58 protein-coding genes are annotated in these 57,671 nt (G+C 51.5%); 6 read left to right on the top strand and 52 right to left on the bottom strand.

The window, feature by feature from the left end; all coding sequences use genetic code 11:
* Positions 1-82 precede the first annotated feature (82 nt).
* The 49 genes from pgeF to H8S75_RS12540 form a co-directional block, all read right to left on the bottom strand.
* Positions 83-940 carry a peptidoglycan editing factor PgeF gene (gene pgeF / locus H8S75_RS12780; protein ID WP_187021967.1) on the bottom strand — a complete coding sequence of 286 codons (858 nt, stop codon included), beginning with the start codon at positions 938-940 and terminating at the stop codon, positions 83-85.
* Positions 941-998: 58 nt separating this feature from the next.
* Positions 999-1,340 (bottom strand): YraN family protein, encoded by a 342-nt coding sequence (locus tag H8S75_RS12775; RefSeq protein WP_187021966.1) that lies wholly within the window; start codon positions 1,338-1,340, stop codon positions 999-1,001.
* A gap of 11 nt (positions 1,341-1,351) precedes the next feature.
* The gene (gene rnhB / locus H8S75_RS12770) at positions 1,352-1,993 is read right to left on the bottom strand and encodes a ribonuclease HII (protein ID WP_187021965.1); all 642 of its coding nucleotides are present in this window, start codon (positions 1,991-1,993) and stop codon (positions 1,352-1,354) included.
* Between the two features lie 7 nt (positions 1,994-2,000).
* A complete protein-coding gene (gene ylqF, locus H8S75_RS12765) occupies positions 2,001-2,858 on the bottom strand; it encodes a ribosome biogenesis GTPase YlqF (RefSeq protein ID WP_187022203.1) in 858 nt (285 codons plus the stop codon).
* A gap of 9 nt (positions 2,859-2,867) precedes the next feature.
* On the bottom strand, positions 2,868-3,419 hold the full coding sequence (gene lepB / locus H8S75_RS12760; RefSeq protein ID WP_187021964.1) for a signal peptidase I: 552 nt from the start codon (positions 3,417-3,419) through the stop codon (positions 2,868-2,870).
* Between the two features lie 65 nt (positions 3,420-3,484).
* The gene (gene rplS, locus H8S75_RS12755) at positions 3,485-3,832 is read right to left on the bottom strand and encodes a 50S ribosomal protein L19 (protein WP_002603967.1); all 348 of its coding nucleotides are present in this window, start codon (positions 3,830-3,832) and stop codon (positions 3,485-3,487) included.
* Positions 3,833-3,933: 101 nt separating this feature from the next.
* Positions 3,934-4,728 (bottom strand): tRNA (guanosine(37)-N1)-methyltransferase TrmD, encoded by a 795-nt coding sequence (gene trmD / locus H8S75_RS12750; protein WP_187021963.1) that lies wholly within the window; start codon positions 4,726-4,728, stop codon positions 3,934-3,936.
* Positions 4,729-4,738: 10 nt separating this feature from the next.
* Complete coding sequence (gene rimM / locus H8S75_RS12745) at positions 4,739-5,251, bottom strand: ribosome maturation factor RimM (RefSeq protein WP_117620649.1); 513 nt, start codon at positions 5,249-5,251, stop codon at positions 4,739-4,741.
* Between the two features lie 87 nt (positions 5,252-5,338).
* Positions 5,339-5,566 carry a KH domain-containing protein gene (locus H8S75_RS12740; protein WP_002603964.1) on the bottom strand — a complete coding sequence of 76 codons (228 nt, stop codon included), beginning with the start codon at positions 5,564-5,566 and terminating at the stop codon, positions 5,339-5,341.
* Positions 5,567-5,617: 51 nt separating this feature from the next.
* Complete coding sequence (gene rpsP, locus H8S75_RS12735) at positions 5,618-5,860, bottom strand: 30S ribosomal protein S16 (RefSeq protein ID WP_002603963.1); 243 nt, start codon at positions 5,858-5,860, stop codon at positions 5,618-5,620.
* A 90-nt stretch (positions 5,861-5,950) separates the two neighbouring features.
* The gene (ffh, locus tag H8S75_RS12730; protein ID WP_002603962.1) at positions 5,951-7,300 is read right to left on the bottom strand and encodes a signal recognition particle protein; all 1,350 of its coding nucleotides are present in this window, start codon (positions 7,298-7,300) and stop codon (positions 5,951-5,953) included.
* A 25-nt stretch (positions 7,301-7,325) separates the two neighbouring features.
* A complete protein-coding gene (gene ylxM, locus H8S75_RS12725) occupies positions 7,326-7,676 on the bottom strand; it encodes a YlxM family DNA-binding protein (protein ID WP_002603961.1) in 351 nt (116 codons plus the stop codon).
* Between the two features lie 68 nt (positions 7,677-7,744).
* Positions 7,745-8,266: an O-acetyl-ADP-ribose deacetylase gene (locus H8S75_RS12720; protein WP_187021962.1), complete on the bottom strand. Its 522-nt coding sequence runs from the start codon at positions 8,264-8,266 to the stop codon at positions 7,745-7,747.
* A gap of 12 nt (positions 8,267-8,278) precedes the next feature.
* A complete protein-coding gene (locus tag H8S75_RS12715) occupies positions 8,279-8,905 on the bottom strand; it encodes a cysteine peptidase family C39 domain-containing protein (RefSeq protein ID WP_187021961.1) in 627 nt (208 codons plus the stop codon).
* 24 nt (positions 8,906-8,929) lie between these two features.
* Complete coding sequence (locus tag H8S75_RS12710; protein ID WP_187021960.1) at positions 8,930-9,493, bottom strand: cyclase family protein; 564 nt, start codon at positions 9,491-9,493, stop codon at positions 8,930-8,932.
* Positions 9,483-10,214 carry an alpha/beta fold hydrolase gene (locus H8S75_RS12705; protein WP_187021959.1) on the bottom strand — a complete coding sequence of 244 codons (732 nt, stop codon included), beginning with the start codon at positions 10,212-10,214 and terminating at the stop codon, positions 9,483-9,485. Before H8S75_RS12705 ends, H8S75_RS12710 begins: the two co-directional genes overlap by 11 nt.
* Before the next feature lie 213 nt (positions 10,215-10,427).
* Complete coding sequence (locus H8S75_RS12700; RefSeq protein WP_110323187.1) at positions 10,428-10,796, bottom strand: VOC family protein; 369 nt, start codon at positions 10,794-10,796, stop codon at positions 10,428-10,430.
* Between the two features lie 213 nt (positions 10,797-11,009).
* Positions 11,010-11,687, bottom strand: a complete 678-nt coding sequence (locus tag H8S75_RS12695) for a response regulator transcription factor (RefSeq protein ID WP_002603954.1) — start codon at positions 11,685-11,687, stop codon at positions 11,010-11,012.
* On the bottom strand, positions 11,647-13,245 hold the full coding sequence (locus H8S75_RS12690; protein WP_187021958.1) for a sensor histidine kinase: 1,599 nt from the start codon (positions 13,243-13,245) through the stop codon (positions 11,647-11,649). The genes H8S75_RS12695 and H8S75_RS12690 overlap by 41 nt, the downstream gene beginning before the upstream one ends.
* A gap of 14 nt (positions 13,246-13,259) precedes the next feature.
* Positions 13,260-14,411 carry an ABC transporter substrate-binding protein gene (locus tag H8S75_RS12685; RefSeq protein WP_187021957.1) on the bottom strand — a complete coding sequence of 384 codons (1,152 nt, stop codon included), beginning with the start codon at positions 14,409-14,411 and terminating at the stop codon, positions 13,260-13,262.
* A gap of 50 nt (positions 14,412-14,461) precedes the next feature.
* A complete protein-coding gene (locus H8S75_RS12680) occupies positions 14,462-15,256 on the bottom strand; it encodes an ABC transporter ATP-binding protein (RefSeq protein WP_187021956.1) in 795 nt (264 codons plus the stop codon).
* Entirely contained in the window at positions 15,229-15,999 is a 771-nt protein-coding gene (locus H8S75_RS12675; protein WP_187021955.1) for an ABC transporter permease, read from the bottom strand. The genes H8S75_RS12680 and H8S75_RS12675 overlap by 28 nt, the downstream gene beginning before the upstream one ends.
* A gap of 12 nt (positions 16,000-16,011) precedes the next feature.
* Positions 16,012-16,833 carry a sugar phosphate isomerase family gene (locus H8S75_RS12670; RefSeq protein ID WP_187021954.1) on the bottom strand — a complete coding sequence of 274 codons (822 nt, stop codon included), beginning with the start codon at positions 16,831-16,833 and terminating at the stop codon, positions 16,012-16,014.
* Between the two features lie 242 nt (positions 16,834-17,075).
* On the bottom strand, positions 17,076-18,371 hold the full coding sequence (serS, locus tag H8S75_RS12665; protein ID WP_002603948.1) for a serine--tRNA ligase: 1,296 nt from the start codon (positions 18,369-18,371) through the stop codon (positions 17,076-17,078).
* Between the two features lie 77 nt (positions 18,372-18,448).
* Positions 18,449-19,288, bottom strand: coding sequence for a pyridoxamine kinase (locus H8S75_RS12660; RefSeq protein WP_187022202.1), 840 nt, complete (start codon positions 19,286-19,288; stop codon positions 18,449-18,451).
* Positions 19,288-19,878, bottom strand: coding sequence for an ECF transporter S component (locus tag H8S75_RS12655; protein WP_187021953.1), 591 nt, complete (start codon positions 19,876-19,878; stop codon positions 19,288-19,290). The genes H8S75_RS12660 and H8S75_RS12655 overlap by 1 nt, the downstream gene beginning before the upstream one ends.
* Before the next feature lie 169 nt (positions 19,879-20,047).
* Complete coding sequence (locus tag H8S75_RS12650; RefSeq protein ID WP_187021952.1) at positions 20,048-20,695, bottom strand: thiamine diphosphokinase; 648 nt, start codon at positions 20,693-20,695, stop codon at positions 20,048-20,050.
* Complete coding sequence (gene rpe, locus H8S75_RS12645) at positions 20,692-21,351, bottom strand: ribulose-phosphate 3-epimerase (RefSeq protein WP_187021951.1); 660 nt, start codon at positions 21,349-21,351, stop codon at positions 20,692-20,694. The genes H8S75_RS12650 and rpe overlap by 4 nt, the downstream gene beginning before the upstream one ends.
* 1 nt (position 21,352) lies before the next feature.
* Positions 21,353-22,228 carry a ribosome small subunit-dependent GTPase A gene (gene rsgA, locus H8S75_RS12640; RefSeq protein ID WP_187021950.1) on the bottom strand — a complete coding sequence of 292 codons (876 nt, stop codon included), beginning with the start codon at positions 22,226-22,228 and terminating at the stop codon, positions 21,353-21,355.
* Positions 22,229-22,238: 10 nt separating this feature from the next.
* On the bottom strand, positions 22,239-24,428 hold the full coding sequence (pknB, locus tag H8S75_RS12635) for a Stk1 family PASTA domain-containing Ser/Thr kinase (RefSeq protein WP_187021949.1): 2,190 nt from the start codon (positions 24,426-24,428) through the stop codon (positions 22,239-22,241).
* Positions 24,425-25,168 carry a Stp1/IreP family PP2C-type Ser/Thr phosphatase gene (locus H8S75_RS12630; protein ID WP_187021948.1) on the bottom strand — a complete coding sequence of 248 codons (744 nt, stop codon included), beginning with the start codon at positions 25,166-25,168 and terminating at the stop codon, positions 24,425-24,427. Before H8S75_RS12630 ends, pknB begins: the two co-directional genes overlap by 4 nt.
* On the bottom strand, positions 25,165-26,226 hold the full coding sequence (gene rlmN, locus H8S75_RS12625; protein WP_187021947.1) for a dual-specificity RNA methyltransferase RlmN: 1,062 nt from the start codon (positions 26,224-26,226) through the stop codon (positions 25,165-25,167). Before rlmN ends, H8S75_RS12630 begins: the two co-directional genes overlap by 4 nt.
* Positions 26,226-27,560, bottom strand: a complete 1,335-nt coding sequence (gene rsmB, locus H8S75_RS12620; protein ID WP_187021946.1) for a 16S rRNA (cytosine(967)-C(5))-methyltransferase RsmB — start codon at positions 27,558-27,560, stop codon at positions 26,226-26,228. Before rsmB ends, rlmN begins: the two co-directional genes overlap by 1 nt.
* Positions 27,553-28,269 (bottom strand): zinc metallopeptidase, encoded by a 717-nt coding sequence (locus tag H8S75_RS12615; RefSeq protein WP_187021945.1) that lies wholly within the window; start codon positions 28,267-28,269, stop codon positions 27,553-27,555. Before H8S75_RS12615 ends, rsmB begins: the two co-directional genes overlap by 8 nt.
* 3 nt (positions 28,270-28,272) lie before the next feature.
* Positions 28,273-29,211, bottom strand: coding sequence for a methionyl-tRNA formyltransferase (fmt, locus tag H8S75_RS12610; protein ID WP_187021944.1), 939 nt, complete (start codon positions 29,209-29,211; stop codon positions 28,273-28,275).
* Between the two features lies 1 nt (position 29,212).
* A complete protein-coding gene (def, locus tag H8S75_RS12605; protein WP_187021943.1) occupies positions 29,213-29,707 on the bottom strand; it encodes a peptide deformylase in 495 nt (164 codons plus the stop codon).
* 182 nt (positions 29,708-29,889) lie between these two features.
* Positions 29,890-32,118 carry a replication restart helicase PriA gene (gene priA, locus H8S75_RS12600; protein WP_187021942.1) on the bottom strand — a complete coding sequence of 743 codons (2,229 nt, stop codon included), beginning with the start codon at positions 32,116-32,118 and terminating at the stop codon, positions 29,890-29,892.
* 203 nt (positions 32,119-32,321) lie between these two features.
* Positions 32,322-33,185, bottom strand: coding sequence for an NAD-dependent epimerase/dehydratase family protein (locus tag H8S75_RS12595; RefSeq protein WP_187021941.1), 864 nt, complete (start codon positions 33,183-33,185; stop codon positions 32,322-32,324).
* Between the two features lie 18 nt (positions 33,186-33,203).
* On the bottom strand, positions 33,204-34,067 hold the full coding sequence (locus tag H8S75_RS12590) for a cytosolic protein (protein ID WP_187021940.1): 864 nt from the start codon (positions 34,065-34,067) through the stop codon (positions 33,204-33,206).
* 86 nt (positions 34,068-34,153) lie between these two features.
* Positions 34,154-34,687: a cysteine hydrolase family protein gene (locus tag H8S75_RS12585; RefSeq protein ID WP_055652858.1), complete on the bottom strand. Its 534-nt coding sequence runs from the start codon at positions 34,685-34,687 to the stop codon at positions 34,154-34,156.
* A gap of 23 nt (positions 34,688-34,710) precedes the next feature.
* Positions 34,711-35,718, bottom strand: a complete 1,008-nt coding sequence (locus H8S75_RS33350) for a GNAT family N-acetyltransferase (RefSeq protein ID WP_187021939.1) — start codon at positions 35,716-35,718, stop codon at positions 34,711-34,713.
* Positions 35,719-35,780: 62 nt separating this feature from the next.
* Positions 35,781-36,170 carry a nuclear transport factor 2 family protein gene (locus H8S75_RS12575; protein ID WP_187021938.1) on the bottom strand — a complete coding sequence of 130 codons (390 nt, stop codon included), beginning with the start codon at positions 36,168-36,170 and terminating at the stop codon, positions 35,781-35,783.
* Between the two features lie 2 nt (positions 36,171-36,172).
* Positions 36,173-37,564 carry a UDP-N-acetylmuramoyl-tripeptide--D-alanyl-D-alanine ligase gene (locus H8S75_RS12570; RefSeq protein WP_187021937.1) on the bottom strand — a complete coding sequence of 464 codons (1,392 nt, stop codon included), beginning with the start codon at positions 37,562-37,564 and terminating at the stop codon, positions 36,173-36,175.
* Between the two features lie 125 nt (positions 37,565-37,689).
* Complete coding sequence (locus tag H8S75_RS12565; RefSeq protein WP_187021936.1) at positions 37,690-39,159, bottom strand: UDP-N-acetylmuramoyl-L-alanyl-D-glutamate--2,6-diaminopimelate ligase; 1,470 nt, start codon at positions 39,157-39,159, stop codon at positions 37,690-37,692.
* 10 nt (positions 39,160-39,169) lie between these two features.
* Positions 39,170-40,840, bottom strand: coding sequence for a formate--tetrahydrofolate ligase (locus H8S75_RS12560; protein WP_002603927.1), 1,671 nt, complete (start codon positions 40,838-40,840; stop codon positions 39,170-39,172).
* A 25-nt stretch (positions 40,841-40,865) separates the two neighbouring features.
* On the bottom strand, positions 40,866-43,817 hold the full coding sequence (locus tag H8S75_RS32700) for an FtsK/SpoIIIE family DNA translocase (protein ID WP_187021935.1): 2,952 nt from the start codon (positions 43,815-43,817) through the stop codon (positions 40,866-40,868).
* A 61-nt stretch (positions 43,818-43,878) separates the two neighbouring features.
* Positions 43,879-44,694 (bottom strand): ClpP family protease, encoded by an 816-nt coding sequence (locus H8S75_RS12550; RefSeq protein WP_002603925.1) that lies wholly within the window; start codon positions 44,692-44,694, stop codon positions 43,879-43,881.
* A 153-nt stretch (positions 44,695-44,847) separates the two neighbouring features.
* Entirely contained in the window at positions 44,848-46,137 is a 1,290-nt protein-coding gene (locus tag H8S75_RS12545) for an MFS transporter (protein WP_187021934.1), read from the bottom strand.
* A 340-nt stretch (positions 46,138-46,477) separates the two neighbouring features.
* Complete coding sequence (locus H8S75_RS12540; protein ID WP_187021933.1) at positions 46,478-47,185, bottom strand: helix-turn-helix transcriptional regulator; 708 nt, start codon at positions 47,183-47,185, stop codon at positions 46,478-46,480.
* Positions 47,186-47,374: 189 nt separating this feature from the next.
* Between H8S75_RS12540 and H8S75_RS12535 the strand changes: the two genes are divergently transcribed.
* Together H8S75_RS12535 and H8S75_RS12530 are read left to right on the top strand one after the other, a co-directional pair.
* Entirely contained in the window at positions 47,375-47,989 is a 615-nt protein-coding gene (locus tag H8S75_RS12535) for a TetR/AcrR family transcriptional regulator (RefSeq protein WP_187021932.1), read from the top strand.
* Between the two features lie 4 nt (positions 47,990-47,993).
* On the top strand, positions 47,994-49,370 hold the full coding sequence (locus H8S75_RS12530) for an MATE family efflux transporter (protein WP_187021931.1): 1,377 nt from the start codon (positions 47,994-47,996) through the stop codon (positions 49,368-49,370).
* On the opposite strand, the gene H8S75_RS12525 is transcribed toward H8S75_RS12530, so the two are convergent.
* On the bottom strand, positions 49,371-50,528 hold the full coding sequence (locus H8S75_RS12525; RefSeq protein WP_187021930.1) for a DUF2812 domain-containing protein: 1,158 nt from the start codon (positions 50,526-50,528) through the stop codon (positions 49,371-49,373).
* A gap of 51 nt (positions 50,529-50,579) precedes the next feature.
* Positions 50,580-50,975 carry a DUF2500 domain-containing protein gene (locus H8S75_RS12520; protein WP_002603919.1) on the bottom strand — a complete coding sequence of 132 codons (396 nt, stop codon included), beginning with the start codon at positions 50,973-50,975 and terminating at the stop codon, positions 50,580-50,582.
* A 362-nt stretch (positions 50,976-51,337) separates the two neighbouring features.
* On the opposite strand from H8S75_RS12520, the gene H8S75_RS12515 reads away from it, so the two are divergent.
* Both H8S75_RS12515 and H8S75_RS12510 read left to right on the top strand, forming a co-directional pair.
* The gene (locus H8S75_RS12515) at positions 51,338-52,669 is read left to right on the top strand and encodes a citrate synthase (protein ID WP_187021929.1); all 1,332 of its coding nucleotides are present in this window, start codon (positions 51,338-51,340) and stop codon (positions 52,667-52,669) included.
* A gap of 3 nt (positions 52,670-52,672) precedes the next feature.
* Positions 52,673-54,985, top strand: coding sequence for a hydratase (locus H8S75_RS12510; protein ID WP_187021928.1), 2,313 nt, complete (start codon positions 52,673-52,675; stop codon positions 54,983-54,985).
* Positions 54,986-55,091: 106 nt separating this feature from the next.
* Here the strand turns inward: H8S75_RS12510 and H8S75_RS12505 are convergent, their stop codons facing one another.
* A complete protein-coding gene (locus tag H8S75_RS12505) occupies positions 55,092-56,408 on the bottom strand; it encodes an RNA-binding domain-containing protein (protein ID WP_349768914.1) in 1,317 nt (438 codons plus the stop codon).
* Between the two features lie 178 nt (positions 56,409-56,586).
* Between H8S75_RS12505 and H8S75_RS12500 the strand changes: the two genes are divergently transcribed.
* A complete protein-coding gene (locus tag H8S75_RS12500; protein WP_187021927.1) occupies positions 56,587-57,261 on the top strand; it encodes a DUF5680 domain-containing protein in 675 nt (224 codons plus the stop codon).
* A gap of 160 nt (positions 57,262-57,421) precedes the next feature.
* Positions 57,422-57,671 (top strand): transposase zinc-binding domain-containing protein (locus tag H8S75_RS33590; protein ID WP_432764184.1); only part of this gene is annotated, 250 nt, incomplete at its 3' end.

The raw sequence follows: 57,671 nt of genomic DNA, 5'->3' as shown, positions 1-57,671 counted from the left end.
AAAGTCCAGGCTGTGAAATAAAAAACCTCCTGCGCAAGAGTCCAGCTTACCAAACTCTTTCTTCTGTTTCGGCAAGCGCTCCTTACAATTCTTTTATGGAAAGAAATGCCGCTAAATTTCCTCTCTCATTCCCCATCGTCCTGTGGGAAAATAAGTAGTCCGGATTGCAGTGGGTACAGATATCGGTAATCTGGATATTATCCGCCTTTACTCCCGCTTCCAGAAGGACAATCTCATTGGCACGCCAGAGATTCAGCAGGAATTTTCCGTTTGGCTTCTCCCGAAGCAGTTCCGGCCAGTATTCTTCCGAAAATGCCCGGCGAAATTCAGCAGCCACTTCCTCTCCCACTTCGTAGCAGTCCTGACAGATACTGGGGCCGATGCAGGCAATGATGTCCTCCGGCTTCGAGCCGTACTCCCGGCTCATGGCTTCCAGCGTCACCTGGCCCATACGGGCCACCGTTCCTCTCCAGCCGGAGTGGCTTAAGCCTATAGCCCAATGGATTGGATCGAGGAAGTAGAGCGGCACACAGTCCGCGTAAAACGTCACCAGCGTCATGCCCGGCACATCCGTGATCAGGCCGTCGATGTCCTGATAGTCCCGTTCCCTGGTGATCCCCTTGCCCGCATCTTCTTCCGTCACCCTGCGGATGTTGGTCGTGTGAGTCTGCCAGGACAGTACCATTCTCTCCTCATCCACTCCGATCGCCTTCGCCATCCTGCGGTAATTCTCCCGCACATGGTCTGGATCGTCCCCCTTTAAAAATGCGAAATTCATGGTAGCATACACGCCGGTGCTCACGCCTCCCATGCGGGTGGAAAACCCGTGGCGCACGATGCCGGTCTTCTCCAGCATCGGAAAAGACAGATAGGGAACGCCATCCGCCATCCGGCATTCAAGCACCGGCAGTTCCTGTTTTCGCTTCCATATATCGTTCATAAAATAAAACCTCCTGTATTGTCAGAGCTGCTATTCTCAGCCATTATCCTGCGAGGCGTCAAAATGCGTCACGGATCAGCGTGATCCGGTCTCCGAGGATGGCGACCACATCAAAGCGGCACGGCATGGCCTCACTGACCCGGTTTTTGTATAAATAGTATTCTGCCACGCGGCGGATGTGCTGCTGTTTTCTGTAGTCCACCGCCTCCGCGGGGCTGCCCTGTCTCTCATCCCGCCGGTATTTCACCTCGACGAAGACCAGGTACTCCCCGTCCCGCGCGATGATGTCGATCTCCCCGCTCCGGCCCGAAAAATTCCGGGCAACGATTTTATAGCCCTGTTCTATCAAATAGGCAGCCGCCATCTCTTCATAGCCGCTGCCAATCTCACGCTTATTCATTCAATTCCCCATCAGTCCACAAAATTCCTGATAAAACTCCTCCGGTGAATGGCACACGGACCGATCTCCTTAAGCGCCGCGATGTGCGCCGCCGTTCCGTAGCCTTTATGCTTTGCAAAACCGTACTCCGGGAACAGCTTGTCGTACTCTGCCATCATATGGTCCCTCGTAACCTTTGCCATGATGCTGCCCGCCGCGATGGAGACGCTCTTCGCATCGCCCTTAACGATCGGGACCTGCGGGATATCCAGTCCCGGAATCGTCACTGCGTCGTTTAAAAGCACCTGCGGGACAGAGGTAAGCTGGCTGACTGCCAGCCGCATGGCCTCATACGTGGCCTGAAGAATATTGATCTCATCGATCCGCTCCGGTCCGACCACTCCAACGGCAAAGCTCAACGCCTTCTCCTGGATCTCCAGAAACAGTTCCTCACGCCGCTTCTCCGACAGCTTCTTCGAATCATTTAAAAACAGGATCTCACAGTCCCGCGGAAGGATCACCGCTCCGGCCACAACCGGCCCTGCAAGAGGTCCTCTGCCGGCCTCATCGATTCCACAGACGAGGACACTATCCTTATACTGCCTTTCGTAGCTTTTCATCAGCTCTAAGCGTTCCCGCTCAGCAGCCAGTTTTTCTTCGCTTAACTTTCTCATCGTAGGTTTACTCCGCTTTCGTATTCTCTGAAGGTAATTCCAGAGTGATCTTCCCCAGTTTCCCACTTCGGAAATCATCGATCAGAAGGCGGGAAGCCTTTGCAAGATCCAGTTCCCCGCCTTTTGAGAGGCACGCTCTGGCCTTTGCGATCTGTTTTAGAAGTCCCACTGCATCGGAAGCATCCGTCTGGTATTTGTCTTCCAGCACGTTCGGATACTGTTTCTGAAGGAAGCGGATCAGCTCCAGTGCCAGTTCATCTTTATTTAAAATCTCGTCGTTAATCGAACCGATCAGCGCAAGGCGGATTCCCACCACCTGATCCTCAAACTTAGGCCATAAGATTCCCGGGGTATCAAGAAGCTCCAGGCTCTTATTAAGCCGGATCCACTGATTGCCTTTCGTCACGCCCGGCTTGTTTCCGGTCTTCGCGCATGCCTTGCCGGCAAAGGAATTGATAAACGTAGACTTGCCCACGTTGGGGATTCCCACCACCATGGCACGAACCGGACGGTTTAAGATTCCCCGCCTCCGGTCGCGCTCGATCTTTTCCTTACACGCTTCCTGCACGACTCCGTTAATCGCCTTTAGACCGGCTCCGCTCTTGGAGTTCACCTTTACCACGAAGTATCCCTTATCCTGGAAGTAAGCGGCCCACTTAAGGTTGCAGCGCTCATCGGCAAGATCGGACTTGTTAAGCAGGATCAGCCGCGCCTTTCCCGCTCCAAGATCATCGATATCCGGGTTCCGGCTGGAAAGCGGAACTCTGGCGTCTACCAGTTCTATAATTAAATCGATTAATTTGATATCTTCCTTCATGGCCCTTTTGGCCTTGGTCATATGACCCGGATACCACTGTATATTCATCATCTACCTCTATTTCGAACGAATCAGCTCCAGATTCGCCAATGGTGCAATCCGGATCCAGACTCTTCCCTGAATCTGCTTTCCGCTCACGTTGCCCACATTGGAAAAACGGCTGTCTTCGCTGCTGTCTCTGTTATCGCCTAAAAGGAAATACTCGTCTTCCCCCAGCTTTACCGGGTTCTCCGCGATACCTGCCAGTGAAATGCTGCCAGCTCCTTCCGGCTGTTCCATTAACTCATCATTGATATAAATCTGACCGCCCTTAATCTGCACGGTCTCACCGGGCAGACCGATCACGCGCTTTACGTTCATCTTCTGGTCTTCCCGTTCAAACACCACTACGTCAAAACGGTCCGGCTTCCCGAAATCGTAAGACAGACGGTCCATCAGTACTACATCCTCCGACTGCAGAAGCGGAGTCATGGAATGTCCTGCAATCGGAATCTGGGTCCCATATGCATAAACAATAAACCATGCAAACGCGATCACAACGGTAATGTCTACAATCCAGTTAACCACATGGCGGATCCGGTTGTTCTCTTCACTGTTATAAAACTCCACTCTTTATGCACATCCCATCTATTAAGAAAGGGACAATTTTCATTGTCCCCCTGGCTGTCTCAGAATTATTTCACTAACTCTTTAACCTTAGCAGCTTTACCTACTCTGTCTCTTAAGTAATTCAGTTTCGCTCTTCTTACTTTACCTCTTCTGATCACTTCAATGTTATCTACAGAAGGAGAATGTAATGGCCATGTCTTCTCAACGCCGATGCCGTTGGAGTTCTTTCTTACTGTGAAAGTCTCTCTTGCGCCGCCGTTCTGTCTCTTAATAACAGTTCCCTCGAAAATCTGGATTCTCTCGCGGGTTCCCTCTTTGATCTTGTTGTATACCTTAACGGTATCGCCAACGTGGAACTCCGGTACTGTCTGCTTTAACTGTGCTGCTTCAATATTCTTGATAATGTCGTTCATCGTGTGAACCTCCTAAATTTTATTTGATGTTCTTAATACTTCATACTGATGTAATCCGTAACAGAGGACCATCTCCTTGCGTCACAACGTCTAATATTTTATCATAAAGAATTGTCGATTGCAAGTCCCTTTTTGCAATTTTCTTCCTGAATATCCTGATTTTCCGGCTTCTTCGCCAGACTCTCCAGATATTCCTGTTCCTTTTTCGACAGCACCGCATCCTTTAACAGATCAGGCCGTCTCTCATACGTCCGTTTGATGGACTGTTCTCTCCGCCAGGTGTCGATATTCTTATGGTGTCCGGAAAGCAGAACCTCCGGTACCCGCAGGCCTTTATACTCTTCCGGCCTGGTATACTGCGGATATTCCAGAAGATTGTCGTGAAAGGACTCGAACTCCGCCGAGACATCGTTATTCAGCACGCCGGGAACGAGGCGGGAAATGCAGTCGATCATAACCATGGCCGGCAGCTCTCCGCCGGTCAGAACGTAGTCACCGATGGACAGGTAATCCGTGGCCACCAGTTCCAGGGCGCGCTCATCCACGCCCTCGTAATGGCCGCACAGAAATACCAGTTCCTCCTCGGCCGCCAGCTCTTCTGCGATCTTCTGGCTGAAGACAGTGCCCTGCGGAGTCAGATAAATCACCCGGGGCTTCTTTCCGATTCTGTCACACAGGTCGTCGTAGGCATCACAGATGGGCATCGGCTGCATCACCATGCCCGCGCCGCCGCCGTACGGATAGTCGTCCACATGCCGGTGCTTGTCCGTCGAGTATTCCCTGATATCTATGGCTTCAATTGAAATCAGGCCATTCTCCACGGCTCTGCCGATGATGCTGGTGTGAAGGCCGTCTAACACCATGTCGGGAAATAAAGTCAGTATATGGAAGTTCATATTTTCCTCCTTATAAGTCCAGAAGTCCGTCCATAATATGGACCGTAATCACTCCCGCCTCTAAATCCACATTCCGGATGCACTCTCGGATGGCGGGCAAAAGGACTTCCTTCCCTTCCGCCGTCTTCACCTCGTACACATCGTTAGCACCGGTCTTGATGACATCCGTCAGGGTGCCGAACGGTTCCCCGTCCTCAGTCACCACCTTTAAACCGATCAGGTCAACAATAAAATTCTCATCCGGCCCCAGCTTCACCGCCTGGTCTCTCGTGACAAGAATGTCTTTTCCCTTGTACTTCTCTATGTCTTCAATTGTGTCATATCCCTTAAACTTCAGTATAACCATATTTTTAAAGAATTTAACACCCTCAATTTCCAGTTTCAGCTGTTCTTTTCCCGTATCCAGAATCACTTGCTTCAGCTTTTTAAAACGCGCCGCGTCATCTGTCGTTGGGAAAACCTTGACCTCCCCTTTGACACCGTGTGTAGAGGAAATAACGCCAACTCTCAGTAACTGTTCCATCATTTTTCTCCCTTGCAAATAACACTTTGCCATAATATAGAAAAGACCGTCTTCCTGACAGGCCGGCGGTCTTCGTTTACGTATTGGCTACTGAATTTCTACAATAACCTTCTTGTCTTCTTTGGAAGCTGCTGCTTTTACTACAGAACGGATAGCCTTAGCGATCCTGCCCTGCTTGCCGATGACTTTACCCATATCGGAAGGCGCTACCGTAAGTTCAAGGACGATTTCGTCGTCTTTCACAGACTCGGTAACAGCAACCTCGTCTGGATTATCAACCAGTGCTTTCGCAATTACTTCTACTAATTCTTTCATATGCTTCACCACTTTCCCCCAAACGGTTGTAAGGGGGACTTTCCTATTAAACTACTGGATGCCGGCGATTTTCAAAAGCTTGCTTACCTTCTCAGTTGGCTGAGCACCTGTTGCTAACCACTTCTTAGCGGACTCTTCGTTGAACTTGATTACGCTCGGATCTGTGTTCGGATCGTAATAACCAACCTCTTCAATGAACTTGCCATCTCTTGGGGATCTGGAATCTGCAACTACAATTCTATAGAAAGGAGCCTTCTTCTGTCCCATTCTCTTTAATCTCATCTTTACTGCCATGTGATTCACCTCCTTGAATATTTGTGTTTTCGCATACTGCGTATCTATAGTCAATGCAGTAAAACTGCCTTGCTAACTTCTTTACTCCGGTTAAAACGGCATCTTGAACTTGCCGAATAATCCGCCCTTCTTCTTGCCGCCGCCCATCATGCCGGGAAGCTGCTTCATCATCTTCTTCATCTGGTCGAACTGCTTGACGATCCGGTTGACTTCACTGATATCAACACCGGCGCCTCTGGCAACCCTCTGTTTTCTGGAAGCGTTCTTCATGAGGTCCGGATTCGTCCGTTCCTTATCCGTCATAGACAGGATAATGGCTTCCACGCGGTCCATGGCTTTTTCGTCCACTTCCACGTCCTTCATCTGCCCCATACCAGGCATCATGTTCATAATGCTCGACATGCCGCCCATCTTTTTGATCTGGTTCATCTGGTCCAGGAAATCGTTGTAATCAAATTCGGCCTTCCGCAGCTTCTGAGACAGCTCTTTCGCCTTCTCCTCATCCACCTGGCTCTCCGCCTTCTCGATCAGAGAAAGGATATCGCCCATTCCGAGGATTCTCGAAGCCATACGGTCCGGATAAAACTGTTCCAAATCGGACAGCTTTTCTCCCATACCGATGTACAGAATCGGCTTTCCGGTTACAGACCGGATCGAAAGTGCCGCGCCGCCTCTGGTATCGCCATCCAGCTTGGTTAAGATAACTCCGTCAATACCGATCTTGTCATTGAACATACCGGCCACATTGACCGCGTCCTGACCTGTCATGGCATCAACTACAAGAATCGTCTGATGAACCTCCACGGCTTCCTTAATCTCCACCAGCTCGTTCATCATGTCTTCATCGATATGAAGACGTCCGGCCGTATCCAGAATTACTACATTCTGATCGTTTTTTGACGCATGTTCCACCGCCGCCTTCGCGATGTCCGCAGGCTTGTGGTTTTCTCCCATGGAGAACACCGGAACGCCCTGCTTCTCACCATTGATCTGCAGCTGCTTAATGGCAGCCGGCCGGTAGACGTCACACGCCGCCAGAAGAGGTTTTCTTCCCTTGGCCTTTAATTTTCCGGCAATCTTGGCTGTGGTTGTGGTTTTACCCGCACCCTGGAGACCTGCCATCATGATGATCGTGATCTCATTCGCCGGTTTTAAGTGAATCTCAGTGGTCTCGGAACCCATCAGCTTGACAAGCTCCTCGTTCACTATCTTTATTACCATCTGTCCCGGAGTTAAGCTGTTCATGACATCCTGTCCAACCGCCCGCTCCTGTACAGCGCTGATAAACTGTTTTACTACCCGGAAGCTTACGTCGGCCTCTAACAGAGCCATCTTCACTTCCTTTAAGGCTGCCTTTACGTCCGCTTCTGTCAAGCGTCCCTTGCCCCTTAAATTTTTAAATACATTCTGTAATTTATCGGATAAGCTCTCAAAAGCCATCTAATGTCCTCCTGATCTACCCTTTCTAATGAGCCTCCAGGTCGATGATTTCGCCCGATATCTCTTCGATGCGCCGGAGCAGATTCCTGTCGCCCGTTCTGGAAAATTCTCCTGCCAGACTCTGAATCTCTCTGGCCAGACGTTTCGTATTCCCGAATTTTTCCATCAAATGAAGTTTCTCTTCATAATCTTCCAGAATCCTGTCACACCGCTTCACCAGGTCATGGACTCCCTGACGGCTGATGCCCTGTTCCTCCGCGATCTCGCTTAAGGATAAGTCATACAGCACCACGTCCTCGTAAACCTGTCTCTGGTGTTCTGTCAGAAGCGCGCCGTAAAAATCATACAGCAGGCCCTGTCTTGCAATCTTTTCCATATCATCACCTGTGCTATCATACACTACTTTTTTATGGGTGTCAAGTATTTTTTCTTTACACCTTTTTTTTATTCTGCCAGGGCCGCATCATAGGCCCTCTTCGTCTTTTCATCAAACAACACCCATAAAATCAGATCGAAGGCGTCCGGATACTCTTCAATCCGGCGTCTCACTTCCCCCACCGCCGTCACCGCCGCCAAATCCACAGGGAAACGGTAAATTCCGGTGGAGATGGACGGAAATGCAATCCTTCTGATTCCGTTCTGTTTCGCCACTTCCAGGGAGGTTCTGTAGCAGGACGCCAGAAGCTCGGCTTCCCCTTTCGATCCCCCGGTCCAGACCGGTCCCACCGTGTGAATAATATGACCGCAGGAAAGGCGGTATCCACGCGTAAGCTTCGCCTGCCCCGTCTTACAGCCGCCCAGCAGCCGGCACTCGAACAAAAGATCCTTTCCGGCCGCCCGATGGATCGCTCCATCCACGCCTCCGCCTCCCAGAAGAGACGAATTGGCTGCATTGACAATCGCATCCAGGCCTTCCACCTTCGTAATATCCCCCAGCATGGTCGTGACTTCCGTATTCGCCGCCATATACGCCTCCTTCTATTCCTTCACCGGCAGCGTCACAAGCCGCCAGGAATACACGGTATTTCCATGGGCGCTTAAGGGTCTGGCCTCCATTTCGCTGTAGAGCGGATCCATGCATAAGTAGCCATCGTCACCGCTTCCCAGCAGCAGCACCCAGTGCCAGTATCCGTCTCCCAGATTCTTAACCCTGACAAGCGGATACTGCTGTTGATCCAGAGCCGCCTCAATCGCCTGTTCATCTACCGTTTTATAAACCGTTACCGTGGCTTCCGGATATACGGAAGAGATATTTCCCCAGATTACGTCCCCGGATGCGTTGTAAACGTCCTGTTCCGTAAAGAGCCGGTTCAGCTCTCCCGGTGTCACGGACTCGCCATACAGATCAAAAAGTGTGGCCAGACAGGTAACGAGACAGCCGGAGCTGCCCATGGTAAAGCGGGATTCTCCCAGCGGGTCGGCCGCCCACTCCTCATCCTTTTGCAGATAATAGACTGCCTCCGGCAGCGGATGTGCCTTTGTGCTCTGAATCGTTGTGCCTTCCCCGCCTCCGCCTCTGTGCCTCCATACCAGAAGTGCTGCCGCAGCCAGGATGAGAATGGCCGCGCCGGTCAGTATCCATATTATTTTCTTTCGTCTGTCCATTCTATTCTCCTGAGCATGAAATACTCATCGCTCTCCTGCCACGCGGCACGGAAGCCCCGTCATGCCCTTAAAACGCACAGGGAACGTATAAATGGTGGCCTCCGCGGCCATTTCTCCCTCCAGGAGCCTGGATAAACCGCATAAATTCTCCACCACAAAGGTATTCCGGTCCGCGCAGTACTGATCCTTCGGCGTATGTTCCGCACCGCGCCGGATTCCTGCGCAGTCGATGCCGATGATGGATACGCCCCTGTCCAGCAGCCGGTCGATCAGTTCATCCGAAAGCTGCGGATGCTCCTTAAAGTAAACCGGGGTTCCATATCCGGTCCGCTCCAGAAATCCTGTGAAAAATGCCACAAACATTCCCGCCTCCACCCGGTCCAGGAAGATATCTCCGGACTCGATATCACGGCCGGAGACCTGGCTGACATCGAAGACCAGTCCTTTTCGCTTCACGTATTCCAGCGGAAACTCCCGGTCCATCACATCAAAATGAGTCCCAAGATGACCCGTCAGCGCCTTCTTCTCATTGCCCTGGGCATCCGCCGCAGCCTTTGGCGTGACTTCCACCGTCAAATCAATCAGCATGTGCAGTTCCTCCCTGTCCATTTTTTCCCGTCAGATCTGCCGGGAATTTCTCTGCCGGGAACTTCTCTGCAAGAAACTTTTTTATAAGATGGTACAGTTTTCTGCTGTGCACCACATAGCTGCCGTGGTTTTCCCCCGGAAGAATGACGAGCCGGCTGTCCGGTATCTTCGAAGCCAGATAGCGGGTATGCTCTTCCTTGATCATATCGTTCTCTCCGGCCAGAATAAGCACCGGCTCTTCAATCCGTTTTAACTCTTCCTCTGTGATCTGCGGCTCCACCAACATCATCCGTATCTTCGGATCCCTGTCGAAATGACTGATCAGGCGGAACAGCTGAAACCATTTTTCCTTTATTCCCTGTGGATAGGCATTGCCGCCGCAGAGAATCAGCTTCGACAGCAGGCCGGGATTCTGCTCAGCCACCAGCATTCCGATGATCGCACCGTCGCTGAAGCCGCAGAACACCGGTTTTCGGATGTCCAGCTTCCGAATGAACGAAGCCACATCGTCCGCCATGTTCTGATAGCCCAGCGTCTCCACCGCCGAGCTCTTTCCGTGCCCCCTCGAATCCAGGGCATAAACGGTATAATCGCAGCTTAGCAGCGCGGCTGTCTCATCAAAAATGGAGTGATCTTCCCCATTCCCGTGAACGAGGATCACGGCCGGACCATGGCCCGAAACGCGGTAATATAATTTGACGCCATTGACATGTAGTTCCATCTGATCCCCTCCTCTTTCTATATGATAGCATGTCTGAAAAAATGCTCCAGTACTGCACTGCGTGAATAACGGTGAAATCAATGCCTGATATCTGCGTCAGGTGTGCGTCTGCAAAGCGACGGCGTAGTGGGCGCTACGACTAGCTTTGCAGGCGTGCACCTGGTGTAGATAGCGGGTGTTGATTTCGCTGGTATTTGCGCAATGCAGTGCTGTTTATCCCCTGGCCGGAACGATCTCAATCCAGTATCCATCCGGATCGCTGATAAAATAGATTCCCATTCCCGGATTTTCAAAGCAGATAACGCCCATTGCTTTGTGTTTCTCATAGAGCGCGTCGAACTCATCCGTGGCGAACGCCAGGTGGAACTCACATTCTCCTAAATCGTACGGTTCCTTCCTGTCCGTCAAATACGTCAGTTCCAGTGTGAAATCACTTTTGCCGTCTCCTAAGTAAACCAGTTTAAAGGAACCGTCGGAGGCCTCCTTCTCACGAACCGGCATGAGGCCCAATGCCTCTTTATAGAATGCAAGACTCTTTTCCAGATCGAGAACGTTGAAGTTAAAATGGTTAAATGCTGTCATATTCTTTTCTCCTTATCCTATTGATTCTGTCTTTCCTGTGCAAGTTTTTCCAATCCCGCAGTTCTTCTGGCGAAAAAGCCTCTGCGGGATAAAATCAGTATATCACACGAAGCTATTATTCTCTATATATTTGCGCCCATTATTTCAGATTTCAGATTGGACTGCACAACAAAAGCCGTCCCCGGAAGGCTTTTACCCCTGTCCGTCTGACGGCTATAGAAACAAATGCTCCAATTTCAGTTCATGTATCAGGTTCACAATTTCCTTTGTTCTTGTACAGTTGAATTTTCTCAGCAGGCTCTTGATCTGAGTCTTTACCGTAACCAGTTCAACAACCCGAAGTTCGGCAATCTGCCCCACTTTGTAATTCTGCAGCAGCAGGCGCACCAGTTCCCGTTCGACAGGAGTCAGCTGTCCTACATTGGTAATGAAAAACAACAGGCTCTGCTCGCTTCGCCTCAGCCTGGAATACTCGCTCATCAGCATTTTCTGAATTTTGGCCTCCATCACCGGCTTACCGGAAAAGGCGCTGCGTATGTGGAAAAGCAGTTCTTCATCCGGGCATCCCTTGACGATATAATCCACAGCTCCAGCCCCCATCGCCGTGTAGATCATCTGGTTCGTGTCATGGGCCGTCAAAAATATAATCTGTGCCTCCGGCTTTTCATTCCGTATCTGTTCGGCCGCCTCAATTCCGGAAGTCAGATACTCCATCTCTATATCCATCAGAATCAGATCAAATTCCATCTTCCGCGCCAGCTTTACAATCTCTTCTTTTCCGCCGGCACTGCCTGCTGCCTCCATGTCCTCCTGAGAATCGAGGAATTCACAGAGGTCTTCACGAAGGAGGTCAAAATCCTCTGCAACCAGAATTCTTATTTTCCTTTCCACGGCTTCCACCTCTCTTTCCTGTATCTTCCGTTCCGTAGCTTGGCAGCATGATAAAAAAACTGGTACCCGTCTCCGGATGGCTTTCGATCCTCAGGGTGCCGTAGTGGCTCTTTACAGTATTCCGTACATAATAGAGGCCCATCCCCCAGTTATAGCTCGTATTTTTGCTGGTATAAAACGGTTCATAGATCTTCAGCCGGTCGGTTCTGGAAATCCCCTTTCCGTTATCGTGAACCTCCAGCACGGTATAAAGGCGCTGTCTCCGGATAGTCAGCCGCAGATTTGCCACAGACTCTCGTCCGGCTTCCGCGATCGCCTCCTGCCCGTTGCAGAGCAGATTATAGACCGCCTCGGCCAGGTGCTCCTTATCTGCCAGTATCAGCCCCTCATCGCAGAGCGCTACTGCGGCAGCCCTGTCCGGATATTTCTGATGAAAACGGCCCATGGCCGCCTCCGCAATCTCACGCACGGAGACAGGTGTCAGCAGAATGGAGTTTGTGCGGATAGCGCGGTACAAATCTTCCATCCGTGTCACCATCGACTCATTGAGCTGATTCAGCTGGGCCGCAATACCTCTGATTTTTTCCAGATCCGGAGAATCCTCCTTTAGCGCCTGCCCCAGTTTCTTATTCAGAATCCGGTTTGCCAGCAGCTGGTTCTTCATGCTGTGCACAAACACAGAGGCCCCAAGGCTCGTCTGATCAAATCTGCTCTGCAGCGATACGGTTTCCCGGTTCTCCGCAGAACGGATACGGGGAGAGCTTTCCTTATCCTGATGATAGGTAATCTGTGTATAGCGCAAAAGATTGACGGAACCCAATATAACAAAAAATACAGAGCAGAGAATCAGAGCCGCCCAGGAAATGGAGTACATGATTCCCGCCGTATAGCTTCCCCGCCAGATCCACAAAAACTCCAGGCTGTAATACTGGTAAATCTGCGCGGGATCCTGTAATCCATAGATAATATACAGGAATGCCATACTGATATACGACAGCAGGATATACCGGAAGTTCTTCTTAAAATACGGAATGGTAATACTGCGGTACTCATGAAGCAGCAGACAGAGCGCCAGCAGAAGGCAGGCCATAATCCACACCATTGCCATCACTCCCATGAAGCGCTGCAGCTTCCACCGCCCCCTCACTCCCATCCGAAAGACTGCCGGATAATAATAGACCAGCCAGATCACCACAAAGTAAGCCAGAATCCGTAATTTTCTGATGTGTCTGCGCACCAGGGTGCTCATGGAGTAGTTCAGGGCAATCAGGAGCAGGACGCAGGGAAAGCAGCACCTTCCCACTGCTGCTGCATAGCCCTGCACGTCAAGGGTAATGGGAAGGTACTGCAAATACTGCTGAATATTCGGAAGCAGAAACAAAAGAATCTGCTGGTTCCGCGAGAAGCCGCCGATCTTGGCCGTATAGATCACGATTCCCGCGAGCATGGCGATAAAGCTTCCGCACAGCGCCAGAATAAGAAGAGATATCTTATCCCGGCGCAGCCCTACGACAATCAGTGCTACCGCGCCAATTAAGGCCATCATAATGATTAGCATCGTTTATTCTCCGTTTACTTATGCAGGGATTCGTACGCTTCTTTGGCAAACTGAGGGCAGAACCATTCCTCTACCGGCACGGTTTTCTCCACTTTGCCGTCCTGTACATATAAATTCTGAAGCGCATCATACCATTTTGCCGCCGTTTTGTCGGTCATAACCTGGTAACAGTAATCCGCATCGAACAGATCGATGTTGTTCATCTCCGCCACAACACCATCGAGCGGCGCATCGATAAACTCAGCTACGTTTTCCGCCGTTTCCTCCGGGTGTTCCTTGCGGTAGTCCATCGCCTTCAGCATGGCTCTTGAAAAACGTACCATGACATCCGGATGCGCGTCCATATATTTAGGCGTTACCACCCAGTGGCCCGGGAATGCAAACTGGTCTCTGAAATCGCCGATCGTGGTCAGTCTTACAACATTCTCTTCCCCCATGGTTTTTCGAACTTCACTGGTCTGCGGCGGCCAGAGTGTACAGGCGTCCACCTTTTTCGCCACAATTGCAGCCACCATGCCCGCTGCGTCCATATTGACGATTCTGACATCATCCCGGCTTAAGCCTGCTTTCTCCAAAGCCAGCTTTAAGACCGTTTCCCCCGATGTCCCCGGCGCTGTGGCAATGGTTTTTCCCTTTAAATCCTCCAACGATGTGATGCCGGATTCCTTATACGTTAAAAGTTCATCTCCATTTCCCAAAAACTCCGTCAAAAAGACATTTACCTGACGCTGTACGGCCAAAAACGTGGCGCCGTGGCCAATATAACCGATATCCACATCTCCGGCCACCATGGCAGCAATCTCCTGCGGACCAGCCGTAAATTTAACCGGCTCCACTATGAGTCCTTCTTCCTCAAAAAAGCCGTTCTTCTCCGCGGTGATATAAAGGTTGTTTCCCCCAAAATTCGGATGGTACGCGACTCTCAGCTTTACCGTCTCCGGTTTTGCGGCTTCCGTCGTTTCCGCAGCTTTTGCTGTTTCCTGGCCTTTTGCCGCCTCTGCAGCGGCTGCTTCTGTCGTCGGATTCGCTTCTGGCTGCTGCTTTGCCTCTGTCGTTGTTTCCGGCGCCTTCGTCTCCGCATTCTGCTGCGGTCCGCCATTTCCGGAGCAGCCCGCCAGTAATCCGCAGAGCATCACGGTCAGCAGACCAATTGGTAATTTTTTCATATTCTTTCCTCCTTCTCCATCTTAGCTTTCTCGTGAATTGTTGTAAACCCTTATTTCCGTACTTCCAAAAATTCCCTGTACACCTGTCCCCAGACATGAACCTTTAAATCCAGGAATTCCTTCGTCATCTTCGTTTCCTGCGTTCTTGGATAGGGAATATTTACCGGCACAATTTCCTTAACCCGTCCGGGACGGGCGCTCATGATAACCACCCGCTGGGCCAGTATAATCGCCTCCTCCACATCGTGTGTGATAAAAAAGCAGGTCTTCTTCTCCTTCTCCCACGTCTCCAGCAGTTCCGTCTGGAGCTGTGTTCTGGTCTGGGCGTCAAGCGCTCCAAACGGCTCGTCCATTAAAAGGATCTCCGGATTCACCGCGTAGGCCCTGGCAATCGCCACCCGCTGCTTCATCCCCCCTGACAGTTCCTTGGGATAGCTGTCTCCAAACTCCTCCAGGCCTACCAGCCGGATATATTTATCAGCAATCGCAGACAGTTCCTGCTCCTTCACACCTCTTAACTTCAATCCGAATTTGACATTCTTTTTTACGGTCAGCCACGGGAACAGCGCGTACTGCTGGAAGATAACGCCCCGCTCGCTTCCCGGATTTACCACCTCTTTTCCCTTCACACAGACCCGGCCTGACGTCGGTCTTTCCAGGCCCGCGATGATATTCAAAAGCGTCGATTTTCCACAGCCGGATGGGCCTACCACGCAGACGAACTCATTTTCTCTGATCTCCATGTCCACGCCGTTTAGGGCCACTACCTCGCCGCTCCTGCCCTGATAGATTTTCTCCACATGATCAATCTTTACAATCACGTCGCCTGATGAGTTTCCTGCCATCCTGTCAGCCACCTTTCCAGAATATGTACGATCTTGTTAAGCACCAGACCGATGATTCCAATCACCATGATTCCCATGATAACAACGTCCATCCGAAAATACATGCTGGCTTCCTGAATCATTGTCCCCAGCCCCTTGCTGGCTCCCGTCAGTTCCGAAGCGATCAGTGTGGTAAGCCCGGCAGAAAGACCGAGGCGTATAGCGGTCAGCACAAACGGAAACGACGACGGTACCACGACATGGAAGAAGATATCCCTGTCGTTAGCCCCCAGAACTCTAGCCGCCTTTACCAGTGTGGAATCGACATTTTTGACTCCCTGGTAAATCGTAATTACCATGACGAGAAATGTAGCGATGAAAATCACCATGATTTTGGAGGACTCGTCCACACCGAGCGCTACGATAACCAGTGGAATATAGGCGATCGGCGGAATCGTACGGATGAACTGCACCACAGGCTCCAGCAGATACTGCACAGTTTTATACCATCCCATCAGGAATGCAATGGGAACAGCGGCGGCCAGTCCCAGCAAAAAGCCGGTGATGACCCGGAACAGGCTGTAACCGATATGAACCCAGATTGCCCCGCTTTTCGCCATGGTGATAAATGCCATCAGCGTCTTTTTCGGAGAGGCGAACACGGCTCCCGCCTCCGACACGGAGATCAGCTGCCAAACCATCAGGCACATAATCAGGGAAATGAGAGACCAGCCCCTCTTGTTTTTTATTTTGATCCATTTCATGGCGCTCCTCCTTTAATAGCACGGAGCTATCGCATTGGGAGAGCAGACGATGGCGGCGTTCGGGTGATTCTGCAGCAGGGAAGCCGGAAAACCAGATGACACGGTGCCGCATCCAGCCCGTCTGATAGCCCCGGAATGCCAGTCCCTGAAGCAGTAAACGCTGACCTTATCTGCACACAGCATCTCTCTCATACCGACCGTGATTCCATAAAACGGAATGTCCTCCATCGCTCCGTTCACACCGGTGGAAGCCTTGATCGTCCTGGTGGTTTCCGATATTCTCACAACTCTGGTAGGCAGTTTTGCAAATTCCTCCGGGCTTACATCCGCAGGCTCATTGAAGCCCAGATGACCGTTGATGCCGAATCCCGCAAAACAGATATCCACTCCCCCCAGAGCTTCAATCAAATCAGGTATTCTCTCCAGCCAGCCGGGATCCGGGTATATCCTCTGTTCTTCCGGCATCACCAGGCCCTTGTCGATTTTCGAATACAGGACCTGATTCATCTTCCTCCTCAGAGAATGGATGTTGTCCAGTCCCACCAGTCCGCCGTCGCTGTCCAGCCAGTCATCCATGGTAATCAGCCATACCTTCTTTAAGCTGATTCTCCTGGTGCCCACCAGATCCACAAAAACGGGATACTGCCCGGTAGGTCCGAACGGAATGATAAACACCGTCCGTTTTCCCTGACGGTTGTTGTCCTCAATCTTCTCCGCCATCTCCAGCGCCATGCGGCTGAATACGGATGTCTGGTCCTCCAGACAGGTGATCGGTATTCTGGAAATCCTTCTCACTTCTTCTGCCGGAATACGATACTCTTCCCATTGCTTCATAAGCTTTCCCCCTCTCTTTTCATGTCTTAAGCATACCACCTGCCTTCTCTTCCTCACAGTATGATTTTTTTTCATACTTTTATGGTAATCCTGTGAAAACCCAACGAATTATATGTACAAAAAGAAAAAGGAAACAGCAAGAGCGTTTTTCTCTGCCATTTCCTTTAGGGTAACTATAAGAAACGCAGCCGGTGTGCGATTCCGAAAACCGGCCACATCTGCTGCGTTATATCATGATCTCTTTACTTTTTATCCTTCGGAACAATCGCTTCCATTCCGCCCATATACGGTCTTAAAAGCTCTGGAATTCTTACGCTTCCGTCCGCCTGTAAGTTGTTCTCTAAAAATGCGATCAGCATTCTCGGCGGTGCCACTACCGTGTTGTTTAAGGTGTGGGCGAAATACTTTCTTCCGTCCTCCCCGTTGACACGGATCTTAAGCCTTCTGGCCTGGGCGTCGCCCAAGTTGGAACAGCTTCCCACCTCGAAGTACTTCTTCTGGCGCGGGGACCATGCTTCCACGTCCACGGACTTCACCTTTAAATCAGCGAGGTCACCGGAGCAGCACTCTAAAGTTCTGACCGGAATATCCAGGGAACGGAATAAATCCACCGTGTTCTGCCATAACTTATCGTACCATTCCATGCTCTCCTCCGGCTTGCAGACAACGATCATCTCCTGCTTCTCAAACTGATGGATGCGGTAGACGCCGCGCTCCTCCAGGCCATGGGCGCCCTTCTCCTTGCGGAAGCACGGAGAATAGCTGGTAAGTGTCTTCGGAAGGGATTCCTCCGGAATAATGGTATCAATAAACTTTCCGATCATGGAATGCTCGCTGGTACCGATAAGGTATAAATCCTCACCCTCGATCTTATACATCATGGCGTCCATCTCAGCAAAGCTCATAACGCCGGTCACTACCTCGCTGCGGATCATGAACGGCGGTACACAGTACGTAAAGCCGCGGTCGATCATGAAGTCACGTGCATAGGAGATTACGGAGGAGTGAAGTCTTGCAATATCACCCATTAGATAGTAGAAACCGTTGCCCGCTACCTTTCTGGCACTGTCCAAATCGATTCCGTCAAAGCGCTCCATGATGTCGGTGTGATACGGTATCTCGAAATCCGGTACCACCGGTTCGCCATATCTCTGCACTTCCACGTTCTCGCTGTCGTCTTTTCCAATCGGTACGCTGGGATCAATGATGTTCGGGATGGTCATCATGATCTTTTTGATCTTCTCGTCCAGTTCCCGTTCTTTCTCCTCCAGCTCTGCCAGATGGTCGGAAGCCGCTGTCACCTGCTTCTTAAGCTCTTCGGCCTCTTCTCTCTTTCCCTGGCCCATCAGCCCGCCAATCTGCTTGGAAAGTTTATTACGTTCCGCTCTGAGCGCATCGCCTTCCTGCTTTGCGGCGCGGTTTAACTCGTCCAGTTCAATAACCTCATCCACCAGCGGCAGCTTGTTATCCTGAAATTTATTCCTGATATTCTGTTTTACAGCCTCAGGATTTTCTCTTACAAACTTTAAATCTAACATGGTATTCCTCCTGGTTTCTCCTCAATATGATAATCTGCCGTTGATTATACTACAAATTACAGTGAAAGAAAAGCCCCTTATTTCCATTTTATCAATTCCGACAGCACTTCCTCAAAGCATACCCCGTTCTGAACCGGAACATTTAACTCCTCCGATTTTAGAATACAGCGCTTTACAAACCGTGCCGCCTTCTTCGCCGCATCGGTCAGCGAAGCGCCTTTTACCGCCTCCGCCGCCACGATGGCCGAGAACACATCCCCTGTGCCCGGCCGTTCCCGTCCGACCCGCATCGAACGGCAGAACGCGCCTTCCTTCCCCCGCTCTGCGATGACATTGGTCAGATACGCACCTTCCTTCACTCCCGTTATGATGACTCCGGAAGGTCCCATCTCCCGGATCTCCTCCGCCATCGCTAAAAGCTCCGTCCTGTGCCAGCCTTCGTCCCGATATTTTCGCCCCGTCAGAATGCATGCCTCGGTCAGATTTGGCGTGACGATATCTCCCAGGCATACCAGCTCCTTCATGCGGCTGCACATGGCCGGCGTGTAGGTCTGATACGCCTTTCCGTGGTCTCCCATGATCGGATCGATCACCACCAGCGTATCCTTTCCCTGAAACTGCCGGATCATGGACATGACAATCCCGATCTGTGCCTCCGAACCGAGAAAGCCGCTGAAAATACCGTCGAACTCCAGCCCCAGTTCCGTCCATTTTTCTAAATAAAGCCCCATCTTATCCGTATAATCGTCAAAGAAATACACCGGAAATCCGGTGTGATTAGAGAGAATGGAGGTGGGAACCGGACAGCACTGAACCTTCAGCGCCGACAAAATGGGAATAGCCACTGTCAGCGAACAGCGGCCATATCCCGATAAATCATTGATTACTGCAATTTTTTTCTGATGTCTTTCTGATATCATATCCGTAAAATTCCTCCCATTCCCGACCGGAGAAGCGCGTTCCGCAGCGGCATGTAGATGACGACGGAAGCGATGGCCGACGTCACCGCGTTGATGGTGGTCGAGGTCACATTCCATACGAGCACCAGCTCCGCAGCCGGTTTTCCCAGGATCAGCAGCTTGTAGTAGTATCCCACAAGCGGATCGAAAATAACATTGAAAAGCAGTCCGCCAACAGAAGCGATCAGGACCCATTTGAAAATGTGTTTCTGATCATGGGATTCATTGATCTTTCCTATTCTGTGAGCAAGGAAACCGGTAATCAGGCCGATACACAGCTTCAAAATAAAAGTCTTAGGCGCATAGACCACATACACCGGATCGAATAAGTCGCCGATCGTCATACCGATGGCTCCGCCCAGGCCACCGTATACGCCGCCCAGTAAAAGCGCTCCCAGCACACAGACCGCATTTCCCAAATGAATGGAAGTCGCGTCTCCTCCCGGAAGCGTAATTTTAAACTGCAGGAACGTGAAGACCACGTACGACATGGCCGCGAATAATCCGGTCATGGCAATTTTGCTGATTTTACTGTCTGTTCTGTTCATTTCTTTTTCCTCCCTTGATGCCAATGCTTTCTTGTCCCCTATCTTAGCATGAGGGTGGAGTGATATAAATATCCAGTTTTGTTTTTTTAGGCCATACCAGTTTAGTAATTACAGTTCACGGTTTCACGGGCCTCCGCTTTCCGGTCTGTGGTACCGTGAACTGCAACGCTTAGTCGTGAGACTCCACGCAGATCAGCACCCCATCCCAGAATGTGATAGTCCCCGTCTCCGCCTCCAGCTCGTTGCTGATACAGAGGCTGGTACCGATCCGGATATCCCGGTTAGTCAGGGGATACTTGAAGCCTTTCAGCGTAATCCCGTGTACCTCTTCTGTAAGAGGAAGGAATGAAATATATTTCCCCCAGACCTCGCCGGAGCGGTAAGTCTTTCCCTGGTCCAAAATGTAGAGCCGGTTCTTCTCATCGACGATGGAAGCCTTCACGCCTTTTTGCAGGCACGCGTACAGCAGATGGATATTGCCGATGGAGTGGTCCAGTCTGCCGCCGGCGGCGCCCAGGAGAACCATATCGCTGACGCCGGCCTCCATGGCGGTGCGGAGAGCGAGCTCCGTATCGGTCTCATCCTTTTCCGGCTGGTGCTGTTCGAAGGTTATGCCCTCTATCGCCCGGTATTCCTCCAGAAGCTCGCCCTTCACCGTATCGAAATCACCGACAATGGCATCCGGCCTGATATCCAGCTGTTTTACAGCCGCCAGGCCGCCATCCACTGCGATCACCATGTCAAATGTCTTGTCCTTTAAAAAAGCACCGGCAAATGCACAGTCTATGCTTCCGCCGGTGATAATAAGGCCCGTCATTCCTGTTCCTCAAATATCTTCAAAAATGCCTTCGTGTTCGCCGTCACATCCCCTTTAAAGATCGCGGAACCGGCGACAAAGACGTTGGCCCCCGCCTCCATCAACTCCCGCACATTATCACACGTTACGCCGCCATCCACTTCAATATCCGTGGACAGCCCCCGCATGTTGCATTTTTCTCTTAAAGCGCGGATCTTTTCCAGCGTATAAGGAATGAACTTCTGTCCGCCGAATCCCGGATTCACGGTCATGAGCAGCACCATGTCCACCTGGTCGAGGATGCAGTCCAGCACGTCGACAGGCGTAGCCGGATTCAGCACGACTCCGGCCTTCAAACCGGCCTCCTTAATCTGGTTCACCGTGCGGTCCAAATGGGTACACGCCTCCACATGAACGCTGATGATGTCGGCTCCCGCTTCTTTCATGGCATCGATATAACGGCCTGGCTCCCTAACCATCATATGGACATCAAATACCTTATCCGTACAGCTTCTCAAGCTGGCTATCACAGGCATGCCGAAGGATATGCTGGGAACGAAGTCGCCATCCATCACATCAAGATGAATGTACTGTGCTCCCGCGTCCGCGGCCTCACATACCTGCTGCTCCAAATGTTTAAAATCTGCTCCCAAGATGGAAGGTGCTAATAGGAACATATCAATATCTCCTTTTATCTTTTAATTCCTGGTACAAAAGCTTGTAATTGTCATAACGGCTTTCGCTTATCTCCCCCTGGCGCACGGCCTCCTTGACTCCGCAGACCGGCTCGCCCACATGGACGCAGCCTAAGAACTTACAGTCTTCCTCGTAAGCCGCAAACTCAGGAAAGTAATCCTTTAAGTTTCCGCACTCCAGTTCCTCTAAGTACATGGAGCTGAAGCCCGGGGTGTCCATCATGTACGTGTCCTTCCCGATGGCAAACAGCTCGCTGTGCCTCGTCGTATGCTTTCCTCTCTGGATCTTCTCGCTGATCTTTCCAGTCTCCATGCCTGCCTCCGGAAAAAGGATATTCGTGATGGAAGATTTCCCGACGCCCGAAGGGCCTGCCAGAACCGTTGTCTTTCCCTCTGTCAGCTCCCGAACCGCTTCCAGCCCTCTGTTTTCGTAGGTGCTTGTAAAGTAGACGGGATAGCCCGCCGAGGAATAGATATTCCCCAGACGTTCCCTCTCCTCGTCTCCCGTTAAATCCGTCTTATTAAAACAGATTTTCACTGGAACATCCTGTACCTCCATCATCACGAGGAAGCGGTCCAGAAGGTTTAAGTTGGGCTCCGGATGGGTGATGGAGAAGATCACCAGCGCCTGATCGACATTGGCCACAGCAGGCCGGACCAGCTCGTTTTTGCGTGGAAGGATCTTGTCGATGTTGCCTTCCTTCTCCGCCTCGCTCAACACGGTAAATTCCACATTATCCCCTACCAGAGGTTTAATCTTTTTATTGCGGAACACGCCCTTTGCCTTGCATTCATAGACGTCTGTTCCATTATCCACATAATAAAAACCTGCAATTCCTTTTATAATTTTTCCTGTCATACAATAGCCCTTATGACTGTGGAATGGGGACAAACGTAACCGGATAGGAATTGATTACTTCTCCCGTGTCCACATTGACAATCTGCACTTCACCGCTGGTCACGCCATAGGCGCCCTCAATGTTCTTGAAGACGACCGGAAGCTGCTGGTCTCCCGTGATCGTCACCGGCCCCATCAGATCCCTGACCTCGTCTTTTCCGTTTACCGTCTGCTTCAGCTGGATCTTTATATTCAGCTGGGTACTGGCGGATCCCGGTCCTATTAAATTCTGGAGCGGATACGATTTCTCGATGGATGCCAGGTACTTGTATTTGGCCTGTTCCGCCGATCCGCTGCTAACCACGTAATCGATGGCCGTTCCGCCCTCTACCTGGGTACCCGGCGCGATGGTCTGACGAATGATGGTGCCTGTCGGCACATCTTCCGAGGTTTCCTTCGTTACCGTTCCGGAAACCAGGCCCAGATCAGCCAGCATCTCCTCTCCGACCTCTTCCCCTTTGCCTGTAATATCAGGAACCGTTACCGGATTAGTCAGTGCCGGGCCTGTGCTGGCGATCACGCTGATCACAGCCCCTTCCTTTGCTTTATCCGGGCTGTAGCTGATGATCTTGCCAGACTCTACCGTATCGCTGCTCTGGTTCTGCACATTCACGACAAAGCCTTTGCCCTCCAGAAGCGATTTGGCCGCCTCCGCTGTAAGGGAATCCAGGCCCAGGGTGGTTAAATCAATCTCTGGATGCTCCGGTCCGTTGCTGATGACCACGGATACAGCCGAGTACTTATCTACAATCTCTCCCGCTTTCGGAGTCTGGGTAATGACATCTCCCTTTTTCACGGTATCAGAGAACTCATAATCGCCGATCTTCATGTCCAGACCGCCGTTCTCACGAAGCTTCTGCCGCGCAATGTCTTCCGCCAGTCCCTCGACCTCCGGCATGGTGGTCTGTTTATCACCCAGAGTCGTCTCCTCCGGTATCGTAGTCTCCACAGTGGTCTCCGTCTCCTTGGGTGTTCCGGAACGGAACAGCCCGCCAAGTCTGGTAACCAGGAAGATAAGGACGATGACGATAAGAACCGCCACCACGATGCCCGCTGCCGTCAGAAGCTTTTCGATTCCCGGATTGATCTCCTCATCCGGTTCCCGCCGCTTCGTTCTTCCCGACGGGCCTCCGGCGGTTCCGGTATTCCGGCTGCTCCTGTGCTCCGGCTGGCGTTCCCGCACCGGTTCATTGCCATAGCGGCTGTTCCGGTTCTGCTGCGGTTCCGGCTGATTCCTGCGGCCGGAGCCGGAACGGATCTGCTCCAGCTCCGGCGCTCCGATGATCACCGTCTGGGATGTATCCATAGACGGAGCCGACGCCTGCACAAAATTCTCATCGGGCGTCACAAGGGCGCGGCGCAAGTCGGCGATCACCTCCTGCATGCTCCCGTACCGGTACTCCGGCTTCTTCTCCGTACATTTTAAAATGATGTTCTCAAAACCGACCGGAATCTCCTGATTGTAGTAGCTGGGCGGTGTAATCGGGTCTTCTAAGTGCGCCAGAGCCACCGTGACGGTGTTCTCCCCTTCAAAGGGCACCCGTCCGGCCGCCATCTCGTACATGGTGATACCCAGTGAATAGATATCGCTGCGGGCGTCGCTGTATCCGCCTCTCGCCTGTTCCGGTGAAATGTAATGAACCGATCCCATAGCCGTAGCGCTGAGCGTCTGAGTGGACGCGGCGCGGGCGATCCCGAAATCCGCTACCTTCACCTTTCCATCCCGCGCGATAATGATATTCTGCGGCTTGATATCCCGGTGAACGATTCCCTGCTCATGGGCGGCTGCGATCCCCTGCGCCACCTGGATTGCGATCCCGATGGCCTCCTTGCTGTCGAGGCAGCCCTTTTTCAGGATGTAATTCTTAAGAGTGATGCCCTCGATCAGCTCCATAACGATATAATGAAGAGTTCCCTCATCCACGACATCATATACGTTTACAATGTTCGGATGGGACAGTCTGGCCGCAGCCTGGGCTTCCATCTTAAACTTGCTCACAAATCCGCTGTCTGAACTGAATTCCTCCTTCAGTACCTTAATGGCAACCTGCCGTTTCAGCTTATGGCACAGGGCCTTGTACACATCTGACATCCCGCCGGAACCGATCTTATCCAGTATTTCATATCTGTCCTGTAAAAATGTCCCTGGTCTCAAAATCATAAGCTTACCTCCCTGCCAATCTGCGGATCAACGAGTACCACTGCTATATTGTCCTTACCGCCATTGTCATTGGCTACCGTGATCAACTTCTCCGCTTTTTCCTCCAGCTCCAGATCAGAGCCGACAATCTCCTCCATCTCCACGTCCTCCAGCATATTGCTGAGTCCGTCGGAACACATGAGAATAAAGTCTCCCGGCTCCAGTCCTACCTCGAAGAAATCGACCAGCAGCTTATCTTCTGTCCCAACTGCTCTCGTAATGATATTCTTTTTATCCTTATAATCCTTGCTTCCGCGCTCCAGACGCCCCAGGGAAACCAGTTCCTCCACATAGGAATGGTCTCTCGTCACCTGTCTGATCCTGTCTCTCACGAGATAGAGGCGGCTGTCTCCCACATTGGCCACATAGAGGGTATTCTCATCGGCCACTGCAGCCACCAGAGTCGTTCCCATACCGGAAAGTTCCGGTTTTTCCTTCGACTCCTGGTATAGCTGCGTGTTGACCTTTAATATGCCCTCCCGCAGAAGCGGAACAATCTGGGAATTTTCCGTATACTGAAGATACGTCACCAGATTCTCTACAATATATCTGGAGGCATAGTCTCCGGCCTGATGACCGCCCATCCCATCCGCAACCACGAATAAGTTCGGCAGGCTCCCGACCGGCTCCACGCTGGCATATACGTAATCCTGATTGGCCGTACGCACTCTTCCCGTATCCGTCAATGCACAAGCTTTCATAGCGTCTTCTCACTCCCTTTTTGTTCCTGACATAAAAAACTCTTTCTAAGCTGGCCGCAGGCACCATGGATGTCCCGGCCCATTTCCCTTCTTATAGTAACATTAATTCCATTTTTTTCAAGCAGATTTTTAAATGCCTCTATGGCCTTCCTGTCCGACTGCACGTAATCCCGTTCCTTGATGGGATTCACCGGAATTAAGTTCACGTGGCCCTGCTGGTCCTTGATCAGTGCCGCCAGCGCCGCCGCTTCCTGCAGATTATCATTGACACCGGAAACGAGACTGTACTCAAAGGTCAGCCGTCTTCCCGTCTTCTCAAAATATGTATGACAGGCTTCCAGCACATCGTTCAGCTTATAGCGGTTCGCCACAGGCATCAGAGTCTTTCTCACCTCATCATCCGGTGCGTGGAGCGAGAGGGCCAGGGTGATGGCGAGCCCCTCATCAGCCAGCTTAAGGATTCCCGGAACAATGCCGCAGGTGGACAGTGTAATGTTTCGCTGGCTGATGTTCAGCCCATGCTCATCTGTCAGCAGGCGGATAAACTTCACTACATTGTCATAGTTATCCATAGGCTCTCCCGAACCCATGATCACCACGTTGGATATCCGCTCCCCTGTGAGATACTGAATCCGGTAGATCTGGTCCAGCATCTCCGCCGGCCTTAAATTCCGTTCCAGGCCATCCAGAGTGGAGGCGCAGAACCGGCAGCCCATACGGCAGCCGACCTGGGAGGAAATACATACGGAATTGCCGTGTTTATACCTCATTAAGACGCTCTCGATGATATTGCCGTCTGAAAGGCCGAATAAATACTTTCTCGTCCCGTCAATGCCGGATATTTTCTCGTCCACAGTCTGAAGCGACGTATAGTCACACGTCTCCTTCAACCGCTCCTTGAGGGACTTCGGAAGATTCGTCATCTCCTCATATCCGGGGGCCAGCTTTTTGTGCATCCACTCGTAGAGCTGTTTTGCCCGGAACGCCTTCTCGCCGGAGGCTGTGATAAACGCCGTAAGTTCTTCTAAATTCAAAGATTTAATATCTGTCTTTTCCATTATCCTAATTTTTTCTGAAATGCTGCGATGAAAAATCCATCACACGGGTGAATTCCCGGTAAGAGCTGGATATTCCCGGACCTCAAAGAAGCCGCATTCAGTGTTTCTCCTAACTTTCCTTCTAAATTCATGGCGTCAAACGGATAATTCTCCAGAAACCACGCCGCATTCTCTTCATTTTCTTGACCGTCGATGGTACAGGTGCTGTAAATCAGCTTTCCTCCTGGCTTCACGTAAGACTGAACCACAGAGAGGATCTCCCGCTGCAGAGCTGCCAGCTCCTCCATCTGTTCCATCGTCATCCGGTACTTGATATCCGGTTTCCTGCCTATGATCCCAAGCCCGGAGCACGGCAGATCGGCCAGAACAATGTCTGCCCTGCCTTCCCACGCCGGATCAGGAACAAGAGCGTCGTGCACCTCGGCACGGATGTTGGTAAAGCCCGAGCGGGCGATATTATCTTCAATAAGGGCCACCTTCTGCTCCGTCAAATCACGGACGATTACCATTCCGGTTCCCTTCAGTTTATCCGCGACGTGAAGGCTCTTTCCGCCGGGAGCGCCGCAGACATCGAGGCAGAGATCGCCTTCCTTCGGGTCCGCGATCTCTCCCACAAAGCTGGAGCTCATATCCTGAACTGAAATCAAGCCTTCGGCAAACGCGTCAAGGCTCTCTAAATAATCGTACTTCGATAAATAAAGTACCGCTGCAGACAACGGCGTCTCCTCCACCGTAACACCCTGGTTTTTCAGACTTTCCATAATCTCCTGCTTCGATGCCCGGTTCAAATTGCAGCGAACCGCCGTCCTGCTGGGCTTTAAGAAGGCTTTTACCATGGAAACCGCCGTTTCCTCTCCGTATGTATCCTTCCACATATCCAGAATCCAGGAAGGCATGGAGTATCGGACAGAATCATCCGGCCATTTTAGTTGTTCTTTATTTCTGGAAATGTTGCGCAGAACGCCGTTGACAAAGCCCTTTAATCCGGTGAATTTCCGTTTCTGCGCCAGCTTTACCGCCTCGTTGCAGACAGCGGAGTCCGGCACACGGTCCATATAGAGAATCTGATAAACGGACATCCGCAGCAGAGTGCGGATGACCGGTTTCATCTTTTTTACTTTTACGCTGGAGTAAGAATTAATGACGTAATCCAGCTGAAGGGTGTATTCCACAGTACCTTCCACGGTGCGGGAGATAAAGGCCCGCTCCTGTTTGTCAAGATACTGGTATTTGCTCAGCGCCTGGCCCAGCACGATATGACTGTAACCGCCCTTTTCCAGGATCTCGAGCAGTATATCCAGGATGATTTCCCGGCTGCTGTTTCCGTTAGTCATTGTCTCTGCGTCCTCCAAATAGAATCACGAGACGGAGCAGCTGGAGCACGGAAGCAGCCAGCGCGGCCACGTACGTGAGCGCCGCAGCGCCCAGCACCTTTCTCGTCTGATTTACTTCCTGGCCGCCAAGTATACCGACCTGGTCGAGCAGCGTGATCGCTCTCCTGGAGGCATTGAGCTCCACAGGAAAGGTGATGAGCTGGAAAATAACGGCCAGCGAAAAGAGAATCAGGCCGATATTCACGAGAGGCGATCCCATACCACCGATCAGCACACCGATAATAATTAGCGGAAATGCCGCCTGGGAGCCGATATTGGCCACCGGAACGATCGCTCCGCGCAGCTTTAGGGGAACGTATCCCACGTTGTCCTGCATGGCATGGCCGCACTCGTGAGCCGCCACGCCGATTGCCGCCACGGAGGTAGAATGGAATACCGACTCCGATAAATTAACGGTCTTCGTCCTCGGATCGTAATGGTCTGTCAGCTGTCCCTTTACGGGACGGACGGTCACATCGTAGATACCCTGTGAGTTTAAGAGGCGCTTTGCCGCGTCCTCCCCTGTCATTCCCGTCATGCTCCTGACCTTTGAATATTTGTTGAATGTGCTGTTCACCTTTGCGGATGCTGCCATAGACAGAACCGCACCTATAATTACAAGAATCCATGTGGGATCAAAATAATATCCCATTAAACCGCCATAATACATAAATCAGATACTCCTTTCGAAAACGGTTCCTTCTGCAATCTGGTATCCGCGCAGAAACGCGCCGGTATCCATACGCTTCTTTCCCTGAAGCTGCAGTTCCTTCACCGCAAGTGTTCCCTTTCCTGTTTTTACATACAGACAGTCTTTTCCTGTTTTCACAACCTGGCCGCAGGCTCCCTCATACTCTTCTTCCAGTGCATCGGCCTCCCAGAGCTTGATCGTCTTTCCTTCCCAGCTTGTGTAAGCACTGGGCCACGGGTTTAATCCGCGGATCAGACGCTCGATGGAAGCCGCATCCTGATTCCAGTCGATATCTCCCATGGATTTCTTAAGCATTCCAAAGTAAGTCATCTTTTCTTCGTCCTGCACAGTCCGCACGGCGGTTCCGTCTTCCAGCTTCTTCAGCGTTTTTATAATCAGACGTCCTCCGATCGCGCTCAGCTTATCGTGGAGACTTCCGCCCGTCTCTTTCTCATCGAGAGCAACGGACTCCTGATCCAGGATATCTCCCGTATCCAGTGTCGGCGCCATCATCATGGTGGTGATTCCGCTGACGGATTCCCCGTTGATCACCGCGAACTGAATCGGAGCTGCGCCGCGGTACTTGGGAAGCAGGGAGGCGTGGATGTTCACACAGCCATATTTTGGAATATCGAGGATGGTCTTTGGAAGAAGCTGGCCGAAGGCCGCCACAACCATGGCGTCTGGATTCATCTCCTTAAGGAGGCTTACGAATTCAGGATCTCTCGCCTTCACCGGCTGGTAAACGGGAATTCCATACTCTAAAGCCTTTTCTTTAACGGGAGTCATCTGGACTAATTTCCCACGTCCTTTTGGCTTATCCGGCTGGGTCACCACCGCAATCACATCATGGCCCGCTTCCACCAGCGCGGTTAGGGCTGGTACGGAAAAGTCGGGCGTTCCCATAAATACGATTCGCATTTTATTCTTCACCTTCCTCTGACTCGTCTTCTTCCTGGTCTACGTCGGTCAACTCGCCCTCCACCTTGTCGACGAAGAGATCGCCGCTTAAATGGTCGCATTCGTGGCAGATGGCACGCGCCAGGAGACCTTCTCCAACCAGTTCGAATTCCTTCATCTCGCAGTCATATGCTTTTACCTTTACGTGGTCGGGGCGGGTGACGACACCGGATTTGCCCGGTACGCTTAGGCAGCCTTCGCTGCCTGTCTGGCTTCCGCTCGTCTCGATGATGGTTGGGTTGATGAGTACGTACTGGTTACCGTCTTCTACGTCGATTACTACAATCTGCTTCAGTACGCCTACCTGGGGGGCGGCAAGGCCTACGCCACAGGCTTCGTACATGGTTTCGAACATGTCGTCGATTAAGTCCTGGATGCGCGGTGTTATTTCTTTTACTGGTTTGCAGTGTTTTCTTAAGATGTCGTCTCCGATTGTTCTTATTTTTCTGATTGCCATTGTTGTTTATCCTCTCATTTCTGTATATAGTTTGATTGTGCATCCCATTACTCCGCAGTGCACCACCTCACGTCCGCTGCGCTCCCGTTCGGTGACGGGCTTCGCCCTATAAAAAGTGTCACTAAGATATTTTCTTATGTGCAAGCACAACGAAAATATCTTAATGCCACTTTTTGCACTGCTCATGAAAGATCATACTGTACCACAACCCCTTTAAATAACTCTTGATTTTCCTTTTGGAAGCAGTCGATATTATCCCTGATTTTAATTAGTATATCATAATTTTCCTGTTTCAAATATAAAATTTTTCTATATATATCATTAATTTTGTAAACGGATGCGTCTACAGGCCCTATCATCTGAACTTTTTCCTCGTCTGCCTGGGGCGTTATATGGGCTGCGAGGCGGTCCGCTGCCTCCACCAACACTGCTTCTGATTTCGATGCCATCTGCACGGTGAACAGCACATTGACCGGCGGATACTTCATCAGACGGCGATAGGCCATCTCCTGATGGTAGAATGTTTCATAATCCTGCCCCGCGGCCGTGACAATGCTGTAGTGCTCCGGATTGTATGTTTGAATAATGACATCACCATGCCTCGCGTCACGCCCTGCACGGCCTGCGGCCTGGGTGAGCAGCTGAAAGGTCCGCTCCGCAGCCCGGTAATCCGGCGTGTACAGCGATAAATCAGCCGCCAGCACTCCCACCAGGGTGACATCGGGAAAGTCGTGGCCCTTTACGATCATCTGGGTTCCGATCAGTATATCGGCGTCCCCTTCCGCAAAGGCCGACAGGATCTCCTCATGGCCGCCCTTTTTTGAAGTCGTATCGAGATCCATGCGCAAGACCCTGGCCTGCGGAAACATCTTCTTTGCCATCATCTCAATTTTCTGGGTCCCTACTCCGAAATTGGCGATGTAAGGAGAACCGCAGCTGGGACATTTATCCGGCATGGGAATCGAATAGCCGCAGTAATGGCACACCAGGCGGTTGTCCTTATGAAGCGTCAGCGTCACATCACAGTGGGGACACTTGATGGCCTCCCCACAGGAACGGCAGGACACAAAGTTGGCATAGCCCCTCCTGTTGATGAACATCATGATCTGTTCCTTTTTCTCCAGGCGGTCACCGATCATCTGCTGAAGCCGTCTGCTGAAAATGGACTTATTCCCAGCCTTCAACTCTTCCCGCAGATCCACGACAGCCACATCGGCCAGCCTGCTGTCCGCCTTGGCTCTGGTATGCAGGCTGAACAGCCGGTATTCACCGCGAAGCGCCTTCGTATACGCCTCCAGAGAGGGCGTCGCCGATCCCAGAACCACGGAAGCGTTCTGCATCTGCGCCCGTTTTACCGCCACCTCCCTCGCATGGTACCGCGGCACTACCTCGCTCTTATAGGCGCCTTCATGCTCTTCGTCTATGATAATCAGTCCCAGCCTGGAAAACGGGGTAAACAGCGCGGAGCGCGGACCAATCATAATATCAATATCTCCGCCTCTGGCCCGCTCAAACTGATCGTACCGTTCCCCTGCCGACAATCTGGAATTGATGATGGAAACCCGGTTTCCGAACCGGCCGTAGAATCGCATGACCGTCTGGTAGGTAAGAGCGATCTCGGGAATAAGGACGATAACCTGCTTTCCCTCACTTATGACTCTGGAAATCATCTCCATATAGACCTCGGTCTTGCCGCTTCCGGTAATGCCGTGGATTAGATATGTCTCCCGTTTTCCCGCTTCATAATCCTCGCAGAATGCATCTGCAACCGCCTGCTGCTCCCCGTTTAAGTCTACAGCCTTCACTCTGCTGCCCGCGTCCTTTACGGGATTCCGGAAGATTTCCTCCGATTCCAACGCCACATAGCCTTTTTCAATCACTGGCTTTAAGGTTGCCGCTGATAAGTTCATCTGGCCTGACGCCACCTCATACGGAATCAAAGGGTTCTCCTTCAATGCCTTGAAGAGCCGCACTCTCGCCTTATAGCTTTTTTTCTCCGCCTCCGCCGTCACCGCCTCCAGCTGTTCTTCCGGGATCAGGAGGCGCAGGACCTTCTTCTCCTTCGGCTTCACCTTCTGTTTCACCGGGAGCACCGTCTTTAATGCCTGGTTCATGGTGGAACCGTACTGTTCCTTCAGCCACCACGCCAGCATAATCAGCTGTGACTCCGCGGAAACACTGCCTTCCACGATACCGGCGATCTCTTTTATCTTATCCGCATCATAATCCGCGTGGTCCGTGATGCCGACCACATAGCCCTTTCTCAGAGAATTTCCCTTTCCAAACGGAATCTTCACCAGAACGCCTACGGAAATCCGGTCCTCAAGCTGGGGCGGGATTCTGTAATCAAAGGTGCGGTCCACTTTCTCATGAGAAATATCGATGATGATCTGGGCAAATCGTTTTGTCATTGCGTCAACTTCCTGTCTTCTTAATTTTGGCAGCCCTTCAGACGGCTGCCGCGTTTGTAATGATTCAGCCGTGCGGCAGTCTGCACATCCGAAATGCTGCCGTTTCGAAATGAAATGACCCGACTTAGGCGCATCATATCGAAGCAAGTCGGGTTTGTACGTTACTAATTATAGGATTCTAAGGAAGAAAAGTCAACGCCGGATTACCCTTCCATCTCCCCATAGAAGTCCAGAAGCCGATAAATCCAGGTGTCAAGGCCGGAAAAATGATACCCTGCGCCTTCCGCCTTCTCCGTATTTATGGAAAATCCCGGAAATCCATTGTAAGGGGCTTCTTCCCCATCCGGGGACAGGACTGCCTTCTTCCCCGTCTTTTCTTCCAAATAGCGGATGATCTCTCCGACGGTGATCGTCCCCGACGCAGCCGCATTCACAGGGCCTTCTAGGGATGAATCGGCCAGAAACGCCAGGAAACGTCCGCATTCCTCCGCTGAAACGAAGCTTACGGGACAGTTTTCATTTTCCACCTGCATGGCAATCCCCTTCGCCGTGTGGGCAGCGTAAAACCGGAGACGTTCCGTGTAATCATCCCTTCCAAGAACCACGGGGAAACGCACCATCACGGACTCCTGTTTCGGAAATGCCTGCACCAAAGCCGCTTCCGCCTGCCTCTTTCCCGTTCCGTAATCGAATGCACTCCGCCCACCCCAGATGAGCGTTTCCTGGTACGGATCATAATCCGTCTCTCTCGTATTTTCCTTCAGTTCATAAACCGAGATGGAGGAAACCATGATATACCGCCTGCACCGGAGTGTCTCAAGCGCAGTTTTCACGTCATTGGAGCAGTAGGCCAGATCATCATATACCACATCGAATTCTCTGCCGGAAAATGCGGCGCGCATGGATTCCTCCCGGATGCGGTCCACCCGGATTTCTTCCACCGGGACGATAAAGCGCGGTTTTGCATTTCCCCGGGTCGCCACGGCAACCTCATGCCCCTGTAATAGCAGTGTATTCACCAGATGAACTCCGAAAAAACGTGTGCCGCCAAGAACCAGTATCTTCATAATTTCATGTTTCCCTTCTTAACCGCATATATCTTCGTAAAGGTTATCATAGCGGCGGTGAACCGGCAGCTTTTCTCCGATATTCCACAGAAATCTGCCTTCCAGCGAGTAAGCATCTATGTTATTTTCCTCCCGATCCATAAGGACAAGGACTTCCTCTTCCAGCCGCCGCATATCCAGCGCCTCCCCTTCGATTTCGAACGAAAAAGCACCGCTGCTGCCCCCGTCTTCCAGAAACTGCGGCTCCAGCCGGATTCTGGAATGGTCCGGCTCTTTTGCCGGTTCGATGCGGTATAAGTATTTGGAATCCGAATACTCCCTCGATTCACTGATCTCAATGATACGGCTGATCTGGTAGTCGTACTCCCAGTGGGGACGCGCAAACCAGCGGTTCAGCAGTTCGATATACCGCTCGGCGCACTGTGCGAAAAACGCCCAGTCCACAGCCGGCGCCAGCCACTCCAGAGCCTTTCCGAACCACAGTCTGCGGTAGTCGTACCGGCAGTGGTACTTCCAGAAGGCCTCTTCCTGCTCTGAGACCTTCACCACCCATTCATACGCCTTTTTTTCAATTATAAAAGCCAGAAAGCGGTTTTTCGCCGCCTCCGCCTCTTCTTCCAGGATCGTGATAGAGCTGGAGCCCCGGTCGCCGCAGGAAACCATAAAGTATCCGTAGTCACGGTGATATCCGCAGGCCTGCCGGTACGGCTCAGACTCAGTGTAAGTCTCCGCCTTTGCCCCGCATCCGGAAGCGTCCAGTTCCTGGTTCAGCAGCGCTAAGAAGGAGGCCCAGATCTTCTGCTCCTCCGAGCGCCCCTTCCTCTGTTTTTTCACGGAAAATGCAGAATCATACAGCAGTTCTGCAAGTGTCTGTTCTTCCATCTCTTCCTTCCCATCCTGTCATTATTATTTCCGCGGCCAGTGAGCTTGGCGGGCATGCCGGCATGTCCATCCGGCGGCTGCCGCGGTCAGCAGCCCAGCAGACCCAGCACCGCTTCCGCAGGCATCAGATCGGCAAATCGGCCGGCCCAGATTTTCTCTTCATAAAACCTCACAGTAGCTTCTCCGGACATGAACTCGTTGTCATACGTGGTCGTGGCGCCTGTCGGTATCACCACGCCGTACCCCAGTTCGAAAGCGGCCTTACAGGTGGCATCGATGCAGTATTCCGTCTGCATACCCATGAGAATCAGGTCGGTAATCTGTTTTTCCTTTAAATACTCCTCCAAATCAGTCTCCAGGAACGCACTGTTGAAGCTCTTATCAAAAATCCGTTCTCCCGTTTTCGGTTCCACCGCCTCATGAATCTTCCAGCCTTCCGTTCCGCTCTCCAGCTCGTCTCCTGCACCGCCGTCGTGTCTGACATAGATAATTTCAGTTCCGGCCTTCCGCGCGCTATCCGCCAGATTCTCCAGTTCCTGTAAAAACTCCTCTTCCCTGTATGGATGTGCCTCCACCAGTGCTTTCTGTACATCAACAATCAATACGGCCATTTTCCCCATATTATTTTCTCCTTTCCTGTGTCTCAGAATTTATTTCCGCCCAGAAGCTCCATCTCATCCCGCATCGCAGTGAATCCGAAGGCTTCATAAAGCGGCCGGCCCGCAGCAGTAGCTTCCAGCGTGACAACATCAATCTGCCTCATCTCTGCTTCCGCCGTCAGCAGCTCCAGCACCCTGTGCGCAATCCCCCGCCGTCTGTAGTCCGGACGGGTGTACATGTTCATAATATACGCCTTTTTCCCGGAAGGATTATGGTAAGTGGGCATCACCTGGTAAAAGCTGACGGCTCCCGTTCCAACCACCTCTTCCCCGTCAAAGACCAGCCATGCGGCGTGACTGTCTTCCGGAAAACACGTCTCGTAATAGCGGCGTGATTCCAGCTCTGTCCGGGACAGATCCACGTCTTCCTCAAGGCCGTTGGCGGCGCGCAGCACCTCCAGCCGCAGCCTGGTCAGAAGCTCTCTGTCATGGCTTCCCGCCCTTCTGTACAGAAGACTTTCCGTCTTTTCCGCACAGATCATCTTTTTCCCGGAGATCAGCCGCTCCTCCGGCGCCTTCGCACTGCTGTCACGGCCCTGTTCTCCGCCCTGCTCCTCCGCTGCCGCGGCCTGGCGCAGATGTTGAAAAAGCAATGGCTGAATCTCCGGATAGGTCCAGTTATCCGGCGGCTTCTCGAAACACTCAATTTTTTCCATCTCAAACGCGGGAGGAAGCTGGTCAAAACGGCTGATCTCCGCATAAAACAGCATTCCCAAAGATTCCGCCTGCTTCTCTCCGGACTGCGCCTGGTCAGTCACAGAATACACAGAAACCGGAACCATCCGGTACTCCGCGGCTCCCGTTTCCTCGTACAGCTCCCGCACCGCTGCTGCTTCTATCGTCTCTCCCGCTTCCCGGTGTCCGCCGGCGAACTCCCATGTGCTGCGTTCTTTATGCTTGCAGAGTACCCACCGGCCCTGATATTTCGCAGCGATTACTGCAAACTGAAGCAGCTCGTCATCTGCCTTTTCATAAAATGCCACCTGTTTCATATCATGCCGCCTTTATCAGATTTTTCCTCTTCCAGTTCCCGGTATTACCATTCCGGCTGTGCTCACCGGTTCCCATCAATCGGCCGGCCTAATTTTTTCTCCAGCCGCCATCCGGGAGCCGGACCGTCGTCTCCCCAGTATTCCTCCAGGGATGCGATTTTCTCCCCATCGAACCGGTAAAAGGAGACTGCGTGAAAGGAAGTTCCGTCTTCCGTGCACCAGACTCTGGCGGCGGTAACCGCGGTATCCTCCTTCTGCACCATACGTTCTATGTTTCCTTCCCAGCGGCCCGGATATTCACAGTTCGCCCGGATATATTCCGAAACTGTAAACTGCTCGTTGGTGCAGTGCCACCGGATCACGGCATCTTCCCGGAACCACCGCTTCAATCCGGCCTCATTCTGCTTGATCACATCCTGAAAAAATTGTCTGATCACTGCCTCTCTGTCCATATCTATACTCCGTTTTCCGTTGTCTGTTTTTCCAAAAATACAGCTGCCACTTTTCCCAGCTCCATGCTGTTGGAGCCTTTAAAAAGCACCGTATCCCCTTCTCTGAGTTCCGTTTTCAGCCATTGGGTCAAGGACTCCCGGTCCATAAACTCATAGACGCGGATCCCGGGCGCCTGTTCCCTGACGCCGCGCGCAATTTCCCTGGCCAGTTCTCCGAGAACAGCCAGCTTATCGACGGGATTTTCTGCGATATAAGTCCCGATTTCATAGTGGAACTGCGGTGAATCCGGCCCCAGCTCCTTCATATCCGCCAGGACAGCCACCCGGGCTCTCGAACCTTCGATGGAATTTAATACCTCCAGGCCGGCCTTCATGGATACCGGGCTGGCATTATAGGTATCATCAATGATCGTCATGCCGCCCACATGGTAAATCTGCTGCCGGTTCTTAAATCCGGTAAATTCCGCCAGCCGCTCCGCAGCGTCCCTCATCGGAATTCCGCAGACGGAGGCCACCGCCAGCGACACCATGGCGTTTGCCACGTTATGGCTTCCCATCACCTTTAAACGGACAGGTACACGCTCTTCCCCGCATACCGCGGTAAATACCGGATAGCCGTTCTCCAGATGGACATCGACTGCGCGGTAATGACAGTTTTCTCCGGTTCCGTAGTAGATGGTTTGGAACCCTTCTCTCGCCGTCGTCTTCTTTAAGAGATCGTCGTCTCCGTTCAGGAACAGAATCCCATGCTCCGTCAGACCGTCCTGAATGCTCAGCTTCTCCCGGTAGATATTTCCCCGGGATCCCAGCTGTTCGATGTGGGTGATTCCGATATTGGTGATAACCGCCATCTGAATCTGGGCGATGTTCGCAATGATCGTCAGTTCTCCCGGTTCACTCATCCCCAGCTCGATCACGCCGATCTCGTCCTGACTGGAGATCTCCGTCATGGTGATCGGAACGCCGACCTGGCTGTTGTGATTCGCCGGGGTCTTGTAGACACGGTATTTAGCAGACAGGGCGCAGGCCACCATCTCCCTCGTCGTCGTCTTGCCGACACTGCCGGTGATTCCCACCAGAGGAAGATTCAGGCGGCGTCTGTACCAGGCGCCCAGGGCCTGCAATGCCCTCTTTGTATCAGCCACACGGATCCATGGCCGATTATCATCCATCACGTCATGTTCACTCGTAAATGTCGCCGCCGCGCCGTTATCAAACGCCTGCCCGATAAAGCGGTGGGCATCCACCTTTTCTCCCACCAGGGGAACGAATAAATCATTTCCTTTCATAGTCCGGGAATCGATGCTTAAATGGTCCAGCGGCGTATCCGCACTGCCGCAGAGCAGACTTCCTCCTGTGGCCTCCAGAATTTCCTTAACCGTGATATGTTCCATCTTCCTGTCTTCCTTCCTGTCTTTACTTAGAGTGTGCCTGAATCTGGCATACCCCAGCAAATGCCGGAAGGGATCACCACTTCCGGCATCTTTTTTTCATTACTCTATTCACTATTTTCATCACTCTATTCGCTTTTTTCCAATTCTGCCGCGATCTCCAGCACCACTTCCCGGTCGGAAAAATGGTGGCGGACGCCGTTCACTTCCTGATAATCCTCATGACCCTTGCCAATGACCGCAATCATATCTCCCGGTCTGGCGTGGATCATGCTGTAGGCGATCGCTTCACGCCGGTCCGGAATCTCAATGAAGTCACCGCCGGTCTTTTCGATTGAGGAGCGGATATCCGCGATGATATCCTCGGTCTTCTCAAATCTGGAATTATCGGCTGTCAATATGGAGAAGTCGGCCAGCCTTCCGGCGCTGTCTCCCATGGAGTACCGTCTGTCCTTCGAGCGGTTTCCCCCGCATCCGAACACGCAGACAAGCCTTGCCGGGTGATACTCACGCAGCGTTTCCAAAAGGCTCTCCATGCTGACCGCATTGTGGGCATAGTCCACAATCACCGTGCACTTCTTCGACGCATACACGATCTCCATGCGCCCGTTGACGTTCAAATGCTCCAGCGCATGGCGCACATTTTCCTTGGGAAGATATAAAAAGCTGCATACGCTGATGGCTGCCAGCGCGTTATATACATTGAATCTGCCGGGTATATTCACCCGGGCCTCCAGCGCATACCGCCCCGCCACATCGAATTCAAGCCCCACAAATTCCGGCTCGCTCACGTAGTGAATCTGCTTTGCCATGAAATCCGCTTCCTGCTCCAGGCTGAAGGAGGTCAGTTCGCAGGAGGCATCTTTGATAATCTCGTGGTAATGCTCGTCATCCCGGTTCACAATGCCGATCCGGCAGCGGTCCAGCAGCTGTGATTTATAATATAAATATTCATTAAAATCTGCGTGTTCATCCGGTCCGATATGATCCGGAGAAATGTTGGTGAACAGGCCGTAATCAAAACGGATGCCATCCACACGGTGCATCTTGAACGCCTGGGATGATACCTCCATCACCATATATTCACATCCGGCCTGCGCCATGCGTTCAAAGCTCTCAAAAAGCTGGTAGGATTCCGGCGTTGTGTTCATGGTAGGCGTCACCTCACTGCCGATCACAATACCGGTCGTGCCGATCATGCCCACCTTCTTCCCACAGCTTTCCAGAATCGCCTTTATCATATGGGTCGTTGTCGTCTTCCCCTTCGTCCCCGTCACCCCAATGGTGATCATCTTCTCCTGCGGATAGCCGAACCGGGCGGCGGACAGATGCGCCAGCGCCTCCCTGGAACTATGTACACGGATCGCGGTTACACCGGCGGGAATCTCGGCCTGGCGTTCCACCACCAGAACCCTTACCCCCGCCTTCACCACCTCCGGAATAAACTCATGGGAATCGACCTTCGTTCCCTTTGTGCACACAAACACCACATGCTCCCTGGCTTTCCTGGAATCATAGATGACATCCTCCACTTCGATGTCCAAATCCCCAGAAATTACGTCATATTCCAGCTCTTCAAGCCACTCTCTGAATTTCATAGATCCTCCATCAGAATAATCCGGTGATTACTCCGTCGTTATTTACGTCAATATTATTAGCCGCCGGTACCTTTGGAAGACCCGGCATGGTCATGATTGCTCCGGTCAGTACTACCACGAAGCCGGCGCCTGCCGATACATAGGCGTCTCTCACATTAATTAGGAAACCGCTTGGACGGCCTAATTTCGTCTGGTCATCCGATAAGGAATACTGGGTCTTCGCCATGCAGACAGGAAGTCCGCCAAATCCCATATCCTCTATTTTCTTTAATGCCTTCGAAGCCGCCGGTGCAAAGGACACGCCGTCCGCTCCGTAGATTTCCTTCGCTACGGCTGCGATCTTCTCCTTTAATCCGGCTTCGTCCGGATACAGCGGTTTGTAGTGGCTCTCCTTGTTTTCCAATGTATAGAGCACCTTCTCCGCAAGGGCGATACCGCCCTCTCCGCCCTTTTCCCATACCTCGGAAAGTGCGAACTCACAGCCTCTGTCCTCACAGAATTTCTTCACAAACTGGTATTCCGCTTCGGTATCCGTGATGAAGGAATTGAGGGTCACGATAACCGGCACATCGTACTTCTGCATGTTTTCGATGTGCTTCTCCAGGTTCACGATTCCTCTTGCAAGAGCCTCTAAATTCTCTTCCTTCAGCTGATCCTTCGGAACGCCTCCGTTATACTTGAGAGCCCTGACCGTAGCCACCAGCACGATGGCATCCGGCTTTAAGCCCGCCATACGGCATTTGATATCCAGGAATTTCTCTGCGCCCAAATCCGCGCCGAAGCCCGCCTCCGTCACGACGATATCGGCCAGCTTTAAGGCCGTCTTCGTGGCGCGCACACTGTTGCAGCCGTGTGCGATATTGGCAAACGGGCCGCCGTGTACGATCGCTCCCGTGTGCTCCAGAGTCTGGATCAGATTCGGCTTTAAGGCATCCTTCAGCAGGGCGGCCATGGCGCCCACCGCGTTTAACTGGGCGGCCGTCACCGGCTCTCCCGCATAATTATATGCGACAATAATTCTTCCTAATCGTTCTTTTAAGTCGTTCATATCATCGGCCAGACATAAGATCGCCATGATCTCAGATGCGACGGTGATGACAAAATGGTCTTCCCTCACGAATCCGTCCGCTTTCGCGCCCAGACCCACTACCACATTTCTTAAGGCGCGGTCGTTCATGTCGAGGCAGCGTTTCCACAGAATCTGACGGGTATCGATTCCCAGAGCATTGCCCTGATGGATGTGATTGTCCAGAAGCGCGGCTAATAAGTTATTCGCCGAGGTGATAGCGTGGAAATCTCCGGTAAAATGAAGGTTTAAGTCCTCCATGGGCACAACCTGTGCGTATCCGCCGCCGGCAGCGCCGCCTTTGATGCCGAAGCACGGTCCTAAGGACGGCTCACGCAGCGCGATGATGGCCTTTTTGTCCATCTTTCCAAACGCTTCGCCCAGTCCGACCGTGGTCGTGGTCTTTCCTTCTCCGGCCGGAGTCGGGTTGATGGCTGTAACCAGAACCAATTTTCCATCCGGTCTGTCCTTCACCTCTTCCCAGAGCTCATCGGTCAGTTTTGCCTTGTACTTGCCGTAAAGTTCCAGATCCTCCTCACTGATTCCGTAGGAAGCCGCCACCTCCTTAATCGGAATCATCGCTGCCTCCTGTGCGATCTCAATATCTGTTTTCATCTGTGAATGTCCTCCTTCTATGTAATTAATAACCCTGTTCCAGCAATTCCTCAAATTCCTCTGCACTCATCAGCACTTTTCTGGGCTTCGTGCCCTCCTCTTCACCGACCACGCCGGCCTCCGCCAGCTGGTCCATAATGCGGGCCGCCCGGTTGAATCCGATCTTGAACATCCTCTGAAGCATTCCGATGGATGCCTTATCCTTTTCAATAATAAATTTACCTGCCTGAACGAAATATTCATCCCGGTCATTACCGCCGCCCTTTGCGTCGCCGGCCGCCGGTGCTGATGCAATCTGATTCTCTACTTCCGGGTTGTAATTCGCCGTCATTCCCTGTTCTGTCAGGAAATCCACGACAGCAGAGACCTCCGTATCCGATACAAAGGCGCCCTGCACACGCACAGGCTTCGGACAGCCGGATGGATAGAACAGCATATCGCCCTTTCCAAGAAGCTTCTCCGCCCCGTTCATGTCGATGATCGTCCTGGAATCCACGCCGGAAGAAACGGCAAATGCGATTCTGGAAGGCACGTTGGCCTTGATCAGGCCGGTGATGACGTTAACCGACGGACGCTGGGTCGCGATTACCAGATGTATCCCCGCGGCTCGCGCAAGCTGGGCCAGACGGCAGACGGAATCCTCCACCTCGCCCGGTGCAACCATCATCAGATCCGCAAGCTCGTCGATGATGATGATGATCTGCGGCATCTTCTTCGGTCTGTTTTCATCCTCTATATCTTTAATATTCTCAACCTTCGCATTATATCCCTTTAAATCCCGGACATTATACTGGGCAAATTTCTTATAGCGGTCATCCATCTCGGCCACCGCCCAGTTAAGCGCTCCTGAGGCCTTCTTCGGATCCGTGACCACAGGGAGAAGGAGGTGCGGAATACCGTTGTAGACGCTTAACTCCACCACCTTCGGATCCACCATGATCAGCTTGACGTCCTCGGGGTCCGCCTTATAGATAATACTCATAATCAGGGTGTTGATACAGACGGACTTACCGGAACCGGTAGCGCCTGCGATCAGTAAATGGGGCATCTTTCCGATATCGGTTACCACGACCTGGCCGCCGATGTCCTTGCCCACTGCAAAGGCAATCCTGGACGCGTGATTCTTAAACTCCTCCGCCTCCAGAATATCCCTTAAGTATACCATGTTGTTCTCTTTGTTCGGCACCTCGATGCCGACCGCCGATTTCCCCGGAATCGGGGCCTCGATGCGGATATCCGCAGCCGCCAGACTCAGCTTGATGTCGTCGGCCAGTCCCACGATCCGGCTCACCTTCACGCCCTGCTCCGGATGGAGCTCATACCGCGTGACAGAGGGACCGCAGCTGATATTGGTCACAGTTACGCCCACACCAAAATTCTGCAGTGTCTGCTGCAGTTTGATAGCGGTTTCCCGGTATTCCTTATCAGAGAACGGGCCGGAGCTCTTTCCTTTTTTCAGAAGTGTGACAGGCGGGAAGACGTACTCCTTCTTCACCACTTCCTCCTTCTGTTTGATCTCCTGGACCACGCTGAGATCTCCTGCTTCCTCTTTCTCTTTCTCGGCCTTCTCGGCCTTCTTTTTTTCGACCTTCTTCTGAAGCGCTTCTGTATCGGTCTCGATCACCTTGCCGGAAGCGGTAACGACGCGTTTCGGTTCCTCCGGTATGGAGAAGGTGTCGCTGTAATTAACGCCCTTGTCGTCCTCGTCGGTGGGATACAGCTCTTCCCGGGCGACCTCCATCTCTTCCAGCGTCTTCGTTTCTTTTTTAACAAACAATGTCTCCGACGTTCCGTAATCGTCAGACTCGTCAAATGCCCCGGCGTCACTTTCTGCCGAACGCAGGTGGGCGGTACTCTCCCAAAGGTCTTCCGTCACAAACGGAACGGCGTCATCGGCATCGAACGGAACGGAATCCTCACTGGCAGAATAGACGTGCGGCAGATCCGCATCCACTGCCTGAGCAGCCGTCTGGAACGCGCCGGCTGCTCCCATGTTTTCGCCGCGCTTTCGTTCCTCTGCTGCGGCTTCCGCCTCACCCGGCTTCGGGAAAATGCTGCCGCGGAAAATATCCGCCGGATTCGGCCGTACCTCCGGAGCCGCATTCTTCCTGTTCTCCGTCACTTCCACGGCAGACACTGCGGCAAGCCGCCTTGCGTGGACATCGATGTCCTCTTCCGCCTCCGCGCTGTATGCGGCCTCGTCTTCCATATCATAGTCGTACTCTTCCGGCGCCTCCAGCTTCGTCGCATCTAAATTAACGCCCCGCAGCTTCTGCTCCTCGCGGATTCTCCGCCGTTCCTCCTTGCGTTCCGCATGGATCTCTCTCTGAATATCCATGTTTTCCTTGGCATGGTGGTATGCCTTGCCGCTGCCGCTCTTTACGAGGTTCACAAAGGATTTCTCTGTAATGCATACCGCGGAGATGATAATCAGCACCAGGATCACCAGATAAGCGCCCACGGTTCCGATAATGGAGATCAGGCCTTCCGCCAGAAGGCCGCCGATCAGCCCGCCGCCCTTTCCGCTGGCCGCGGCTGTCACGTAGATATCCATAATCTTTCCGCCGGCGCCCAGCCTTGTCCCAAACAGGAGCTCGCCGAGTCCGCAGAGCGAAATAAGCGCCAGGATCACCGCCGCCAGTTTAAATGTTGCTCTGGGATTTCCCCGGTTGGAGATATAAAAGCACGTTCCGGCAAACATCAGGACCGGCGCCACATATCCGATTCCTCCGAATATACCCAATTGCAGACTGCGAAGGAAATCTCCCACCACTCCGCACAGATGGAAATTGCTCAAAAAAAGAATGGCCGCAGCCGCAAATGATATGATGATGATAACTTCTGACCGGATAAATTCTGGTTCTGGTTCCGCCGCTTTCCGCCTGCTTGTCGTATTTTTCGGTCTTCCGACCTTCCCGTTAGTACCTTTTTTTGCTGTCGTCTTGGATGTTGTCTTCTTCTTTGTTGTCTCAGGCACAATACTTCCCCCTTTTATCCATTGGTAACAGTATACAAAAAAATCGGGAGAATTGCAACGGCTAACCTTCTACTTCATCCATCATCTCATACAATTTTCTGAGAGCGTCCTTAATTCCGCCCACCTCGTCGATCAGCCCCTCTTTCACCGTTTCCTCGCCTACAAGCACGGTTCCCAAGTCCCTTGTCAGCATCTCCGTATTTAACATCAGGCGCTTTAACTGGTCGTAAGCGATTGTCGCGTGGTCCGAGACAAAGCTTAAGATCCGGTCCTGAATCATCTCGAAATATTCATACGTCTGAGATGCACCGATGACCATGCCCGTCATACGAACCGGATGAACCATCATGGTTCCGGTCGGAACGATAAAGGAGTAATCCGTGCAGACAGCCAGAGGTACGCCGATGGAATGGCTGCCGCCCAGCACGAGGGACACGGTGGGGATACTTAAGGAAGCGATCATCTCCGCAATCGCCAGACCGGCGTCCACGTCACCACCCGAAGTATTGAGTATCACCAGGAGGCCTTCCACGGAATCATCATCCTCGATTTCTGCCAGTTTCGGAAGGATATGGTCGTATTTCGTCGTCTTGCTGTTTCCCGACAGGTTCTCGTGGCCCTCCACCTCCCCGATGATGGAGAGCAGATGAATTTTCCTCTTTTTGGAATTGTCATCCAGGGTCATCTGGCCGTACTCTTCCAGCTTTTCGTCCTCTTTCTGCTCGATATCCTTCTCCGTCTTCTTCTCATCGAGGCGGTCTTTTCTCGTATCTCCGGAAGAGGTATTTTTCTCGTCTGATCCGCCATTTCCGTTCTGGTTTTCTGCTCTGTTATCCGTTTCGCAGTTTGTCTCACTGTCTCTTTTATATTCTCTCATTCTGATTTCCTCCTGCATGGCTGTATTTTCTGCATCATTATATTGGTAGCTTTCTTATGATGTGGAAGGAACCAATATTTTATGCTTTGTACCGGCACAAAAAGAAGCACAGGAAGCGGAACGCATCATCGCGCTCTTCTTCCTGTGCTTCATTTATCCATTCTTTTTCATTTTTTTATAACAGAAGAAACAGCTCAAGCTTCCGAGAATGCCGGTACAGAGAAACATGACCGCCATCCCGGAGCCGGCTCCATACCCGGTCAGCCGGTGAAGAACCGTCTGAATGCCCCCGTCCGCACGCATAAACGGTTCAAACACGTAGTCCGCCAGAAAACCGCCCAGGAGAATCCCGGTCGGAATCGTCCAGTACTGGATGGCATTTCGCACGGCAAAGATGCGCCCCTGCATATTCTGCGGAATCGTCCGGTAGAGAATCACATTCTGCCCCGCCATAATAAAAGGAATGGGGATGCTGGCCGCTATGCCGGCAATGCTCCATACGAGAATATTCTGCCCTGCTCCCATCAGAAAATCGCCCAGCAGAAAGGAGATGCCTCCCGATATAAAGATTACCCGGACGCTGTCCTTTGGAAGCTTTACGAAGGAGACGATCAGACCGCCCGCCATGCCTCCGATCCCCAGAATCCCGCTGACAATGCCGAGCGCGATCTGGTTCTGGCCGCTCCGCGCCAGAATCATGGGAGAAAGAATATTTTCATAGGTCAGCCGTGAAAAAAAGTTCATAAGCGCCATGCTGATCATCAGATACCAAAGCTGTTTGTGTCCGCGGAGAAATTGAAGCCCCTCCCTCCAAGATTCCTGAAGTGAGATCTTCTCTTTCTTTTTCCCTGTCTCCGTCCCTCCCGCATTCTCCGGTATCTTAATCCGAAACAGCAGGACAGAAAAAGCAAACAAAAAGGTCGCCAGATCAAAGACGATGACACCCTTTAACCCTGCAAATGAGGATAAGGATGCGGCCATCACCGGGGTTACCACCGTGAGTAAGGATGATGTAAAGGAATTTAAGCCGCTGGCCTGGCTGTACTTTTCCTTCGGAACCAGCATCCCCACCACCACCGTCTCCGCCGGAAACTGAAATGCGTTCATGAAGCCGGTGATTCCATTGACGATAAAAATGTGCCAGACCGCCAGATTCCCGGAGACCGCAAGCGCCGCCACAGTCAGAGAGCAGACCGCCGCAAGGAGGTCCGCGAGAAGCATGATCGTTTTCTTATGGTAACGGTCGATTACCGGCCCGGCAGCGATGCTGGCCGCAATATAGGGAAGCCATGTACAAAATGTCATAAGCGACACGGACATGGCGGAACCGGTTCTGCCGTAAGACCAGATGATTAAGGCAAAGGAAGTCATGGAACTCCCCAGCTGTGATACGGACTGGCTGAACCAGAAAATGATAAAGTTACGGTATTGTCTGTCTTTCATAGATTCTCTCCTTATAAATTAAAATAAAAGTAACTCATTCCATTTATAAGTGCAGAATCCACTCAGGCGACATCTGTTTCATAAAATCAAGCGGTATTTCTGCCGCTTACAATTCCTCTTATACGCTCTGTGCCAGATTCGCCTGTCATGAAACTCTGCACAGAGCCGCTGCATTCATTCTGATCACTGGTGTCATGGTTTTCCCTCCCTTTCAGGTATTGAGCACAAGGAGTTTCCGTGAGTACTCGTACTGCGCGGCAGATCTGCTCCCACAGGCCGCCTGCCCTGCTGTCAGTATACCACATTCCTTCTCTTCTGTCCCATATTTCTAACCGAGTCTTTATCGGCGGAGTCCAAGAAACATTCCGATCCCGGGAAGTAAAAACAGCGCAGGCGCCGTTACGAGCCGAACAATAAATGAAAAAACAAGGGGCGGGCGGCGGATCCACCCAGACACAGCTCCCGGGTCAGGTAGAAATGCGGGTACCAGATTCTGCACCACAGGTACCAGACACAGAAACGCTGCCGCCAGATACAGGAAAAGGAAGGCCATGGACACCCCTAAAACCGTTCTCCTGATCCAGTTCTGCCTGATCCGGATATCTCCGATGAGGCAGAGCCCGTTCATAAATGCCACAGCCGAAGCAAAAACACATAAGGGTCTCACAAGCAGCGCAAATAAATAGACCGGGACCGTGTAGCAGAACCGGTAATACCAGTCCATGATTTTATCTTTGACCATCAAGTGAACCACAAGCCCAGCGAGGGCTATGGCTCCCCACATCAGACAGTTTCTCACACAGCGCTTTCTCTGTGCCCCCTTCTCCTCCCCGCTTTCCTCCTGTCTGGAACGTCCGTATAAGACCATCAGAATATCCGTGTCAAATACCGCGGCAATGGATTCCAGCGTCTCAATATCCGGCTGATTCTTACCTGTCTCCCAGTTGGAGACCGCCTGCCTCGTCACATGCAGCCGCTCAGCCAGCTGTTCCTGTGACAGCGCACGCTCTTTCCTCAGCTTCTTTATGTTTTTTCCGATCCCGTTCATACGCGCTCCTCCTTCTCCATCTCTTAAAAACATACCACAGACAGCGCCGCACTGTCACGCAACAAATCGTTGCATCCCCCATTTTCGAACAATTTCCGTTGTTGCAAATAATTATTGACCACTCGGTCTATTTGTGGTATCGTAATAATAGACCATATGGTCAATATTTATTTTCAGGAGAATGGAATCATGAAACGAGAAGAAAAAAATCAGCAGACCAGACGGCGCATCCTGGAAAGCGCGCTGGCAGAATTTTCAGAGCAGGGCTATGGAGCCAGCTCTGTCAATACCATCAGCAACGGGGACGGGCTTTCCAAGGGAATTATCTACCACTATTTTCCGACAAAAGACGATTTATACTTAGCCTGTGTGGAAGAGTGCTTCCAGACGCTGACCGGCCACTTACAGAGCCACACTAACATGGAAGGCCAAACCGCCGAAGAGCGGCTGGAGCAGTATTTTCGAGTGAGACTGGACTTTTTTGAACAGAATCCCCAGTACCAGAGGATTTTCTGTGATGCTGTCATTATGCCGCCCGCCCATTTGGAGGCTTCCATTCAGGAGAAAAAAGCCCCGTTCGACCGTTTCAACATTGACAGCTTAAACCGGATGCTGGAGCCGGTATCTCTGCGCTCCGACTTATCGAGGGAAGATGTGGTGGACACCTTCCGCCAGTATCAGGACTATATCAATGCCAGATACCAGATGACCGGATCGGAGAAAATTGATATACGCGACCACGAGGAAAGCTGCCGCAGGGCGCTGCGCATCCTCCTGTACGGCATTGTAGAGAGAAAGGAGTAATCCAATGGACAGTCAAAAAACAACGAATGCATCTGTTTTGGGAGAAATGAAGCCTTCGAAGGCCATCGTCAAGCTGGCGGTGCCCGCCACTCTGGCCCTTTTAGCAAAGGCGGTCTATAATATCGTCGATACCGCTTACATCGGCATGCTGCATTCCGACACGGCTCTGGCCGCCGTCGGCGTGACGCTGCCCCTGCTTCTGATCATGGTTTCGGTTGAGAACATCTTTTCCGCCGGCGCCGCCGTGCTGGCAGGACGTCAGCTGGGGGCGAAGGACCAGGAGGGGGCGGGCATTACGGTGACGACCATCGCCGCCCTGTCGGTAGTCATCGGTATGATTCTCTGCGTCGGCGGACTCTTCTTTATGGAGCCGCTGCTCCGTTCCTTCGGCGCCTCGGACGCGGTTCTGCCCCAGGCCAGGGACTACGCGTTCTGGATGTTTATCGCCGCACTGGCCAATCTGCCAGCCCAAAGCTTGAATTGTGCCGCCAGGGCGGAATCTTCCGTCAAGATTTCTTCCATAGCCGTCATCACAGGCGCCGCCCTAAATGTGGTTCTGGACCCTGTTTTCATGTTCGACTGGGGCTTAGGTATGGGCGTGCAGGGAGCCTCCCTGGCCACGACGGTCTCTCAGTTTGTCACATTTTTCATCCTGCTGTGGTTCTATTTAGGCGGACGCTCCATCATTAAAATCAAGCCGCACTATTTTAAGCCCGACTTTCACATGATAAAAACGGTCACACTGATCGGAATTCCCTCCGCGGTTATTCAGATCTGTCTCGCAGCGGCCACATCGCTGACCAATATCGCCGCAAAGCCCATGCCGGACGCCGATTTAATCATTGCGGCCTACGGTGTCGTCCAACGGCTGATTCTCATCGGCTGCTACGTCATTATGGGATTTATGCAGGGATATCAGCCGGTCGCTTCCTACGCTTTCGGTGCGAAGAACGAAGACCGTTTTCATGAGTCTGTCCGTTTCTCCCTCACCGCCTCCCTGCTGCTGACAATCGTGGTGGCCGCGGTCTATATCGCGCTGTCCCGGCCGTTCATCCGGTTATTTAACAGCAATCCCGCCGTGATCGAATACGGTTCCCGGCTGCTGATATCCCAGGTTGCCTTATATCCGGCGTTTGGGCTCTGCTATATGATGACCATCACCTTTCAGACCATCGGCGCCTCAAGGTTCGGCCTCTTCCTGTCCATGATCCGCCAGGGTCTCTTTTACGTGCCCTTTATCCTGATTCTGCCGAGGCTTCTGGGCGTGACCGGCATCTATTTTGCCCAGCCTGCGGCCGATGTTCTTACTATATTAATATGTATCCTTTCGATCCGTCCCATGAAACGGACGGCTTCCAGGAATATGAGGGAAACCCGCTGATCACTGCCTAAACAGCTCCGGCTGGGTCCACGTCTCCATGGCGTCGTGAATCATCTTTAAAAACTCGTCTGTATAGCCGAGGCCGATATAGCACACTGCTGCTACCTTCTGTCCGTCAGAGACAAAGAGATAATGCATGCTGTCGTTTATCTCGGCCACAAAGGCAGTGTCAAACAGCCCGGAGGATACCGTCTCCGGCTCAGCGCTGCTCCACTGCAGCTGATCCTTCATCATATTCTTGAAGACCGGCTTCACCAGCCTGGGAAAGCGGAGTTCCATATAATCCATACGGAGCATCTGGGCATCCGGTCCATCCTGGACGATCTGAAACTGTACCGGTGCAACGATGGAAGAATGATAGGTAACCGTTCCGCTTATGGGGCTGCTCTCCGGCGAAACCGCCGTAATGGGCGGAACCGGAAGACTGGTATGAACCTCACTCAGTTCCTTATGCCAGGACTTCTGCTCTCCCGCCCATATAAACACGAGGCAGATGCAGGTTACCGCGGCTGCTGAACAGATCGATCTGGCCCGTCCTCTGCCAGGGCGTGTTTGACAATTGCGTTCTAGCAGATGTACGCCACATTTTGTCCCCTTTAAATATCTCCGGATCTGTATGTAATCGGACATTCTCCAGAAGATATTGATTCCAAACAGAAAGACCATCAGGGCACAGAGAAGGAAAGGCGTCGCCATAGTGGCCGTATACCAGAAACCAAATCGGCCCAGAATCATCCAGCACCAGAGCGCCGTCAGTACGCCATCCGCTGCGCACGTCAGAAGGCAGCCATACCCCGTTTTCTTCAGGGACGCCTCGCCTGCACTTCGTATTTCCACGGAAATCTCCGGACTTACAGCCATCTCCCTGACAGCCGAAAATATCAAAAACTTTCGCCACACATCACCGGCCGCCTCCCAGCCTGCCAGACGGTACTGCCCCGTCAGCTCCTTTTCCTGCTCATCCCGGTACTGGTCACAAGGCTCCAGCTTATAGACCAGGCTTCTCGGCTCTTTCCTTTGAAAATTTGCAAAATAATACCCGGTCTTCCTGACAAACAGCCCCTGTCCGGCCAGCTCCGAAAACCAGGCCTCCAGACCGGCGCTGTTGTAAGGACTGACCGGCATCAATTTTCTGATTGTTCTTTTTCGTTTTTCCATCTCTCATCCTCGTGTCCGTTTGACTCGTTGCTCGCGGGAATAAATCCCTCTCTATGACTCCAGAGGTCCCCTCTCAAAACTGAGATACCTCGTTCCCTGAAAGGTCAGCCTGCCCATGTCGCCTTCCGCCAGCATCCCGTACTCCGTTCCCGATACGCCCAGCTCCATGCGGTCGCCGCTCTCGACCTGAAACGTTGCATAATAAGACGTAAAATTTGTATAAGTATCCATCGTGTTCTGATTGCTGTGCCGGTGTGAAACCTCCTGACGCTTGGAAGTCACCATCGCCTCCACAGTCAATACCGGAGAGTGGTTATTGGAATTCCACTGCGAAATCCCCCGAATCAGGGTAACTACGATCATTACTGCCACGATCAAAAATATAACTCCGAATAAAATCGGAAATAACTGCGTAAATCCTCCGTAAAAGCCAAAATCACTGTACATGGCGCCGCTCCTTTTCCCTGTGGCTGTTACCACTCTTTTCTTTCTATTATAGTATATTGTCAGAATCTTTTCCTTTCTTTTTCCTTAATATTATTGATTCATTTTTATTTCTAAAAATTAAGGCCGTCTATCGCACACATTTGTATGGTTAATACAAACATATCTTGTACGCATCACAATATTTTGATTGTGATTATAACAAGGTATTGACTTTGATACTTTTCCATGGTAAACTACTGAACAATATAAAAACGGTCACTTCAGTAATGCCAATGGGGGCAGCGTGGAGATCACTTCGCGCTGCTTTTCTGCAAAATTATGCAGGCCGTGACTGAATCTAAAGGAAAAGGAGAGAATATTGCATGAATAACTTCTTCATCGCACAGACATTTGGTAAATCCTCAAACTATACGGATATTCCAAATCATTTATTCAAGGAACACAACGTAAAAAAGGGTCTCCGCAACGAGGATGGCACCGGAGTCAGGGTTGGCTTGACGCGTGTATCCGACGTTGTCGGCTATGAGATTCAGGATGGGAAAAAGGTCAATGTACCAGGTAAGCTTTTCTACCGCGGAATCGAAATCGGCGATCTGGTAAAGGGAAAAGGAAATGCACGGTACGGCTTTGAAGAAACCACATTTCTTCTGCTATTCGGATACCTTCCCTCCAGGAAGGAACTGAACGAGTTTTCCGGAATTCTCCGTCATTTTTATCCGCTTCCCGATGAGTTTCTGGAGAAGAATCTGCTTCGTTCCCCTTCCCGCAATTTAATGAACAGTCTGCAGCAGAGTATCCTTTCTCTCTATAATTATGATGAAGATCCCGACAACGTGGACCCGTACCAGACGTTATTAAAGGGAATCAGCATTCTGGCTAAGCTTCCTTCCATGGCTGCCTACGCCTATCAGAGCAAGATTCACTACTATGACAGAGAAAGTCTGATCATCCACTATCCGAAGGAGGAATACTCCATTGCGGAGAACATCCTCTACATGCTGCGACGCGACGGCACCTTCACCGAGCAGGAGGCAGACTTACTCGACATCATGCTGATGATTCACGCCGATCACGGCGGCGGAAACAACTCTACCTTTACAAATGTCGTCATCTCCTCCACAGGAACCGACATCTACTCCTCAATCTCCGCGTCCATCGGCTCCTTAAAGGGACCGAAGCACGGCGGCGCCAACATCCGCTGCAGCGAGATGATCTCCGCCATCGAAAAGGAAATCGGCTTAAAAGCCACCGATGCACAGATCAAGCAGGTGATTAAGCGGATTCTTGACAAAGAATTTTATGATAATACCGGCCTCGTATACGGTCTCGGCCATGCCGTCTATACAGTTTCCGACCCGCGTGCCGACTTATTAAAAACCTGCTGCGAGAAGCTGGCAAAGCAGAAAAAACGTGAGGATGAATACGAATTCCTGACAAGATTTGAAAAAGTTGCCAAAGAAACTCTCGCCGGAAACGGAAAAACTCTCTCAAACAATGTGGACTTCTACAGCGGATTCGCTTATAATATGTTACAGATACCGGAAGATATGTACACGCCGCTCTTCGTCTGCGCACGTATGGCAGGCTGGCTGGCGCACAATATCGAGAATAAGATGTATGATGGAAAGATCATGCGTCCGGCGTTCAAATACGTTGGTGAAGCAACACCTTACAAAAAGAGAGAGGAAAGATAGCATATGGTTAAATTGTATGATGGAGGTGCTTTCCTGGTAAACGGTACGGAACTGGTGCCGGAACAGGAAGCCGAAAAGCTTGTCGCTCTGACAGGAAAGAACGTAACAAAAGAAGAGGCGAAAAAGGGCACGATTGCCTATTCGATCCTGAAGGAACATAACACTGCGGACAATATGGAACATTTGAAGCTGCGATTCGATTCCATGGCATCCCATGACATTACGTTTGTCGGAATTATTCAGACCGCAAGGGCGTCAGGCCTCACTGAGTTTCCGATTCCCTATGTCATGACAAACTGCCACAACTCCCTGTGTGCGGTAGGCGGTACCATCAATGAAGACGACCACATTTTCGGACTGTCAGCCGCGAAGAAATACGGCGGAATCTTCGTACCGCCTCACATCGCAGTCATTCACCAGTATATGCGTGAAATGATGGCAGGCTGCGGACGCATGATCCTCGGATCCGACAGCCATACCCGTTACGGAGCCCTGGGTACCATGGCGGTAGGCGAAGGAGGCGGCGAGCTGGTGAAGCAGCTGCTTCGTGATACATATGACGTCACCTATCCGGGCGTCGTAGCGATATATCTGACAGGAAAACCGGGCCCGGGCGTCGGTCCGCACGACGTGGCACTGGCCATCGTAGGCGCCGTATTTAAAAACGGTTACGTAAAAAACAAAGTTATGGAATTCGTAGGCCCTGGTATCGCCTCCATGGATACCGATTATCGTAACGGAGTCGATGTCATGACCACGGAGACCACCTGTCTCTCCTCCATCTGGAAAACAGACGAGGACACGAGGGACTACTTAAAGATGCACGGCAGAGAGGAGGCTTATAAAGAGCTGAACCCGGCGGATGTCGCCTATTATGACGGCGTCGTATCCATCGATTTAAGCACCGTTAAGCCGATGATCGCTCTTCCATTCCATCCGAGCAACACCTACGAGATCGATGAACTGAATGCAAACCTGGGCGATATTTTAAGAACCGTGGAAAAGGAAGCCGATCATATTCTCGGCAATCCGAATGTTCATTTATCCCTGACCGATAAGATCGTTGATGGGAAGCTCCTGGTACAGCAGGGTGTCATCGCAGGCTGTGCAGGCGGCAACTATTCCAACGTCATGACGGCCGCTCATATCCTGTCCGGCAAGGACTGCGGAAACGATATCTTCAACCTGTCCGTTTATCCGTCCTCACAGCCGGTATACATGGATCTGGTAAAGAAGGGAGCCGTTACAGAGCTGATGGCTGCCGGCGCTACCATCCGTACAGCGTTCTGCGGACCGTGCTTCGGTGCAGGCGACACTCCGGCGAACAATACACTGAGCATCCGCCATACCACGAGAAACTTCCCGAACCGTGAAGGTTCCAAGCCGGGCAACGGCCAGATCTCCTGCGTCGCCTTGATGGATGCCCGCTCGATCGCAGCCACCGCCGCAAACGGAGGCTACTTAACCTCGGCGGAAACCATTGCTGACGGTTATGAAGTACCTGCTTATGAATTCGACAGCACCTCCTATGAAAGAAGAGTTTATCAGGGTTATGGAAAGGCAGATCCAGAGGCAGAACTGATCTACGGACCGAATATCAAAGACTGGCCAGCCATGAGCGCCCTGACTGATAATATTATCCTGAGAGTCTGCTCTAAGATCATGGACCCTGTCACCACGACGGATGAACTGATTCCTTCCGGAGAGACCTCATCCTACCGCTCTAACCCGCTGGGTCTGGCAGAGTTCACGCTTTCCAGACGCGATCCGGAGTATGTCGGCCGTTCCAAGAAGGTCAATGAACTGGAGGCGGTTCGCAAGACCGGCGCTTGTCCGTTAAAACCGGATCCGGAGATGGAAGCAGCGTTCAATGCCCTTCGTATTTATTTGGATCAGCCGGAATTAAGAGCCAGAGAAACCGAGATCGGAAGCATGATCTACGCAGTAAAACCTGGCGACGGCTCCGCACGTGAGCAGGCGGCCAGCTGCCAGAGAGTTCTCGGCGGCCTTGCCAATATCGCAAACGAATACGCCACCAAGCGCTACCGCTCCAACGTGATTAACTGGGGCATGCTGCCATTCCTTCTGGATGAGGAGCCATCCTTCGACATCGGTGATTTCATCTATGTTCCGGGTGTCCGCGCCGCCTTAGAAGGCGATATGCAGCATATCCCGGCCTATGTCATTAAGAATGAAGAGGGCAACCCGATTCACGAGATCAATCTTCATATTGCGGAGATGACCAGCGAGGAAAAAGAGATCGTAAAAGCCGGCTGTCTGATTAATTATAATCGCAACCGCCACAGCGAGAATTAGATTCCTTAAACAGACTCACAAAAAAGCTTTTATTAACACAGCTTCCGGCTGGAACTTGTTAATAAAAGCTTTTCTTTTATCCCTATTTCTCAATAATCCGCGTAGTTTATTTCCTTACATATCTTGTCAGTCTGCCATTTCCAACTTTTTCAATTAAGCTTTTATCAAGCATTTCTTTTACTATGTTAATTGCATGCGTAGTTCCACTACCTAAAACTGTTTCAACATCAGAACGTGTAATTTCTTTTTTATATTCAAACAACTGAAGGATTGGCAAATACTTTGCATCTTCCATACTTAAATTCCGTGCATGTACATTGGGAAGAATCACTTGAAAAGCACCTTCCACACTTTCAAATACAGGTTGTTCAGACTTCCCCTTATAGCAGCTTATAATCTTGCTGATCCCCGTACCATACGCTTCAATTAATTTCATTCTATAAAATAAATTTGCCAGCTTTTCATTTCTTGACTGGGAGGCGCCGAGCATAGCCGCTTCCAATGACAAACCGGGCACCAAGCCCCCTAAAGATATAAATTCCAGCCGGTCAGAATACAAATTAATAAAGGTGCTTCCACTAAAAGAATAATCTCTATGGACAATTGCATTCAATAATGCTTCCCGAACGGCATCTTCCGGATAATCTCTTTCGTCCGTACGCAGTAAATCATGGAAACTGGCCATTGTTCCATTATAAAAATCGATGGTTTTGTATACCTCTGCCAACTGTTCAAAAAGCGAGCCCGTAAATTCTTTCCTGTCTTTAAAGACTAATTTGTCTGTACCCTGAAAAACAGCAAATTTTATAGAATGCCTGCACTGATCCGAAACAAGCAGGCCCATATTTGTGAAAATACCATCAGGCGAAAGAATTCCCAGATTCTTCATCTGCACCCCTGTAAACTCCAGTTTTCTTCTCTCCATCTCCTTACTTAAACTGTTGAACGTCAACTCCTGAATTAATGAGCGGTTTGTTTCAAATGAATCGCCATCCGTCATCTTTATCATCATACGAATCGCATCTTCCGATGCCGGAGCGGAAGTTGTACCGCTTCTGACATATACACCGGTCGGTTTCAATCCTTTGTCGGAAAGATAATATGGTTTTTTCGTGCCTGAATCCACTGTCACTTTTATATACGATTTGTTTTCGTCTTTTAACAGTTCAATGCTTGTAAACATAGAGATATCTGGTCTGATACTATCTCTTATTGAATTTGCAATTTGCTGTATTACAAAATCAGCATGATCAACGCCAACAATCGTTCCATTGTCCTGCACACCAATATAGATCGTTCCGCCATTTGTATTTGCAAAAGAAACAATTTCTTTCTTCAAATCAGTAGTATAGATTTCTTTTAACTCAATAATCTCGCTTTCATACAATTCCATATTATCACTCTTTCTATCACGTTCTATCACGTTCTATCACCATTCTAACACAACAAGTGATAGAATGCAAGATACCTTTTCTTTCAGCCACAAATCCCTGTTTCTCAATAATCCGCAACCCACAGTTGCAGGGCCTGCCACCACAGGGTGTTTGCATTCTTCCCCATACTCCTGTATGATTATACGTAACAGCGAAAGGAGGAACCACATGAATTTCAACGAAAAACTACAGCACCTGCGCGCCAGCCGAAAGCTTTCCCAGGAGGAGCTGGCCGGACGCCTGGACGTCTCCCGTCAGGCCGTGACCAAATGGGAAAACGGCCAGGCATTTCCCGATTTTCCCAATCTGGTCCGTCTCAGTGAACTCTTCGGCGTTTCCATTGACCGCCTCGTCAGACAGGAGGAGGAATGCGCCCCAGCCCTTTTAGACCCGGACCCTGCGTCTGAAAAGGCGCTTCGCCGCTTTCTTATGCGGGCCAAACAGCGCACCTACGCCTCCGGCCAGAACACCGCGCCTCCTTCACGCCCCCAGTCTCACGATTTTCGATACTCCGAGCAGGATTATCTCTACATCGACACCTATCTGGGAAGCCGGAATTTTACGGGAGAGGAAGCCGTATGGATCAGGGAAACTCCCGTCTGGGCGCTCAATTACTATGGCATATCGCTGGACGAGACCTTTTACAGTGCCTTCTTAAAGGAAGCTCTGTCACAGGTTCCGGCTGAACTTCCCCTCCGCGGCCCGGAATACTTCCGAAACGAAGATTTTACCTATGTCTGCCGTACACATGGTGCCCTCAGCCAGTTTCAGGGGGAAGAGGCCATCTACTGCCGGGAGGTCAGAATCTATACGTGTCTCTTCCACGGAGGCAGACTCTCCTGAGTCATTTCTCCGGCTTATCATGGAAAAGAGCGTTCTAATTTTTTTCATAATACGAATCTTCCATAGAACAAAGTGCCTTCGGCACTCTCAACTCCCCTGCCCCTCACTCATGAGGGGTTTTGGGGTTTTCCTTTGTCACTTTTTGTTGTAAAATATTCTTATGTATAAAAAGAACATTCTTCAAACTATTTTCAGTGACCACTTTGAGTACATCCAGTATGCTCTTCGTCCTGGCAAAAATGTTATGGATAACATCAAACGTATGATCCATTGCCACGATCCTTCTTATGGACAAGCTGTCTACGGCTGTCCCCATTGTGGTAAACTTAAATCTGTACCTTTTTCCTGCAAAAGCCGTTTCTGTCCATCTTGTGGTAACATGTATAATCAGAAACGGGCTTTTCGTATGT

It is taken from the genome of Hungatella hominis (genome assembly GCF_014288005.1).
In the GTDB taxonomy this organism is placed as follows: Bacteria; Bacillota; Clostridia; order Lachnospirales; family Lachnospiraceae; genus Hungatella; species Hungatella effluvii.
Note: the sequence above shows the minus strand (reverse complement) of the source record. Positions and strands in the feature narration are given on the sequence as shown.

Excerpts from the sequence above, each read along its gene's own strand:
- H8S75_RS12535 (WP_187021932.1), top strand. The coding sequence starts at position 47,375 with ATGAAACGAGAAGAAAAAAATCAGCAGACCAGACGGCGCATCCTGGAA.
- H8S75_RS12530 (WP_187021931.1), top strand. The coding sequence starts at position 47,994 with ATGGACAGTCAAAAAACAACGAATGCATCTGTTTTGGGAGAAATGAAG.
- H8S75_RS12680 (WP_187021956.1), bottom strand. The coding sequence starts at position 15,256 with ATGGCAGGAAACTCATCAGGCGACGTGATTGTAAAGATTGATCATGTG.
- pknB (WP_187021949.1), bottom strand. The coding sequence starts at position 24,428 with ATGATTTTGAGACCAGGGACATTTTTACAGGACAGATATGAAATACTG.
- H8S75_RS12590 (WP_187021940.1), bottom strand. The coding sequence starts at position 34,067 with ATGGAAGAACAGACACTTGCAGAACTGCTGTATGATTCTGCATTTTCC.
- H8S75_RS12655 (WP_187021953.1), bottom strand. The coding sequence starts at position 19,878 with ATGAACAGAACAGACAGTAAAATCAGCAAAATTGCCATGACCGGATTA.
- H8S75_RS12595 (WP_187021941.1), bottom strand. The coding sequence starts at position 33,185 with ATGAAGATACTGGTTCTTGGCGGCACACGTTTTTTCGGAGTTCATCTG.
- H8S75_RS12720 (WP_187021962.1), bottom strand. The coding sequence starts at position 8,266 with ATGGCGGCGAATACGGAAGTCACGACCATGCTGGGGGATATTACGAAG.
- H8S75_RS12540 (WP_187021933.1), bottom strand. The coding sequence starts at position 47,185 with ATGAACGGGATCGGAAAAAACATAAAGAAGCTGAGGAAAGAGCGTGCG.
- H8S75_RS12715 (WP_187021961.1), bottom strand. The coding sequence starts at position 8,905 with ATGGACAGACGAAAGAAAATAATATGGATACTGACCGGCGCGGCCATT.
- def (WP_187021943.1), bottom strand. The coding sequence starts at position 29,707 with ATGGCAATCAGAAAAATAAGAACAATCGGAGACGACATCTTAAGAAAA.
- priA (WP_187021942.1), bottom strand. The coding sequence starts at position 32,118 with ATGACAAAACGATTTGCCCAGATCATCATCGATATTTCTCATGAGAAA.
- H8S75_RS12500 (WP_187021927.1), top strand. The coding sequence starts at position 56,587 with ATGAATTTCAACGAAAAACTACAGCACCTGCGCGCCAGCCGAAAGCTT.
- rplS (WP_002603967.1), bottom strand. The coding sequence starts at position 3,832 with ATGAACGACATTATCAAGAATATTGAAGCAGCACAGTTAAAGCAGACA.
- H8S75_RS12705 (WP_187021959.1), bottom strand. The coding sequence starts at position 10,214 with ATGGAACTACATGTCAATGGCGTCAAATTATATTACCGCGTTTCGGGC.
- H8S75_RS12560 (WP_002603927.1), bottom strand. The coding sequence starts at position 40,840 with ATGAAAACAGATATTGAGATCGCACAGGAGGCAGCGATGATTCCGATT.
- rnhB (WP_187021965.1), bottom strand. The coding sequence starts at position 1,993 with ATGAGAAAGTTAAGCGAAGAAAAACTGGCTGCTGAGCGGGAACGCTTA.
- H8S75_RS12650 (WP_187021952.1), bottom strand. The coding sequence starts at position 20,695 with ATGACGGGCCTTATTATCACCGGCGGAAGCATAGACTGTGCATTTGCC.
- pgeF (WP_187021967.1), bottom strand. The coding sequence starts at position 940 with ATGAACGATATATGGAAGCGAAAACAGGAACTGCCGGTGCTTGAATGC.
- fmt (WP_187021944.1), bottom strand. The coding sequence starts at position 29,211 with ATGCGAATCGTATTTATGGGAACGCCCGACTTTTCCGTACCAGCCCTA.
- H8S75_RS12700 (WP_110323187.1), bottom strand. The coding sequence starts at position 10,796 with ATGACAGCATTTAACCATTTTAACTTCAACGTTCTCGATCTGGAAAAG.
- H8S75_RS12690 (WP_187021958.1), bottom strand. The coding sequence starts at position 13,245 with ATGCTAATCATTATGATGGCCTTAATTGGCGCGGTAGCACTGATTGTC.
- ylqF (WP_187022203.1), bottom strand. The coding sequence starts at position 2,858 with ATGAATATACAGTGGTATCCGGGTCATATGACCAAGGCCAAAAGGGCC.
- ffh (WP_002603962.1), bottom strand. The coding sequence starts at position 7,300 with ATGGCTTTTGAGAGCTTATCCGATAAATTACAGAATGTATTTAAAAAT.
- H8S75_RS12570 (WP_187021937.1), bottom strand. The coding sequence starts at position 37,564 with ATGGAACATATCACGGTTAAGGAAATTCTGGAGGCCACAGGAGGAAGT.
- H8S75_RS12575 (WP_187021938.1), bottom strand. The coding sequence starts at position 36,170 with ATGGACAGAGAGGCAGTGATCAGACAATTTTTTCAGGATGTGATCAAG.
- rpsP (WP_002603963.1), bottom strand. The coding sequence starts at position 5,860 with ATGGCAGTAAAGATGAGATTAAAGAGAATGGGACAGAAGAAGGCTCCT.
- H8S75_RS12525 (WP_187021930.1), bottom strand. The coding sequence starts at position 50,528 with ATGGAAAAACGAAAAAGAACAATCAGAAAATTGATGCCGGTCAGTCCT.
- H8S75_RS12565 (WP_187021936.1), bottom strand. The coding sequence starts at position 39,159 with ATGAAATTCAGAGAGTGGCTTGAAGAGCTGGAATATGACGTAATTTCT.
- rsgA (WP_187021950.1), bottom strand. The coding sequence starts at position 22,228 with ATGACAGGAAAAATTATAAAAGGAATTGCAGGTTTTTATTATGTGGAT.
- H8S75_RS12740 (WP_002603964.1), bottom strand. The coding sequence starts at position 5,566 with ATGAAAGAATTAGTAGAAGTAATTGCGAAAGCACTGGTTGATAATCCA.
- H8S75_RS12585 (WP_055652858.1), bottom strand. The coding sequence starts at position 34,687 with ATGGGGAAAATGGCCGTATTGATTGTTGATGTACAGAAAGCACTGGTG.
- rsmB (WP_187021946.1), bottom strand. The coding sequence starts at position 27,560 with ATGACTAACGGAAACAGCAGCCGGGAAATCATCCTGGATATACTGCTC.
- rimM (WP_117620649.1), bottom strand. The coding sequence starts at position 5,251 with ATGGAACAGTTACTGAGAGTTGGCGTTATTTCCTCTACACACGGTGTC.
- H8S75_RS12520 (WP_002603919.1), bottom strand. The coding sequence starts at position 50,975 with ATGTACAGTGATTTTGGCTTTTACGGAGGATTTACGCAGTTATTTCCG.
- H8S75_RS12710 (WP_187021960.1), bottom strand. The coding sequence starts at position 9,493 with ATGCTGATTGATTTGACGGTGGAAGTCACGCCAAAGGCTGCGGCGGAT.
- H8S75_RS12545 (WP_187021934.1), bottom strand. The coding sequence starts at position 46,137 with ATGAAAGACAGACAATACCGTAACTTTATCATTTTCTGGTTCAGCCAG.
- H8S75_RS33350 (WP_187021939.1), bottom strand. The coding sequence starts at position 35,718 with ATGAAACAGGTGGCATTTTATGAAAAGGCAGATGACGAGCTGCTTCAG.
- trmD (WP_187021963.1), bottom strand. The coding sequence starts at position 4,728 with ATGAACTTCCATATACTGACTTTATTTCCCGACATGGTGTTAGACGGC.
- H8S75_RS12685 (WP_187021957.1), bottom strand. The coding sequence starts at position 14,411 with ATGAAAAAATTACCAATTGGTCTGCTGACCGTGATGCTCTGCGGATTA.
- H8S75_RS12550 (WP_002603925.1), bottom strand. The coding sequence starts at position 44,694 with ATGAGAGAATATAAAAGAGACAGTGAGACAAACTGCGAAACGGATAAC.
- H8S75_RS12630 (WP_187021948.1), bottom strand. The coding sequence starts at position 25,168 with ATGAAAGCTTGTGCATTGACGGATACGGGAAGAGTGCGTACGGCCAAT.
- H8S75_RS12670 (WP_187021954.1), bottom strand. The coding sequence starts at position 16,833 with ATGAAGCAATGGGAAGAGTATCGTATTCCGGCAGAAGAAGTGAGAAGG.
- H8S75_RS12515 (WP_187021929.1), top strand. The coding sequence starts at position 51,338 with ATGAATAACTTCTTCATCGCACAGACATTTGGTAAATCCTCAAACTAT.
- rpe (WP_187021951.1), bottom strand. The coding sequence starts at position 21,351 with ATGTTCCTATTAGCACCTTCCATCTTGGGAGCAGATTTTAAACATTTG.
- ylxM (WP_002603961.1), bottom strand. The coding sequence starts at position 7,676 with ATGGAAAAGATTGCAAGACAGGGCCTGCTGTATGATTTTTACGGCGCG.
- H8S75_RS12510 (WP_187021928.1), top strand. The coding sequence starts at position 52,673 with ATGGTTAAATTGTATGATGGAGGTGCTTTCCTGGTAAACGGTACGGAA.
- rlmN (WP_187021947.1), bottom strand. The coding sequence starts at position 26,226 with ATGGAAAAGACAGATATTAAATCTTTGAATTTAGAAGAACTTACGGCG.
- H8S75_RS12615 (WP_187021945.1), bottom strand. The coding sequence starts at position 28,269 with ATGTATTATGGCGGTTTAATGGGATATTATTTTGATCCCACATGGATT.
- serS (WP_002603948.1), bottom strand. The coding sequence starts at position 18,371 with ATGTTAGATTTAAAGTTTGTAAGAGAAAATCCTGAGGCTGTAAAACAG.
- H8S75_RS12775 (WP_187021966.1), bottom strand. The coding sequence starts at position 1,340 with ATGAATAAGCGTGAGATTGGCAGCGGCTATGAAGAGATGGCGGCTGCC.
- H8S75_RS12675 (WP_187021955.1), bottom strand. The coding sequence starts at position 15,999 with ATGAAATGGATCAAAATAAAAAACAAGAGGGGCTGGTCTCTCATTTCC.